Genomic DNA, 57,671 nt, shown 5'->3' with positions numbered 1-57,671 from the left:
GTTTCGGTTTCCGATGACGTGTTTTGTTTCGAAGTTGCTTCATTTCCTGAAGTGAATGTTTTTACAAAATTATCAGTCAAACGTCTAAACTCCAGTTCCTGAAAAATTTCTTTTACTTTTTCTATGTCCGGTGGATCTAATTCAAAATCTTTCGCGTGGAAGGTTACTGGAACATCTAGCATGATGGTTGCTAATTTTTTAGACAGTAGCCCCAGTTCGCCGTTGGCTTCAATTTTTTCTTTCATTTTACCCTTTAGCTTATCTGTGTTTGCTAAAAGGTTTTCCATACTGCCAAATTCGGTTATAAATTTTTTGGCTGTTTTCTCGCCAACACCTGGTAGTCCCGGGATGTTATCAGACGCATCACCCATCATGCCCAAAAAGTCAATGACCTGTAAGGGATCTGTGACTTCAAATTTTTTCTGTACCTCAGGGATGCCCCAAGTCTCATAACCACCACCAAAAACAGGGCGGTACATAAAAATATTTTCGCTTACTAATTGCGCAAAATCCTTGTCCGGCGTCACCATAAATGTCCGGAAGCCTTCTTTTTCTGCTTGTTTTGCCAAGGTTCCTATAACATCATCAGCTTCATAACCGTCTTTTACCATGATGGGAATATGCATGGCTTCTAAAATCCGGCAGATATATGGAATAGCCGTTTTGATGCCTTCCGGGGTTTCGTCTCTATTGGCTTTGTATTCCCCATACAATTCTACACGATCACTACTGCCGCCTTTATCGAAACAAACCGCAAGAAGATTAGGTCGCTCTCGTTTAATAACATCTAAAAGGGAGTTCATAAACCCCATAATGGCCGAGGTGTCTTGTCCTTTAGAATTAATTCTTGGATTCTTTATAAAGGCATAGTAGCCACGGAATATTAAAGCGTAGGCATCTACTAAAAAGACGCGTTTGTTATCAGTCATGTGTTGTTTGTCTAATGAAAAATGATGTCACTCTGGGCGCTTTCGAAGTAGATTCTATTTATAAAAATTTATTTCTAATAGCATCACGCAAATTACAATATCTTTAAAAACTAAAGAACCCCTAATTGAAGAAAGTTATTAAAAGATCACTGGGTGCTTTTAAGGTTTATAGTAAAAATCTGAAGGGATATTTTCATTTTTGCCATCTTGATACTTCATATACGTAAAGCCTTCGTGAATGCAATAAGAACCTGTTTCTCCAGCTTTATTTATGGCGATGTAGGCAATTTGAAAGTCTTTATGGCCCTTATTTTTAGAAACAATACGCTTTACAGCTTCTTCACATGCTGCTTGAGGGCTCAAGCCATTACGCATCAGTTCAACAATGAGAAAACTTCCAACGGTTTTGATCACTTCTTCCCCCATACCTGTAGCGGTTGCACCGCCAATCGCATTATCTATAAACAAACCGAGAACCAATAATGGGAGAATCACCTACGCGTCCTTTCATTTTATATGACAAACCGGAAGTAGTACATGTTCCTGCAATATCACCTTTAGTATCCATAGTGAGCATTCCTATCGTATCATGGTTTTCTATATTTATAAGGGGCTTATATTACGGTGATTTTAGCCAGTCTTCCCAAGCTTTTTTAGAAGCTTCAGTCAGTAATTCTTCCTTTTTAAACCCTTGTGCATAAGCAAATTCTTCGGCACCTTTTCCCGCTAACATGACATGGGGTGTTTCAGTCATGACTGCTTTGGCTAAAGCGGCCACATGAGTAATATTTTCTACGCATACCACGGCACCACAATCGCCGTTACTATCCATCACACAAGCGTCTAAAGTCACATGGCCTTGTCGGTCCGGTGCACCGCCTTTACCAACAGTTGTGTTTTTAATATTTTCTTCTTCAACAGTGACGCCCTCAATAGCGGCGTCTAAAGCAGAAGTGCCTTTTAAGAGTGCCTCTCCGGCTTTTGCATTAGCAGCTACAAATCCCCAAGTACAAATAGCAATAGGTTTTTTATTCATAGTTAAGGGTGGTTTTACGTTTGAAAGGTTTGATTTTGATTCAATAGAAGTATGGCATGCTGATAAGGTTCCTCCTACAGCTAATCCAACACCGAGATAGTGATGCGTTTTTAAGAAAGTGTCTGCGTTTCATAAAAATCTGTAATTTTCATCCCCGAGTAGGCGGGAATTTTTTTCTATAGTTTTATTGAACAAGATATGATTTTCCATTTAAATGCCACTTAATAAAAACAGAAACGACTTACTAATAAGTAAGCCGTTTCTGTAATTTTAAACATATATATGTTAATACTCCACACCTTGCTTGTCCAATACTGTTTTGGTTCTAAAGGAGTAGAATAATAGGTACCCAAAGCACATCACTGCAATCCAATATGAAGACTGTATACTAAAGATGTCTGCGATTTTTCCTTGTAATGGTGGAATAATAGCACCCCCAAGTATCATCATGATTAAGAAAGCAGAACCTTGAGAGGTATATTTTCCTAAACCAGCAATACTTAAAGTAAAAATACACGGCCACATGATTGAGCAAAATAAGCCACCAGATAAAAAGGCAAATAGAGCAAGATTACCTGTTGTAAATAGTCCAATTAACATCCCTAAAACGCCTAAGGAAGCAAAGATTTTTAAAGTTTTTACCGGATTATCCTTCGCCATAAAAAAGCCCGCAATTTGAACAGCAATACAGACACAGAACAACAGCATTTCATTTGTTGTGTACTTTCCAAAGTTGACTAATAAAATAACCCCAAAGGCAATATAAGGCACAATAATTAGTAAGACTTTTTTTAGTCCTTTACTAGGATTAAATACGGCAATTGCGCCAACCCAACGCCCAATCATTAATCCGCCCCAATACAATGAAATATAAGGCGCGATTTGTGCATCGTCAAAAACGGGCAAGCCTAACGGATTTAAATTGGCTGCTTTGTCTGCCACTTGCTTTAAAAGTTCCCCTAGATTACTTTGAATGGTTACTTCTACGCCTACATAGCAAAAAATGGCGAGCATACCTAAAACCAATTGCGGGTATTTCATGGCGCCCCAACCATTACCATTTTTAGAAGCACTCGTATTAGCTATGAATACAGAAGCGACCACTGCGAAAAGCGCCACAAACAGCACAATCAAACGGGTGTTTTCTAAACGGTCTGATGCCATTTCTCCACCAGAATAGGTGCTAAAAATATAGCCAAAACAAGCGACAATGACTAACGTTAAAACAATTAATAGGTTTCGTGCTTTATTTGCAGGTTCAAAAGCAGTTTCAGATTTTAATGCTGGTAATTTTTTAGAAAAATGGAATAATGCAGCTGCCAATAAAAAAAGGACTCCAACCCCGATGTATAAGGCTTGAATGGTGGTTAGTTTAATTTCATTATTTTTTATCATGGCTGTTAATTCGTCACCCGATAAAGGGGTAGAACCAAAAATAACCAAAGCGACAACAATAGGTCCAATCGTTGTTCCAAAAGAGTTAATACCTCCAGCTAAATTTAAACGATGTGATCCTGTTTCAGGATCTCCAAGAGCTATGGCAAAAGGATTAGCAGCCGTTTGTTGTAATGAAAAACCAAGCCCTACAATAAATAAGGCAATGAGTACATAATAAAAAATATGAGTTTGACCTTGCTCGGCACCAGCAATGGCAGGATACATAATAAGCGCACCTAATGCTGAAATTAAAAGGCCATAGACAATGCCGTTTTTATAACCCCAATTATTAAGAATGTCTTTTTTAATAGAGCTGGATATTATAAAAAGCAATAAAGCACCTAGGTAATAAGCACCGTAAAAAGCAAAATCAACCAACTGTGATTGAAATTGATCGATGTTAAAATAGGTTTTGCAAAAAGGAATGAACACCCCATTTGATGCGGCAATAAATCCCCGTAAAAAGAAGACCGTAACTAAAGTGGTTAAGGCTGATTTGTTGTTTTGATTTGACATTGTTTTGGTTATTAGTGGCACTAAATGTAATTAAAAAAAATGTTAGACGATAATAAATTGTCTTGTGTATAGTTATTGTATGGTTTTTATTTTATGCTGATTTCATCAACAAATAACCAACTCCTCCCATCGTGCTTGTACCCTAAGTGCCATTCGGGAAGCTCTCCTAGTTTTTTTGCAACGATCTTTACATAGCGGTAATTCTCTTTTCTAAAATCTGTAAACTGGACAGTTTTAATTTGTACGGAATCATTTTTAGCTTCTGCATTTGTAATTCTACGACCTGTTTCACTAGAATTAAAATCTATACCATTCGTTGACACGAAACATTCAATGTCTGTTGGATAGAAAATCCATGAGCGTTGGTCTTGTAAAAAGTTTATAGAAATTTTGCTGATGGCTTTTTTACTTCCCAAATCTACGGTAGCGACCAAGTCATTATCAAAATATCCTTGCCAAGTGCCTGTTCTAAAATCTTGGGTTCCAAGAATACCATCAATGAGGGCATCATTGCCTCCGGCATTGTATTGGTTGGCGTATTGTGTGTCTAATGTAATGGATAGGTTGGGATCAATTTCAATAAATTTTGTTGCTATGGTATTACTTTTTTCTCCGTTTAATTCTGAATAAGCTTTTATGGTTACTGGCTCAGAAAGATCAAAGGGCTTACGGTATTCTTGATATTCAGTATTGTTTATAGAATAAAAAATGGTGCTGTTTTTAGTATTATTTTTTAATGCGATGGTGGTCCTTTCCTTAAAGGCTGTATGCCCTTCAGAAAGGTATGGTGGTGAAACCATGATATGCTCTGTTATTTCAGTTTTAGGTTCTTGTCCTTCTTGAGTCGCCCAATGAGAGGGGGAATTTGTCATTTTGAAATGAAGGATTCCGCCTTTCATTATAGCATCATGAGAAATATAAGAGTGGTTAAGTGTTTTACCATTTAACGTTGCTGAGGCAATGTAGATGTTTGCGTCATTGAGATGTTCAGCTGAAACAGTAAACTGCTTGCCATTTTCTAAATTTATGGTGGCTTTATCAAACAGTGGCGTGCCAATAATATAGTTATTACTTCCAGGTGTTACTGGATAAAAGCCAAGCGAACTAAAAATATACCACGCGCTCATTTGTCCACAATCTTCATTTCCGGCAATGCCATCCGGGGAATTGGTATATAATTCAGTTAATATCTGATGTACTTTCTCCTGTGTTTTGTGTGGTTTATTAATAAAATTATACAGATAAGCCATGTGATGACTAGGTTCATTACCATGGGCATATTGCCCTATCAATCCTGTAATATCTGCTTGAACTCTACCGAAGTTGTCGGTTGGGCTTCAAACAATGCGTCCAACTTTAATTCGAAGTTTTTCTTTCCTTCATGTAAATCAATAAACCCGGACATATCTTGTGGGACATAAAAGCTGTATTGCCAGGCATTCGCTTCTGTGTAGTTAAAATTTACTTCATAAGGGTCAAAAGGAGCAAACCAACTGTTTCGAAAACGACCTCGCATAAATTGGGTTTCAGGGTCAAATACGTTTTTGTAATTCTGCGCACGTTTTAAGTAAATTTCATAAATGGAGTCTCGCTTCATGGTTTTTGCCATTTGAGCTATCGTCCAATCGTCATAGGCATACTCCAAAGTTTTAGAGACCGATTCGCTTTCCTCTTCTACCGGAATAAAACCTAATGTTTTATAACTTTTTAAGCCTAATTTATCTTGCATGGCCGAATGGGTCATGGCTTGGAGCGCCTTGTCTGTATCGTAATCTTGAATGCCTTTCAAATAAGCATCTGCAATTACGGGAACGGCGTGATAACCAATCATGCAACCCGTGTAATTAGCACTTAAATCCCAAATGGGCATAATGCCACCTTCATCGTATTTTGCCAAAAAGGTGTTTATAAAATCGTTTGTTTTTTCTTGTTCAATAATGGTGTACAGCGGATGTGCTGCACGGTAGGTATCCCAAAGTGAAAACACCGTGTAGTACTCGAAATTTTTAGTTTCATGGATTTTTAAATCCATGCCACGATACCGTCCATCCACATCTTGGTATAGGTTAGGTGCAATAGATACATGGTAGAGAGCTGTGTAGAAATTGGTTTTGTAGTCTTCGTTGGTACTCTCCACGACTATTTTTCCAAGTTGCTTTTCCCACGTGTCTTGGGCTTCTTTCTTAAGGTTTTCGAATGTTTTGCTGCCTATTTCATGTGCTAAGTTTTTCTTTGCGCCTTCAATATCTACTGCAGAAATTCCAATTTTAATAGTAACAGGTGTGTTGTTGGGATTATTAAATTTTAGAGCCATTTTCTGCGCGCCTGCCACGTTTTGTTTTGGAGTAGATTGTGTGACAGCATTAAATGGATGCGACGTTTTTATCGCAAAATATAACCGTTGGTTCTTGGCCCAACCTTCAGAAAAACGGTAGCCAACAAGTTCGGTGTTAGATACTTTCTCAATGTTAGCATCTATAACTTTATCCCGATGGATTAAATCTACAATGGTGTACTGGTCTTCTGAGGTAGGAAATTGGTATTTATGAATACCACTTCTTTTTGAAACTGTCAATTCCACTTCAATATCTAAGGAATCTAAGTGTACTTTATAAAAGCCTGGTTCAGCAACTTCATTGTCATGCGAAAAATGAGCACGATAGCCTTCTTCCCCATCAGCACCATTATTAAATTGCTGCGCGTTTGTTGGCATAATTAAAATATCGCCATAATCACTAACACCAGTTCCGCTTAAATGTGTATGCGAAAAGCCGTAAATATAATGGTCGCTGTAATGGTAGCCGTAACACCCATCCCAACCGTCTAAACGGGTGTCCGGACTTAGTTGCATCATCCCGAAAGGCATGGTAGCACCTGGATAGGTGTGCCCGTGACCGCCAGTTCCAATAAAGGGATGTACATAAGTAATCAAGCCTTTGTCTTTAGTTACTTCATTATGATTGGTCTCTATGCAAGAAACAAATAGAAGTAAAACTGTAAAAACGACAATAAAATGTAACTTCATTTATAAAATTGGACTAGGTTTAAGGGCGCTAATATACTTAAAAAAAGCTTTCTCGATAAGTAAGCTAGAGCGAGTCATTTCGGCTTGAAAAAGCAAAACAGGAAAACGTTAACAAATTACTAAGATAAGTTGGGAAGAACAATTAATACCTTTGTATAAAAAACGGGCCTATGTTACGGTGGACTATTTTTATTGCATTTTATATTTTGTTTACGGTGTATGGATTTCAAGCCATAAAAACCATAGGCAGGTCTGTGTGGATTAATACTATTTTTATAGTACTAGCTTTAATTGTGGCGGGTAATTTTATTTATCAGTTTTCTATGGCTTCCGAAGGGCGTGTCATTACAGGAGTCAAAAGTTACGCTTTTGGTGTTTTGCTGGCCTTTTTAGCGCTAAATATAGTGATAACCCTTATTTTATTTGCTGAAGATATCATTCGTTTTATTATGGGTGCGTATTATAAGTTCTTTAGTACCGAAAAAGACTTTTATCTGCCTTCACGAAGACAGTTTATAAGTACAGTCGCTCTTGGTTTAGCGGCGCTTCCATTTGGTTCACTTCTATACGGAATGATTCAAGGACGCTATAATTTTAAAGTACTTAAATACACTTTGCATTTTGAAGATTTACCGAAGCGTTCGATGGTTATAAAATAACTCAGTTGAGTGATATCCATTCCGGAAGTTTTGATAATAAAAAGAAAATTGAATACGCTGTAGATTTGGTAAACCAACAAGAAAGTGATGCCATTTTATTTACGGGTGATTTGGTTAATAATTTTGCAGCAGAAATGATTCCATGGCAATCGACGTTTAGTAAATTGAAAGCTAAAGATGGTGTGTTTTCTGTTTTAGGAAATCACGATTATGGTGATTATGTCGATTGGGATTCTGAAGCATCAAAACAAAAAAATGCGGAACAATTATATGACATTCAAAAAGAAATAGGCTTCGATTTAATGTTGAATGACAGTCGTTTTATAGAAAAAAACGGCCAACGTATAGCTGTCGTTGGTGTGGAGAATTGGGGGAAAGGAGGGTTTAAAAAAGCAGGTGATTTACGTAAAGCCACAAAGAATGTGAATGCAGATGACTTTAAAATATTAATGAGTCATGATCCATCCCACTGGGAGGCAGAAGTTATAGACGACCAGTACCATTATCATTTAACTTTAAGCGGGCATACCCATGGGATGCAGTTTGGTATTGAGATTCCTGGTTGGATTAAATGGAGTCCAGTAGGTTGGCGATACAAGCAATGGGCAGGAATATACCAAAAGAAGGGCCAATATATTAATGTTAATAGAGGGTTTGGCTATTTAGCCTATCCTGGAAGAGTAGGGATTTGGCGAGAAATAACCGTGATAGAACTAAAAAAAGGATCTAAAGAGGCTTAAAATAAGGCCGATAAATTCATAAGTTGTTAAAAAATTGTAGATTTACATTAAATACTTTTAATAATGTCAAAATTTGGTGAATTAATTGATGTTAATATTCCTGTTCTGCTAGACTTTTTTACCGAATGGAATGAACAATCAACAGCCATGCATCCGGTACTTCGAGACGTTGCAGCTGCTCTTGGTGATAAGGCTAAAGTGATTAAAATAGATGTGGATAAGAATCAAGAATTGTCTGAAGCGCTTCGTGTTAAAGGCTTACCAACACTTATAATATATAAAAATGGTGAGATGAAATGGCGTCAAAGTGGGGAACAGGACGCGAATACTTTAATTGGTATTGTTCAACAATTCATTTAAACGTCAATAGTTTCAAAACGAAAGCCTTTTTTACTAAAATAGTCTAAAAATTCCGGTAGGGCATACCTCATGTTTTTAAATGCTTTTACGCTGTCATGAAAAACGACGATGTCGCCGTTGTTCGTTTTTGACATCGCATTTTTAAGGCATTGTGCTTTGGTAATGTCTTGTTCCCAATCAAATGTAATCACACTCCACATAATTATTTTATATCCTAACTTTATCAAAGCGTTTGCTTGGCTATTTTTTATTTGCCCGAAAGGAGGTCTAAATAAGTTGCCGTGGTTGGAGCTATTTCCTAACTGTTTTGAAATGGTGTCTTGCGCTAATTTCACATCCTCTAAATACTGGTCGGTTGTGGTTTTCCAGCCTTTAGCATGATTGAAGGTGTGGTTGCCAATACGGTGATTACCCTCGATAATAGCCTGAAACAACTCGGGATGTTTTTGCACGTTATTACCAATACAAAAAAAGGTTGCTTTTGCATGGTACTGTTTAAGCACCTCTAAAGTCCATGGTGTAACTCACGGAGTAGGACCATCGTCAAACGTAAGGTAAATCACCTTATCCTTAGACGAAAAATCCCAAACATAGTTTGGGAAAATTCGTTTTATAAGGGTTGGTATTTTAACCGGAGTAAACCACATATGTTATTCTTGAGTATCTACAGGTACTACTATATCCCGAATGCTGTCTTTGGTGTTTTCTTCAATGAGCTCATCAACAATACCCTCCAAATCTCTTTCTCTTCTTTCGGGAGTCGCAACTTCACCACCAAAAAGCACCGCAAATAGTTTACGGTAACTATTGAAAGTCATAAACTCCTTTTCTGCAAAATCTTCGTCATATCTCGCAAGAATCATGATTAAGGCTTTGTATCGTTCAATATCATTAAAAATATCTTGGCCGTATTTCATTTGGTTGACTTCCGTTAAGCCCTTGTAATACTTTAATTTTTCCTGATACTTTACAGAAATCTTTTTAAACAACCGTCCGGCTTTATCGGTGGCCCCAGTTTCGTAATAGGCCCCAATATATGGTTCTAATAAGCTATAATACCCAAACTTGTCTACAGGCATGTATTTCATAGCAATATCTGCTATTTCCTCAGCTTTGTCGAGCTTTTTTTCGTTGATTAATGTCTCTATTAATCGTGCTAAATTGCCTCTGTAAGTAATCGAATTTTTACGCGTTTACTGGATCGTGATAAATATCGTCACTACCGCTATTGCCCCAATCCCAGTTTTTCACTTTATTATACATCAACTCGCTATCCACGCGTCCCATATCAAAAGGGTTGGCGCGATCTGTTGGGGTTTGTATTGGCACTAGTTTATAGGTCATCCCGTCTAATTGAAGGTAATCTTTCATCCAAATATAATCGTCGTCACCAAAAGCACCTCCCGTAAAATGTATTGGGCGTATCCAATCGTTGTTTGCTACAACATCAAGCATCAATAGGCGTTGCTTATATATAGCACTCTCCGTTATCTTGATATCAATAAAATCTACCATTTTATCGGCATCTTCACGGTTTTACAATGCCGTATTTTATAGCGTTTTCCTTATTGACAGGAATACGAATATTTTCTACAGGAAAATAGTTGGTGTTTTGTAATTGTGATGGGTATCTATCGGGATCTTCACCTTGCAATTTTAAAACATACTTAAATTTCGTTTTGGGATTATCACTAGACACAAAAGCCATAAAGTCACTTATGAGTAAAGTATCTCGAGGAAAAGTGGGTTTTGGCTCTTCTGTTTTTGGGTCCATGTAATATGTCCGTTTCATAATATAATCTCGGGTACCAGTCTTGTATTGATCATGTGTTAATTGTGAAGGTATGGGATCGCTCTCATAGGCTTTTCGTTTCATTTGATCAATGTACCAATCGGTTTGAAACAAACTGGTATTTACCACACGCACATCGCGACGGTAGCCTTCTATTTCTTGAGCATACCACAATGCAAAGGTGTCGTTATCCCCAATAGAAAACAAAATAGCATTCTCCCCGCAGGAATCAAGATATTTCATAGCCATGGACTTTGCTGTATATTTCCCGGACCGGTCATGATCATCCCAATTGTTTACCGCTAGAATGAGCGGCGCAATCAATAAACATACCGGAGTAACTGCTGTTGGCAGTAGAGGTGTTTTTATCTTATTCTTTAGCAAGTCAAAAATAGCATAGACACTAAATCCAATCCGGATGGCAAAGACGTAAAAGGATCCAACCACAGAATAATCACGCTCGCGAGGCTCAAAAGGACGAACATTGGTGTACACTTGTATGGCTACTCCTGTAAATAGGAAGAACACCAGCAATACCCAAAATGTTTTTTTGTCTTTATTAAAAAGGAAAAACAACCCTATAAGCCCTAAAAGAAGAGGAATAAAATAATACGTATTCCGTGCTTTATTGTTTTCTACGTCGCTAGGTAGGTTGTTTTGTGTTTGCCCAAGGTGGAGTTCATCGATAAATTGAATACCACTGATCCAGTTACCATTATTATTGTACTCTCCTTGAATATCATCTTGTCTCCCAGTGAAGTTCCACATAAAATAACGCCAATACATGTAACCTAGTTGATACTGGAACATATAAGTGATATTACTTAACAATGAGGGTTTTTCAATATCTAAATATTCTTGTCCATAGCGTTTTAAGAATTTGTGATAGCCTTCATAATCCACATTGCCTTTAGCTACTTCATTTTTATATTGATTAATAAAGGCGATATCCTGTTGTACGCGTTCACTTAAATAGGTATTTATTTTATCACCATACTGCACCATAAAACGATCGTATTCGTTTTCTGTTAATTCATTGTTCTGGTACTTGGTTATAAATGCGGCTATTTTCTTTTCGGTAAAAGGGTCAATAATAAATTCTTCTCGCAAATTATAGTCTAAAAAGCCCGAAAACATCATGTAATTTTCAGCATTTTCACGACTCCACATTCTTGGTAAAATAGCTTTATGATCGTTATTTGCGTTTTGTCTCGGCATCCTTGTAATCGTTAACAACTATATACTTGCCCGCTTTCTCATCCTTTTCATATTTGGGTTTGTCATCTATATAAGCTTCGTTTTCATCTGCATTTAATGGGGCATACTCATCTGTAAATAACGGTCCGTAAAACAAATGTGTTTCCGGATATTGTTCTAAATTATAGTATGCTAATAATTCTCCTGGCGCTAGACGGGTTATTTTCATTAATTACCACATTAGCATTCGCACGAATAGGTAACAGGATCCATGTTGAAAACCCAATTACGACAAAAGTTATACATAATATACCAGTGTTAAGATGCTTATGGCCTTTTTCTCTAGTATACTTTAAACTAAAATAAATGGCAGCTACTAGTAATATCCCCGCAATAATAGAACCCGAATTAAAAGGGAGGCCTACGCTGTTTACAAAGAAAATCTCAAGAGTGCTAAAAAATCTAAGAATATTAGGTGCTAATAATTTAAAAACAAATAATAACACAGCAACAGAGACCACATTCGCTAAAATGAAGTTCAAGATAGTTACTTGCTTATAATGTTTAAAATAATAAATCAAACCAATAGCAGGAATGGTTAATAATCCCATAAAGTGAACACCAAACGAAAGGCCGATAACGAAAGCAATTAAAATTAACCATCGGTTACCTCTTGGCAAATGCATTTCCCGTTCCCAACGAAGTGCTAAATAAAAAAGAATGGCCATAATAAGTGTTGCCATGGCGTATACTTCAGTCTCTACGGCATTAAACCGAGAATGAATCGGTAAACGTAAAAGCTAAACTCCCCACTAAGGCACTCCCTAAAATGGCTTGTGCTTTAGACGCAGAAAATGTTTCGTCACCAATAATTTTTTGAAGTAATAAGGAAATGCTCCAAAACATGAATAAAATAGTAAAAGCACTACAAACAGCGCTTACCATATTTAACATTAAGCCCACATACTGTGGTTCTATTGCAAAAGTAGAAAAGAAAGCCCCAAGCATTTGAAATAATGGTGCTCCTGGTGGGTGTCCTACCTGAAGTTTTGCAGAAGTAAGTATGTATTCCCCAGCATCCCAATAGCTTACGGTTGGTTCTACGGTTAAACTATAAGTAATTAATGCAATTAAAAAAGCGAACCAACCTAATATGTTGTTCCATTTTTTAAAGTTGAATGACGTCATAAAGTAGTGTATTTATTACAATGGCGAATTTACTAATTATTATCAAAAGAGCATGCTAAAGTTTTATTAACACATTTTATTGTCTTAACGGCTGATTTCCTTAGGGTTAAAAATTTTTATTTGAAAACGTTTTTTTTTATTGATTATTTTATGCTAAAATATTTGCGCAAATAAAACTTTGTTTTAAATTTGCACCTCTGTTAGAAACACTGGCCCATGGTGTAACTGGCAACACGTCGGTTTTTGGTACCGAAGAGTCTAGGTTCGAGCCCTAGTGGGCCAACAAAATTAATCCTGATACTTTAATGTGTTAGGATTTTTTGTTTTTATTAGTTACGGGTTTAGGGCGAGAGGTTTATGCTGAGCATTACTGAAATGAAAATATATTTTCATGGAAAGTACCTCATGTAATGAGTCGAAGCAAGCCCTAGTGGGCCAACAAAATTAATCCTGATACTTTAATGTGTTAGGATTTTTTGTTTTTATTAGTTACGGGTTTAGGGCGAGAAGTTTATGCTGAGCATTACTGAAATGAAAATATATTTTCATGGAAAGTACCTCATGTAATGAGTCGAAGCAAGCCCTAGTGGGCCAACAAAATTATCCTAATTCAACTATGAGTTAGGATTTTTTGGTTTTGGAGGTGTGTTATGCACGCCGTGTATGCTGAGCACCTCTCGGAAGTGAGATTCGGGGCTCATAAAAAAGTCTTCCATTTCCGGAAGACTTTTTTATTTTAAGGGTGTTGTAACTATATTTTAAAGGTGATCACGGGTCTATTGGCGTGATTTACAAGATCTTCGCTTAAACTGCCATTGAGAAAATGAGCAATACCTTGCCTGCCATGTGTGCTAATGCCAATTAAATCGGCGTTAATAATGTGTGAAAAATTGAGTATGCCCTTTTCTACGGTTTGATCATTATAGATATTGGTAGTGTAATTGGTAAACGTTGTTCCAGTAATAAAATCTTGTATTTTTACTTTTGCAGAGGCGGTTGTTGTAAAATTTGAAACCGTATTTACCATCAAAAGATGAATTTTAGCATTAAAAGTATCTGCTAATTTAGTGGCCTGTTTAAAGGTTTCACGATTGTCATTTTCAAAATCTGAAGCAAAAACAAAATCTTCAATATTAAAGTTGTTATGTTCGTTTTTAATAACCAATACAGGAATATCCGAAGTTCGAACGAGCTTTTCAGCATTAGAGCCAATAAACATTTCTTTTAACCCTGTAGCACCATGTGATCCCATGACAATCAAATCGATGTTGTGTTCCTTGCTGACTTCTAGAATCCCAGTATTAATATCGTGAAAATCAACCATTTCTGTTACTGTTACGTTTTTTAAATAGGGTTTGCTCATGATGTCTTCAAATTGTTTGTGTGCTAATCTCATAAAGTAGACAGCCTCAGGTAAATCGGCAGGACTACTGCCTGCAATGAGTTGGGTTAATGGTAGGTCTAACATGTGTAATAAAATGATTTCACAGCTATGTTTTTCAGCCAATTGAGCCGCTACTTTTATAGCATTTTCGGCTTCTTTTGAAAAGTCTGTCGGAACAAGTATTTTTTTCATTGATTGTGTTTTTTTTAAACTCTTATAAATTTAACTAAAAAAACCGACTTTTAATAATTATGAAAATCAATAAAAATGTGTATATTTGCAGCGTTGTAAGAAAATAAGAATGTGAGGGGACGAAAAGTCCCCTCTTTTTATACTTTGAAATGTTTAATACTACAGTAAAAAATTTGCTTAATGAAGCTGCGGAAGAAAGAACCGATTTATTTTTAATCGATTTAACTATTGGAGGCGATAACGCTATTAATATCATAATTGATGGCGATACTGGTGTTACTGTAGAAGATTGTATGTTTGTTAGCAGAGCTATTGAAAACAACTTAGATAGAGAAGAAGTTGATTTTTCTTTAGAAGTGGCATCGGCAGGTGCGGCTGCGCCTTTGACCTTACCAAGGCAATTTAAAAAGAATATTGGTAGAACGTTAGAAGTAAAAACACAAACAGAAACGATAGAGGCAGATTTGATTGATGCCACACAGGAAAGTGTAAATTTAGAGTGGAAAGTAAGAGAGGCGAAACCTGTTGGTAAAGGCAAAGTTACTGTTCAAAAAAAAGCGACTATTGCTTACAGCGATATTGTAGAAGCAAAAGTGATGATAAAATTTTAATTCAATAGAGTTATGGAAAATTTAGCCTTAATTGATTCTTTTTCAGAATTTAAAGACGACAAATTAATTGATCGTGTCACGTTAATGGCGATACTGGAAGATGTGTTTAGAAGCGCATTGAAAAAGAAGTTTGGTGATGATGATAACTTCGATATTATTATAAATCCAGATAAAGGTGATTTAGAGATTTGGAGGAATAGAGTGGTAGTTGCTGATGGGGAAGTAGAAGAACCTAATCAGGAAATTTCATTATCCGCGGCCCGTAAAATAGAGCCTGATTTTGAAGTTGGGGAGGATGTGTCTCAAGAAGTGAAATTAATAGATTTAGGGCGTCGTGCTATTTTAGCGTTGCGTCAAAATTTGATTTCAAAAATACACGAGCATGATAATACCAATATCTTTAAGCAATTTAAAGATTTAGAGGGTGATTTATATACTGCAGAAGTACACCATATTCGTCATAGAGCTGTTATTTTGTTAGATGATGAAGGTAACGAAATCATATTGCCAAAAGACAAACAGATTCCTTCAGATTTTTTCCGTAAAGGAGATAATGTAAGAGGCATTATTGATAGTGTAGAATTGAAAGGAAACAAGCCAACGATTATTATGTCGCGCACGTCTCCTAAATTCTTAGAAAAACTATTTGAATCTGAAATTCCGGAGGTTTTTGATGGATTAATCACTATTAAAAACGTGGTTAGGATTCCAGGTGAAAAAGCAAAAGTAGCCGTAGATTCTTATGATGATAGAATTGATCCTGTTGGAGCTTGTGTTGGTGTTAAAGGGTCAAGAATTCATGGTATTGTTCGTGAATTAGGCAATGAAAATATCGACGTGATCAATTACACGAGTAATCTTCAGTTGTACATTACAAGAGCATTAAGTCCAGCACGTGTGACTTCAATCAAGATTGATGAAGAGAATAAGCGTGCTGAAGCGATTTTAAAGCCGGAAGAAGTTAGTAAAGCGATAGGTAGAGGCGGTCACAATATTCGTCTAGCTGGGCAATTAACAGGTTATGAAATTGATGTGTTTAGAGAAGGGGCTGAAGAAGATGTGGAGTTAAGAGAATTCTCTGATGAAATAGAGGATTGGATTATCGCCGAATTTAGTAAAGCTGGTTTAGATACTGCAAAGAGTATTTTAGAACAAGACGTTGAAGATTTAGTAAAAAGAACAGACTTGGAGGAGGAAACAATTCTAGATGTTCTTAGAATTCTTAAGGAAGAGTTCGAAGATTAACATATATTTGGGAAAAATTAAAGAGTAAGGCAACATTTATGGCTGAAACGATTAGATTAAATAAAGTACTACGTGAGCTTAACATCTCTCTCGGATCGTGCTGTAGAATTTTTAGATTCTAAAGGTGTCGATATAGAGAAGCGTCCAACAACGAAAATATCTGAAGAAACATATAAGATTCTTTCAGATGAGTTCGAGACAGATGCTAATAAGAAGGTCAAGTCGCAGGCAGTAAGTGAAGCTAAACTTAAGGAAAAGGAAGATTTACGACTTCAACGTGAAAAAGAACTAGAGGCAAAACAAAAAGCAGATGAGGCAAGAGAAGCCGCTAAAGCTGAAGTTGTTAAAGCGACTAAAACCTTAACTGGACCTAAGCAAGTAGGTAAAATTGACTTAGAAGGAAACAAGAAACCTGCTAAAGTAGAACCTAAAAAGCCGGAACCGAAGCAGAAGCCAAAGCAGAGGTTAAGGCCACACCAAAAGCACCAAAGGAAGAGGTGAAGAAGGAGGCTCAACCGGAGGCGAAAGCTGAAGAAAAGGAACTGCCTAAAGCTAAGAAAGAAGCACCAAAAGAAGAGGTTAAACCGGCTGTAAAAGATACTGATAAAAAAGTGGAAGAAACAACGGCTGCCCCTGAAGAGAACCTTCCCGAAACCGTAGCGACAAAATATCAAAAATTATCAGGTCCTAAAATAGCAGGAGATAAAATTGATTTGTCTCAATTCAATAAGCCTAAGAGAAAGCCGGTAGAACGAAAAGAAGACCCTAACAAGAAAAAGCGTCGTCGTATTTCTAAACCAGGAGATAATAAACCAGGTGCTGCAGGCGGAAATAATAGAAGCGGTGGTAATGACCGATTTAAAGGTAAAAAACCGGCCCCAGGTCAAGGGCGCCGTAACATAGTAAAAGAAGAGCCTAGTGAAGAAGATGTAAAAAAACAAGTAAGAGAAACACTTGAAAAATTACAAGGGAAATCAAGTAAAGGAAAAGGCGCTAAATATAGAAGAGACAAAAGAGATCAACACAGAGAGCAGACTGAAATTGACCAACAAATTGAAGCAGCAGAAAGTAAAATCCTTAAAGTAACAGAGTTTGTTACGGCGAGTGAGGTGGCTACGATGATGGATGTTAGTGTCACTAAAATTATTTCAGCATGTATGTCTTTGGGTATGATGGTAACAATGAATCAGCGTTTAGATGCAGAAACATTAACAATCGTAGCTGAAGAATTTGGATATAAGGTAGAGTTTGTTACTGCCGATATTAAAGAATCTATCGTTGAAGTAGAAGATAAGCCGAGAAGATTTGATACCTCGTGCTCCTATTGTAACAGTTATGGGACACGTAGATCACGGTAAAACATCGCTCTTAGATTACATTCGTAAAGAAAATGTAATTGCTGGAGAATCTGGTGGAATTACACAACACATTGGTGCTTATGGCGTGGAGCTAGAAGGCGGACAAAAAATCGCATTCTTAGATACACCAGGTCACGAGGCCTTTACGGCCATGAGAGCCCGTGGCGCACAGGTTACTGATATTGCTATTATTGTAGCAGCAGCAGATGATGATATTATGCCACAAACCAAAGAGGCTATTGCGCATGCACAAGCAGCTGGTGTTCCTATTATCTTTGCCATCAATAAAATTGATAAGCCGAGATGCCAATCCTGAAAAAATTAAGGAAGGTTTAGCGCAAATGAATTTATTAGTTGAAGATTGGGGTGGTAAAATTCAATCTCATGACATATCGGCTAAAGTTGGTACTGGAGTCAAGGAATTATTAGAAAAAGTATTGTTGGAAGCTGAATTGTTAGAGCTGAAAGCAAACCCAAATAAATCGGCAACCGGTACAGTGGTTGAAGCGTTCTTAGATAAAGGACGAGGCTATGTCTCAACTATATTAGTGCAGGCAGGAACATTAAAAGTCGGCGATTATGTTTTAGCTGGTAAAAACAGTGGAAAAATAAAAGCCATGCACGATGAGCGTGGAAATGATGTTATTGTAGCAGGTCCATCAACACCGGTATCTATATTAGGTTTAGATGGTGCACCACAGGCAGGTGATAAATTCAATGTCTTTGCAGACGAACGTGAGGCCAAACAAATCGCTACAAAACGTGCACAATTACAACGTGAACAATCAGTACGAACGCAACGTCATATTACATTAGATGAAATTGGTCGTCGTATCGCATTAGGAGACTTCCAAGAATTAAATATCATCCTTAAAGGAGATGTTGATGGTTCGGTTGAAGCGTTAACAGATTCGTTCCGAAACTTTCTACTGAAGAAATTCATGTGAATATTATACATAAAGGTGTAGGTGCCATTACCGAGAGTGATGTGTTATTAGCTACGGCTTCTGATGCTATTATTATAGGATTTAATGTACGTCCTGTTGGAAATGCAAGACAAGTTGCTGATACCGAGGAAATCGATATCAGAACGTACTCCATTATCTATGATGCCATAAACGATCTTAAAGATGCTATGGAGGGCATGTTGTCTCCGGAGTTAAAAGAGGAAATTACGGGGACGGCAGAAATTAGAGAGATCTTTAAAGTTACTAAAATTGGTAGTATTGCCGGTTGTATGGTGATGAATGGTAAGATCTATAGAAACTCTCAGATTCGTCTTATTAGAGATGGTGTGGTAGTTCACACAGGGGTGTTAGAATCTTTAAAACGATTTAAAGATGATGTTAAAGAAGTTGGAAAAGGATACGATTGCGGTATGCAGATTAAAAACTACAATGACATTCAAGAAGGAGACACTATTGAAGCATTCCATGAAGTAGAAGTCAAAAAGAAATTAAAATAATTTCTAAATACTATAAATAAAAAAATGGCGATTCAATTGAATCGCCTTTTTTTTATAATTATTTTAAATAAGGGCTCTATGGTTTGAAAACAAACGCGCTAGAGAATTTCTTTTTGATTTGTATTAAAGCACGATCGGCTTCTAAACGCGATCTGAAATTTCCAACATAGACTTTGTAATTTGGTGTCTCGTAAACTATTTTTGAAGGCCAAGAATTAAAGGTGTTAATGTAACCGTTTTGAGCGTTTTCTGCACTGCTACGACTACCGGAAAAGATGCTTATTTTGTAGCGATCGCTGTCTGTATTCTCCCCATTTATTTCTTTTTTTAGTTTCAATAAATTTGAAATTTCAGCATCTTGCTTGATGGTTACTTGACCCTCTTGTGCATGACCTAACACGCTAAAAAGCACCAAAGCGCCTGATATATAGAGAGTTTTAAACAATGTTCTTTTCATATTAATTATGTATTTGTTACAAATGTAAAAGTAATAAACGAAACTTCATGGCCTTTTCTTATTTAGAATTTATCTAAATTAGTAATTAAGACTTCTTTAAGATTTATAAAATGGAGTTTAAGTATTACTTTTGCTTAAGTTTTTTAAAACTGTATTTTTAAAGTATAGATGAAAAAATCATACCAAAGTTTAGAAGTAAATTCAATATATAATATGAAACAGGTGATTCACCGCAAATTAGGCGTTAGCATTCTTCATTTAAGCTTAATTTTTTTATTAGCGTTTTCTACTTCTCTTTCAGCTCAGGAAGGCGATGCCGTGTTAGGTAAAGCTTTATTCAACACCAATTGTGCATCTTGTCATAAATTAGATAAAAAAATGACCGGGCCTGCATTAGCAAATGTTGAGACGCGTTTATCGGAAGAGGAAGGTTTAGATAGAGAATGGCTTTACACATGGATTAAGAATAGTGCTGGCATGATCAAATCGGCGATGCTTACGCTGTAAAAATTTACAATGAGTACAATGGTACGGCTATGACTGCGTTTCCGCAGTTCTCAAACACCGATATCGATAACATATTAGCTTATACAGCAGCAGCGCCAGCAACACCGCCAACACCGGCAGCGGTTACGGGAGTAGATGCTAATCCTTCGAACGATGGAGCGTCAAACACTTTAATTCTTGGAGCTTTAGCCTTGTTGTTTGCATTGTTAGCAGGCGCGTTGGTTTTAGTAAATAAAACGCTACGTCGTTTTGCAGATGAAAAAGGGGTTGAGCTTAATCAAGCCTCTAAAAGGACTCCAATCTGAAAGCGTTTGTTCAAAACCAATTCTTAGTTTTGGTGACGGCTATATTTTTCTTGTTAGCAGCAGGTTACTTCGTGTACGGCTATTTTATGCAAGTTGGCGTAAATCAAGGGTACGAACCTGTACAGGAAATTCACTACTCGCATAGAATTCATGCTGGAGATAATGGTATTGATTGTAAATATTGTCACTCGTCTGCACGTGTCTCTAAGCACTCCGGAATCCCTTCATTAAATATTTGTATGAATTGTCACAAGTCAATTTATGAAGTTGCTGAAGCTACAGCAACGCCGTAATACAGCAAGGCCTTTTACGATGGTGAAATCAAGAAGCTATACGCAGCCGTAGGTTGGGATGATGCCGAACAAAAATACACAGGAGATACCAAGCCCGTTAAATGGACTCGAATTCATAACTTGCCGAGACTTTGCTTATTTTAATCACTCACAGCACGTTACTGTTGCTGGGGTAGAATGTCAAACCTGTCATGGACCAGTAGAGGAAATGGAAGTGATGTATCAATACGCGCCATTAACGATGGGTTGGTGTATTAACTGTCACCGTGAAACCAATGTAAAAGTTAAAGACAACGAATACTATACTAAAATTCACGAGCAGTTATCTAAAAAGTATGGTGTTGAGGAATTAACAGCCGCCCAAATGGGAGGGTTAGAATGTGGTAAGTGTCATTACTAAACACTAGTTTTTTAGTACTTCCCATAACCATGGGAATCTCATTAAGGGAAAATAAAAATAAATTAAGAAGTAATTCAATTATATAATATGTCATCAAACAAGAAATACTGGAAAAGTGTTGAGGAGCTAAAAGATAGTTCTATTGTTGAGACGCTAAAACAAAACGAGTTTGTTAACGAAATTCCAACGGAGGAGTTCTTAGGTAATAAGGAAACTTTAGAGGGGTCGTCAACAACACGTCGTGATTTCTTAAAGTACGTTGGTTTTAGTACAGCAGCTGCTTCATTAGCAGCCTGTGAAGGCCCAGTGATTAAGTCAATTCCATATGTAGTACAACCAGATCGTATTATTCCTGGTGTTGCCAATTATTATGCAACAACCATTGCAGATGGTTTTGATTTTGGAAGTGTTTTAGTAAAAACTCGAGAAGGTCGTCCCATTAAAATTGAAAATAATGCATTAGCAGCTACAGATGGTGGTGCCAATGCAAGAATGAATGCTTCAGTTTTAGGCTTGTATGATAGTACAAGGGTTCAAGAGCCTGTAAAGGGTAAAACAGCCATTTCTTGGGAGCGCTTTTATAGAGAAACGGGTGAGCAATTAAAAACGTTCAGTGCAGATGGCAGACAAATTGTGTTATTAACACAAACCTTTGCGAGTCCATCGACTAATAAATTGATTGCAGAATTCAAAGAAAAATACACCACTGTAAATCACGTCGTTTATGATGCGGTTTCAGAATCTGCTGCGTTAGATGCGTTTCAAGCAAAATATGGTGAACGTGGTTTAGCAGATTACGAATTTTCAACAGCTTCTACTATTGTGGCTTTTGGAGCTGATTTCTTAGGGGATTGGCAAGGAGGTGGTTTTGATACGGGGTATTCACAAGGACGTATTCCTACAAAGGGAAGAATGTCTCGTCATATCCAATTTGAATCAAACATGTCACTAGCCGGAGCTAATGCAGACAAACGTGTGCCTATCACACCGAGTCAGCAAAAATTAGCCTTAGCTAAATTACACAGTTTAATAGTTGGAAGTGCTTTCTCAGGAAGTTTGCCACCAGCAATAGATAAAGCTGTTCAGGATGCCGCTTCAGAATTAAGAAAAGCAGGAAGTGCTGGTGTTGTGGTTACTGGAATTCAAGATGTCAATGCACAAACCGTAGTTTTAGAGATTAACGAAGCGTTAAACAGTAAGGCTTTTAATCCTGAAAAACCTATAAAAACAAGACAAGGTAATGATAATGCAGTCATGACCTTAGTTGAAGATATGAAAGCAGGTAAGGTAGGTGCTGTTATTATGGCTGGTGTTAACCCGCTATATACGTTGCCAAATGCTTCAGAGTTTTCTGAAGGATTGAAACAAACAGGATTATCTATTGCCTTTTCAATGAAAGCCGATGAGACGGCTTCAGCTTCTCAATATATTGCTGCAACCCCTCATTATTTAGAATCTTGGGGAGATGTAGAATTGAAAAAAGGACACTTTGGGTTAATTCAACCAACGATTCGTCCATTATTTAATACGCAACAATTTCAAGATGCGTTATTAAAGTGGACTGAAAATGATACGAAATATTCAGACTATATAAAAACCTTATGGAATGAGTCTATCCTTGACGGACAGTCTTTCAATCAAGCCTTACATGATGGTTCTTTTTCAACAACGGCAGTCGTTGCATTAACTGAAGAAGAAGTATCTACAGAGGAAACGGTTGAAACACCTTCAGGGAATGCTGCGGCCGCTTTAGCAGCGAGTGCGAGTTCTAAAGGTATGGAATTGACTTTATATACTAAAGTTGGTATGGGAGATGGTCAACAAGCCAACAACCCATGGTTACAGGAATTTCCAGATCCAATTACAAGAACCTCTTGGGATAACTACTTAACCGTTTCTGCAGCTGATGCTAAAACATTAGAATTGGTAAATGAACATGAAGCTACAGGTGCTTTAAATGGTAGTTATGCTGATATTACTGTAAACGGTAAAACGGTAACTGTTCCTGTCATCATTCAGCCAGGTCAGGCTAAAGGGTCTGTAGGATTGGCACTTGGTTTTGGTAGAACAGCGGGGTTAAAAGAAGAAATGAAAACGGGTGTTAATGGGTATCCATTATATCAGAATTTCAATAATATACAAAACGTAACGGTTAAAAAAGCAGCAGGTTTACACGAATTTGCTTGTGTGCAGTTACAAAACACATTAATGGGTCGTGGAGACATCATTAAGGAAACAACATTAGAGGTTTTCAATACGAAAGATAAGTCGGTTTGGAATGCGGTTCCAACGGTATCTTTAAACCATGAAGAAGTCGCAGTGACGTCTCCGAAGTAGATTTATGGGATGAATTTGATCGTTCAATAGGACATCACTTCAACTTAGCAATAGATCTTAACGCGTGTACCGGTTGTGGTGCTTGTGTTATTGCTTGTCATGCTGAAAACAATGTGCCAGTCGTTGGTAAAGAAGAAATTCGTCGTAGCCGTGACATGCACTGGTTGCGTATTGATAGATATTATTCATCTGAAGACACGTTTACGGAAGATGATGAGAAAAAAGAAGGATTCTCGGGTTTATTTGGAGACAATGGTTCTCTAGGTGGATTTGGAGAAATGGAAATTGCTGCAGACAACCCACAAGTCGCTTTCCAACCTGTTATGTGTCAGCACTGTAACCATGCACCATGTGAAACAGTTTGTCCTGTAGCGGCAACATCACACGGGCGTCAAGGTCAAAACCATATGGCGTATAACCGTTGTGTAGGTACTAGATATTGTGCTAACAACTGTCCGTATAAAGTAAGACGTTTCAACTGGTTCTTATATAATGGGAATGACGAGTTTGATTATTACATGAACGACGATTTAGGGCGTATGGTAATCAATCCGGATGTAACGGTGCGTTCTCGTGGTGTGATGGAAAAATGTTCTATGTGTATTCAAAAAACACAAAAAACAATTTTAGACGCCAAACGCGATGGACGTGAAATTAAAGATGGTGAATTTGAAACCGCATGTTCTTCTGCTTGTAGCAATGGAGCAATGAGTTTTGGAGATATTAACGATAAAGGAAGTAAAGTTGCAAAACTTTTAAAAGACGATCGTATGTATCATTTATTAGAAAGTGTGGGTACTAAACCGAATGTTCAGTACCATACTAAAGTGAGAAACACGAAAGCATAAAAAGGATTAATTAACGAACAATTATAAAAGGATTATGGCGTCTCATTACGAAGCACCTATTAGAAGACCTTTAGTTACAGGCGAAAAATCGTATCACGATGTAACCGTAGATATCGCTGCGCCTGTAGAAGGAAAAGCCAACAAACAATGGTGGATTGTTTTTTCAATCGCATTGCTTGCTTTTCTTTGGGGAATTGGTTGTATTATTTATACAGTATCTACTGGTATTGGAACTTGGGGATTGAACAAGACCGTTGGTTGGGCTTGGGATATTACTAACTTCGTTTGGTGGGTTGGTATTGGTCACGCAGGAACACTTATTTCTGCAGTACTATTACTCTTCCGTCAAAAATGGAGAATGGCAATTAACCGTTCTGCTGAAGCAATGACCATTTTCTCAGTAGTACAAGCGGGATTATTCCCTATTATCCACATGGGACGTCCCTGGTTAGCGTATTGGGTATTACCCATTCCAAACCAATTTGGATCGCTTTGGGTAAACTTTAACTCTCCACTACTGTGGGATGTATTTGCAATTTCAACCTATTTATCGGTATCATTAGTATTCCGGTGGACTGGTTTATTACCTGATTTTGCAATGCTTAGAGATAGAGCTATTAGACCGTTTCAAAAGAAAATTTACAGCTTACTTAGTTTTGGTTGGTCGGGGCGTGCTAAAGATTGGCAACGTTTTGAAGAGGTGTCATTGGTTCTTGCTGGTTTGGCAACACCCTTAGTGCTTTCGGTTCACACGATTGTATCTTTCGATTTCGCAACCTCAGTAATACCAGGATGGCATACCACGATCTTCCCTCCATATTTTGTGGCAGGTGCCGTATTTTCCGGATTTGCTATGGTGAATACACTGCTTATCATAATGAGAAAAGTATGTAGTCTTGAAGATTATATCACAGTGCAGCATATCGAGTTAATGAACATCGTTATCATGATTACGGGTTCTATAGTAGGGGTAGCTTATATTACTGAGTTATTTGTAGCTTGGTATTACGGAGTAGAATACGAACAATATGCCTTCTTAAATAGAGCAACAGGACCTTACTGGTGGGCTTATTGGGCCATGATGTCTTGTAACGTGTTTTCACCACAATTTATGTGGTTTAAAAAATTACGTACCAGTATTATGTTCTCATTTGCTATTTCAATTGTAGTAAACATAGGGATGTGGTTTGAGCGTTTCGTTATTATTGTAACCTCATTACACAGAGATTATTTACCATCTTCATGGACCATGTTTTCACCAACATTTGTCGATATTGGAATTTTTATTGGAACTATTGGGTTCTTCTTCGTATTATTCTTATTATACTCAAGAACATTTCCAGTAATCGCCCAAGCAGAGGTTAAAACCATTTTAAAATCTTCTCGGACAGCGTTATAAAAACATCAGAGAAAGAGGCGATAGTTTGGTAGGAACTGGGGCCGATAATAGAACGTCTGTTTATCAATTAAACGAGGAGACCACATTAACACCAACGTTTGCTACAGACGATACAAAAATAAGTGGTTTATTAGAAAGCTTGGGTACCTTTGATCCAGCCATTCAAACCGCTGACGACCTTACTAAAATTAATGGAATAGATCCTGAAACGGAAGCAACCCTTAATAGCATTGGTATCTTTACTTTCGCGCAGGTAAGTAAAATGACACATAGAGAATATACATTGTTTGACGAAATCACAGGTGCGTTCCCAGGAAGGGCAGAGGCTGATGATTGGTCCGGACAAGCTAAAAATTTAATAAACTAAAAGTAGCATATGGAAGCTTCAAAAGTAATTCACGCTATTTATAACGATGACGATGTCTTAATGGCTGCCGTTAAAAAGGTAAAAGCTGAAAGATTTCACATTGAAGAAATATATACGCCATTTCCAGTTCACGGACTAGATAAGGCTATGGGATTAGCGCCAACACGTATTGCAATCGCATCATTTATGTATGGTTGTGTAGGGTTAGCTGTGGCAGTTTTAATGATGGATTTCATTATGATTGAAGATTGGCCGCAAAACATTGGTGGTAAACCAAGTTTTAGCTATTTAGAAAACATGCCAGCCTTTGTGCCTATCATGTTTGAGCTAACGGTGTTTTTTGCAGCTCACTTAATGGTCATCACATTTTACTTACGTAGTAGAATGTGGCCCTTTAAAAAAGCTGAAAATCCAGATCCTAGAACAACAGATGATCATTTTTTAATGGAAATCGCCATTCATGGAAACGAAAAAGAATTGCACGATATATTATCACAAACTGGTGCAGTTGAAATAAACGTAGTAGATAATACGCATTAATTATACACAATGAAAAGTATTTTTAACATAACAATATTAGCCGTAGTACTTATCTCTTTTGCATCTTGTAAAAAGGATTCAAGACCTAATTACGAATACATGCCAAACATGTACAAGTCTGTGGCCTATGAAGCCTATCAAGAAGTTGAGTTTTTGCCAGGTGATATGGAAGCAAGGTTGCCGGCAGAAGGCTCGATACCTAGAGGCTACACCCCTTTTGACATAGCAAATACTACAGAAGGTTATAATGAAGCTAAAGAAGCTTTTAATAGTCCATTAGATTCTACTCAAGTAGATTATGAAAAAGGTGGACCTTTATATGCTATTTACTGTGCCATATGTCACGGTAATAAAGGAAACGGACAAGGAAAGTTAGTGCAACGGGAGAAAATACTTGGTGTACCAGGGTATGATGATGTTGGTCGCGCGATTACTGAGGGTTCTGTATACCATACCATTTATTATGGAAAGAACGCCATGGGATCATATGCAAATCAACTAAGCGAAGAAGAGCGTTGGCAAGTAGTCGCTTACGTAATGAAGTTGAAAGCAGAATTAGAAAAATAAGATTTAGATAAAGTTTATATATAGATATGTATACAATTTCAAACAGACTAAGATTAACAGCTATCATTTTAATGCTTGTAGGAGCATTAGGAGTGGGCTATGGTTTTATCGCTTCTAATAAAACATTAGAAGAAGTAAAAACAATGCTTGCTGAAGAAAATGAACACGGTGGTCATGGGGACGCTACTCATGTTGAGGGCGCTCACGAAATGGAAACAGAGGCACATGTGGTGGAAACAGAATCGGATGTCGTGGAAACGGAGTCGGATGTCATGGAAACGGAGGATCATGTTTTAGAAACAGACGAGCATGTCATGGAAACGGAGGCACATATAGTCGCTGGAGATACAGATCATTCGGATAATGCACATGATACTAATACGCATGGCGCTACAGATGATGAAGCACACGAAGCACACAATCCGGATGCGCACGCAGAACACGTATACCATGCGATGCACAATAGACCTTGGTCTGCCTTTTACATTGCGGCTTTCTTTTTCTTTATGATTTCTTTAGGGGTATTAGCGTTTTACGCCATACAATATGCCTCACAGGCAGGTTGGTCCCCATTAGTTTTGAGAGTCATGGAAGGCATAACCGCTTACTTACTTCCAGGTGCTTTAATTGTATTATTAATTGCTGCACTTTCTAACTTTATTGGTCATTATAACATTTTTGTTTGGATGGATCCGAAGTAGTAGCGCATGATAAGTTAATTCAAGGCAAAACTGGGTGGTTGAATATTTGGGGATTCCTAATTAGAGGCTTGGTATTTATTGCAGGGTGGAGTTTATATCGCTATTATGCTAGAAAATTCTCTATAGCTCAGGATAAAGCAAACGATAATAAAAACTTTAAAAAGACGTTTCGTATCTCGGCGGCCTTCTTAGTGTTCTTTATTTATACGGAGTCTGTCATGTCATGGGATTGGATTATGAGTGTAGATCCACACTGGTTCTCTACTTTATTTGGTTGGTATGTTTTAGCAGGTATGTTGGTTTGTGGTATTACAGTAATAGCACTCATTACAATATATCTAAAAAGCATAGGATTGCTTCCTAAAGTGAATGATAGTCATTTACATGATTTAGCTAAATTCATGTTTGGTTTTAGTATATTCTGGACGTATTTATGGTTCTCACAATTCATGTTAATTTGGTATTCTAACATTCCGAGAAGAGGTCACGTATTTTGTAACACGTATTGAAGATTATAAATTACTATTTTTCGGAATGGTGGCGATGAACTTTATCTTCCCATTTTTAATTTTAATGAATAGCGATTACAAGCGCGTACCATGGTTCGTTGTAATGGCAGGTATCGTTATATTAGCAGGGCACTATATAGATATATTTAATATGATTATGCCAGCGACGGTTGGTGACCAATGGTACATAGGAATACCGTGAAATATGTTCTATGTTATTTTTTGCAGGATTATTTATTTTCATTGTCTTCACAGCACTTACTAAAGCGCCATTAGAGCCAACACGTAATCCTTTTGTAAAAGAAAGCGAACATTTCCATTATTAATAAGAAACAATTAAATAAAGAAGAACGACAACAATGACGGCTTTATTATCAATTTTAGTTTTAGTATTCATATTCGTTGCCATATGGCAAATGGTTAAGATATTCGATTTAACTCAAAGCAAAACAGCCGAGAGTAACAGTCAAGTAGCTAATGACCAAGACAACAAGATTAATGGTTATTTAATGTTAGGTTTTTTAATCTTCATTTATGTCATAACCATCATGTGCTTTGTTATGTTTGGCGATTTTCCATTAATGTCTAATTCTGCTTCTGAGCATGGACCAGGCATCGATAATTTAATGATCATCTCAATGATCGTTATCTTCTTTGTTCAAACGGTAACGCAATTTTTATTGCATTATTTTGCCTTCAAATACAGAGGAGAGAAAGGAAAAAAAGCCTTATTCTATGCCGATAATAATAAATTAGAGGCGATTTGGACCATTATTCCAGTCATCGTTTTAGCTGGATTAATTATTCAGGGACTATTTACTTGGACCACAATTATGAACGTGAGTACAGAAAATGATCCTTTGGTGATCGAATTATATGCACAACAGTTTAACTGGAAAGCTAGATATGGTGGTGAAGATAATACGTTAGGGAAAGCAAACGTGAGATTAATCGATATCGATCGTGCTAATATTTTAGGGTTAGATGAATCTGATCCAAATGCACAAGACGATGTGATTACGGCGGAATTGCATTTACCTGTGGGAAGACCAGTGTTATTTAAAATGCGTTCACAAGATGTCTTACACTCGGCTTATATGCCTCACTTTAGAGCACAGATGAACTGTGTTCCTGGGATGATTACTCAATTTGGTTTTACGCCCACGGTAACAACCGTTGATATGCGTGAAACGCCGGAAATGATTGACAAAGTTCAAAACATTAATGAGATAAGAATAGAGAAAAGTAAAGCTTTAGTAGCAAAAGGAGAAGAGGGCTTAGAGCGTTACGAATTTGATTACCTATTATTATGTAATAAGATTTGTGGTAAATCACACTACAACATGCAAATGAAAATAATAGTAGAAACACAGGAAGAATATGACGCTTGGATGGAAACACAGAAAGCGTTTAAAGACTCTCTTAATTAATAAAAAGATTAAAAAAGATATTAGATTATGTCAGCACACGTAGAAGCACATGCAAACGACGATCATGGTCACCATCATAAAGAAACATTCGTAACTAAATATATATTTAGTCAAGATCATAAAATGATTGCTAAGCAGTACCTCGTAACAGGTACTATTATGGGCGTTATTGGGGTGATGATGTCTCTTATGATGCGTATGCAAATCGCATGGCCGGAGCAACCAAATGTTATTTTTCAAGCTTTATTGGGAAAATGGGCACCGGAAGGTGTCATGGATGCCGATATTTATTTGGCCTTGGTAACCATTCACGGTACTATTATGGTATTCTTTGTACTTACAGCAGGGTTGAGTGGTACCTTTAGTAATCTATTAATTCCGTTGCAAATTGGTGCACGAGATATGGCCTCAGGATTCTTAAATATGGTTTCTTATTGGTTATTTTTTATCTCTAGTGTTATCATGGTACTCTCTTTCTTTGTTGAAGCTGGACCAGCGGCAGCAGGATGGACTATTTACCCACCGTTAAGTGCTTTACCTATGGCGCAAGGTGGCTCAGGAGCTGGTATGACGATGTGGTTGGCTTCTATGGCTATTTTTATTGCCTCTTCATTATTGGGTTCTCTAAATTATATTGTAACCGTAATTAATTTGCGTACAAAGGGCATGTCAATGACAAGATTACCTTTAACCATATGGGCATTCTTTGTGACAGCAATTATTGGCGTTATTTCATTCCCAGTATTATTATCTGCAGCATTATTGTTAATAATGGATAGAAGTTTTGGTACTTCATTTTTCTTATCAGATATTTTTATTCAAGGTGATGTCTTACATTATCAAGGGGGATCACCAGTGTTGTTCGAACATTTATTCACGGTTCTTAGGACATCCGTAAGTTTATATTGTATTATTACCTGCATTAGGTATTACTTCTGAAATTATAGCAACCAACTCACGTAAACCTATTTTTGGTTATCGTGCCATGATTGCCTCTATTTTAGCGATTGCATTTTTATCTACTATTGTTTGGGGACACCATATGTTTATCTCAGGAATGAATCCATTCTTAGGGTCGGTATTTACCTTCACAACATTATTAATTGCCATACCATCAGCGGTAAAAGCATTTAATTATATTACTACCCTTTGGAAAGGAAATCTCCAAATGAATCCAGCCATGCTATTTTCAATTGGTTTAGTGTCTACTTTCATTACAGGTGGTTTAACAGGAATCATTCTTGGGGATAGTGCTTTAGATATTAACGTGCACGATACGTATTTCGTAGTCGCTCACTTTCACTTAGTAATGGGTATCTCTGCGCTGTACGGTATGTTTGCAGGAATCTACCATTGGTTTCCTAAAATGTTTGGACGCATGCTCAATAAGAATTTGGGATATGTTCACTTTTGGGTAACGGCAGTGTGTGCTTATGGTGTGTTCTTCCCTATGCACTTTATTGGAATGGCAGGATTGCCAAGACGTTATTATACCAATAGTAACTTCCCGTTGTTTGACGATTTACAAGATGTGAATGTGGTGATTACCATATTTGCTTTAATAGGAGGCGTATTTCAAATTGTATTTTTATACAACTTCTTTAACAGTATGTTCTTTGGAAAAAAAGCTGTGCAAAATCCATGGCGCTCAAATACTTTGGAATGGACAACACCTGTTGAACACATCCATGGTAACTGGCCAGGAGAAATCCCTCACGTGCACCGTTGGGCATATGATTATAGCAAGCCTGGGCATGACGAAGATTTTGTTTCGCAAATTGTGCCACTTAAAGAAGGTGAAGAAGAGTTACAACATTAGTCAAAATCTTATTTATAAACTTTTAAAAAAAGCGCATTCTAATTAGAATGCGCTTTTTGTTTTACTAAATTTCGTTAAGTAACGGGGTGTAAAAGGAATAAAAAACTTTTTTTTCGATGAAATACAAAAAAATCTGTTAAATTGCAAAATACAATTATTTTTATAGTTAAATTTCTGTTAAATTATATATTAGTTATATTTGTCGGATTTTAGTATAAGCTATTAATTAAACATACCTATATTATGAAAAAAAGATCCTTATCTAGGAAGTCTGTTATATTAGCCTCTTTCTTTTTGGTTTTCTTGAGCAGTATGTCCTATATGCACGCTCAATGCCCTACGGTAAATAACCCCAACCCACTAATATGTGATGCTTCCGGGTTTACATTCAACGACTTGAATGCCTTTGCGACTGATAATGGTGATGGTGTCTTGTGGTACAGCTCTTTAACTGGCGGGAACGCATTTGCTTCAACACAACTGGTTCAAGAAGGAACGTATTATGCGGAGAGTAATTCGGAAGTTGTTCCCCACGACCGGCTATAATGGTTGACTTTGTTGTGAATCCTTCTGGTCAAGTCTTTGATGGTTTTTATTGTTCTGATGATAATCCTACAATTCAAACCTATATTAATAATGACATCCAACCATTCATATCGGGCGGACTTTCTGTTGATATCTTTTATGATCCTGACTTAATGTTTCCGGCTAGTACTACCGATCCATTATCTAATTCACCTACTAACTATTATATAGTTTTAGTTGATGGTGGGGGATGTGAGAGTCAACTTGAAGTAGGTTTTGCTGTAGTTTTTAATTCCCCAGCAGACCCAACACCAACGACACCTCAAGAATTTTGTTCTGATACGAATCCTACGGTCGCAGATTTAGAGACAGGAACAACAGCCAATTTTAATTGGTTTGCCAACGTTGATGGTTCCGGGAACCCCATTCCACCAGCATTAAATCCGGCAACGGCTTTAATTGATGGAGAGAATTATTTTATACGCGCCTTCGAAGGGACCTGTACTAGTAATACAATAGAGGTCTTGGTAAATATTTTTGATCCGGCAGATGCAGGAACATCCGGAGCAATAGATTATTGCGATGATAGTGTGCCCACTACAGATTTTGATTTATTTCCATTATTAGGCGGTAGTGCTGATACTACCGGGACATGGACAGGCCCGTCAACTATAACTGCAAACCCACAAGGAACGACAAATATCTCCGGATTTAGTGAAGGTCTATATATTTACACGTATACAGTGCCCGCTAATGGAACTTGTCCGAGAAGATACCTCGACAGTTAGCATTACTATTTACGAAACATTCACAGCAGGAACAGTATCCTTAGCGAATCCAGCAACTTTTTGTGAAGCCGGATTACCTGCAGCTTTTGATCTAACGACACTTTTAGATAATGAAGATCCAAATGGGCAGTGGACACAAGGTACACTAAGTACAGATCCAGTAGTCACCTCCCCAATTGATCTAACGGGTTTTGGCCCTGGAACATATGATTTTACATACACGCAAAATATAGCACCCAATTCTTGTCCGAGAAGACTCAAGGACTGTACAAGTCATTGTTTTACAAGACCCAAATGCAGGAATAGCCTTAAATGCCGTTTTCTGTGAAAATGAATTGGCGACCAATTCACCTTACGATTTGTTTGATGCACTAGATGGATCACAGGATAATAATAGTGGCATCCGGACAGACCTATCAAACAATACAGTTTCTAACCCAATAGATATAACTGGTTTTACGGTTACAGGTAGCCCATACCAATATACATATACTATAGATAACGGAACCTGTAGTGATTCAGAACAAATAACAATTACTGTAGAACCCGCTCCGAATCCGGAACCGTAAATGGTACTGCAGCATTTTGTGAAGGCGCTGCTCCAGTAACTTATGACCTATTTGTTTTATTAGATAATGAAGATCAAACAGGTACTTGGTATATAGGTACAGATAATACAGGAACAGCCATTACGAATCCAATTGATTTATCAGCATATACCGCAGCAACTTATGATTTTACTTTTGATGTGGATGCTATTGGAGCTTGTGATGACGAATTGGTAACGGTTCAAGTTATTATAAATCCATTACCAAATACAGGAACAGCAAATAATCCTGCACCATTTTGTGAAAATGATCCTGCACTTAATAATACAGCATTCGATTTATTTACATTATTAAGCCCACCAGTTGATGCAGGTGGAACATGGACAGATGATGATGCAACCGGTGCATTATCAGGAAACACATTAGATCTTTCTCAATTAGTAATAGGGACTTATAATTTTACCTACAGCATAACTGATGCTAATAGCTGTTTTAACAGTACAACAGTAACCCTTGTTATTGATGACGCACCGGAGTCCGGAACGGTAAATGGTACTGCAGCATTTTGTGAAGGTGAAGCCCCGTCAAATTATGATTTATTCGTTTTATTAGATAATGAAGACCAAACAGGAACTTGGTACTTAGGAACAGATAATACCGGCACAGCTATTGTTAATCCAATTGATTTATCAGGATATACTGCAGCTACGTATGATTTCACTTTTGATGTAGATGCCATTGGCGCGTGTGATGATGAATTAGTAACCGTTCAAGTTACTATAAATCCACTGCCTAATACAGGGACTCCAACACCAGCAGTCTTCTGTGAGAATGATTTAGCGGCAAATTCACCTCTTGATTTATTCAATCAATTATCCGGAAATGATATAGGAGGAACATGGACAGATGATGATGCGACTGGAGCTTTAACTGGAAATACAGTAGATTTAACACGTTTAACTCTTGGAGCTTATAATTTCACCTATAGTATAACTGATGCCAATAACTGTTCAAACAGTTCAACAGTTGTTATTACCGTCGAAGATGCACCGAGTGCAGGAACAGTAAATGCAACACCGTAATTTTGTTTGGTTGAAATAACCACAGGGCAAACACTAAACTTATTTGATTTCCTAGATGGAGCAGATCAAGCCGGGGTTTGGAATGACGACACCCCTTCAGGACAATTATCAGGAAGTATAGTAACACTAGATGGATTACCCGCCGGAATCTATAATTTTACTTACGATGTAGATGCTATCGGAACTTGTGATGATCCAAACATGCCTACAGTTATTATCACAATCAATGATACGCCAGCTCCAACAGCAGCCGCTGCACAATCCTTTTGTGATGCAGCTACAGTTGCCAATTTATCTGCTAGCGGAAATAGTATACAATGGTATGAGGAAGTAACGGGTGGTACAGTTTTAGCTGGCACAACCACACTCGTGGATGGCGAAACTTATTATGCGACGCAAACAGATGCAACGACAGGTTGTGAATCTGCAGCACGTGTGGAAGTGACAGTAACCATCAATCAATCGCCGGATGCTGGAGCACCAGCCGTAACATCGATTACCGTTTGTAACAACACGACTGTCGACCTGAACACAGGCTTAGATGGGTCGCAAGACCTGACTGGGACTTGGATGGATGACGATGGTACTGGAGCGGTAACAGGGAGTGCTTTTGATACTAACGCCATTGCACCAGGGACTTACAGCTTTACTTACTTAGTTACTGCGGTAGCTCCTTGTTTAGATGATAGCACAACTATAACTATTACGGTTGAAGAACCGCAAAATGCAGGGACTTCAAATGGAGATTTATCATTCTGTAGTACAGATGCCACGTACAACTTATTCGATAACATTACAGGAGCAGATATGGGAGGTGCTTGGACTTTCAATTCAAATACAGTGTCTAATAGCTTTGACCCTAGTCAAGAAAATGGTTCAGGAACCTACACATATACTATGGCTAACGCTTGTGGTACAAATTCGGTAAGTTTCAATATTAACGTCACTCCAGCAGCAAATGCAGGAACTCTCAATGCTGAAGATGCAACCTTTTGTGTTGCTGAAATAGCAACGAATCAAACGATAGATCTTTTTGATTATTTAGATGGAGAATCCCAAACAGGAATTTGGAATGACGATTCTATGTCGGGACAATTATCTCGGAAATATATTAACCATCGATAACCTTAATCCAGCCGCTTATACGTTCACATATACCGTTACTGCCACCGCGCCTTGTACAACAAATGGCACGTCTCAAGTAACTATAACCATTAACGACACAGCGGCAGCAACAATAGTTAACGCTACTCCGAAGTTCTGTTTGGTAGATGGGCCAACAGTAGCAGACTTGGCGCCCTTTATAAGTGGCACCTCAATCACTTGGTACGCGGGGCAAGACGATACAACACCGTTAAATGCTACAGATTCTTTAGAGGACGGAGAAGATTATTTTGCTGTGCAAAATGACACGGCTACTGGCTGTGAGTCTGCTGTGAGGGTGTCACTTACAGTAACGGTAGGTGATGCACCAACACCAACACTTATAGATACCGATCAAGAATTATGTATTAATGATGCCCCAATAATTAATGACTTAACCTTAAATGTGACAGAGTTTGATGCCGCTTCAAATAACGTGGTCTCGGTATGATGCTGTAACTAGTGGTAATGTTATTACAAGTACTACTGCTCTTAGTCCAAACACCACTTACTATGTGGCATTGATTGACCCAGTTACAGGATGTGAAAGCAGCCTGCGCTTAGAAGTTAGTCCGAGACTTAACAAGTTGCGGTATATTAATGGTTCCGGATGGTTTTTCACCTAATGGAGATGGTATTAACGATACTTTTTATGTAGATAACTTAGATGTCTTGTATCCAAAATTCGTAATGGAAATTTATAATCGCTATGGGAATATCGTGTATAAAGGAAATGCTTCAACACCGGCATTTGATGGTAAATCGAACCAATCAAGAACCATTGGAAGCGGTGACTTACCCGTTGGTGTTTATTATTACATTTTCAATTTCAATGACGGCGTAAACAAACCGTAACAAGGACGTTTATACTTAAACAGATAATTTTTGGATAACACAATTTTAGAAAAGATGAAAAATTTAAATAGATATCACAAAATAGCTGTCATTGTTAGTTTGACGTTACTATCCTTTTACAGTCATGCCCAGCAAGACCCCCAATTCACGCAATACATGTACAACATGAGTGTGATTAACCCAGCGTATGCCACTGCAGACGAGGGTATGTTGAACCTTGGTGGCTTATATAGAACACAATGGGTAGGGGTAGAAGGCGCACCAAAAACAGGGAGCTTCTTTGCACATACGCCATTAAACGAGAACATAGAAATAGGGTTGTCATTTACAAATGATAATATAGGAGATGTGGTTAACGAAAATAACATCTATGGAGATTTCGCGTATGTACTTCCCGTTGGATTAGAAAGTAAGTTGTCTCTAGGGTTAAAAGCGGGTGTTACCTTTTTTAATACCAATTTTAATGGCTTCAATTTACAGTCCGGAGATCAGTCATCAGATCCAGCCTTTAATGAGAACATAAGTAATGCCTTTCCCAATGTTGGCGTTGGTGCTTACTATTTTTCAGACCATTATTATTTAGGCCTATCGGCACCAAATATGTTAACAACAAAGCATGTTGAGTCCGAAAATGGAATAAAAACAAAAGCAGTACAAGACATTCACTACTTTTTTACTGGAGGTTACGTTTTTGAAATTAACAGAGACCTGAAATTTAAGCCCGCTTTTATGGCAAAATCGGTAAAAGGCTCCCCAGTAACCGTAGATGTTACGGCTAACGTGTTATTTAATGACCGCTTAGAAGCTGGTTTAGGGTATCGTTTAGACGATGCTATTAGCGCCTTGGTTAACTTTAGAATTACTCCGGAGTTAAGAGTCGGTTATGCTTATGATTATACAACAACTAATTTAGGAGATTACAATTCAGGATCACATGAAATAGTTGTACTCTTTGATGTTGATCTCTTTGGATTTAGAGGAGGCTACGACCGTTCACCAAGATTTTTCTAACCCTTAAATGACTACAATTATGAAAAAACAATTATACATACTTGCCTGCCTTTTATTTGTTAGTGGAACGGCTTTGGCACAAAAAGGAACTATAAAACGCGCTAATAAGCTTTTTGAAATGAGAGCTTACAAAGAAGCGGCAAACCTTTATGAAACAACAGAAGACCGCTCGAAAGAAGTGCTTCAAAATTTAGCAGATAGTTACTATTACAATTATCAAATGCAAAAAGCCATAAAAACCTATCGTGAGTTTTTTATTACCCATAAAGATTCTGTGGATATTGAATTATATTTTAGATATGGTCAGGCGCTAAAAGGTGTGGAAAATTATAAAGAAGCCGATGTGTATCTCAGCCGTTATTATGGAAAACCAATTAACACCTTGGCTTTTGTTGAAGAAAACAGAAAAACAACACCGCACAATTTTGAGTTGAAGCAAATTGAAAACATAAACTCTCAACAGGATTTCGGATTGTCGTTTTATGGAGACGATAAAGTGGTGTTTGCTTCGGCAAGAAATGAAGCAAATCCTACCTTTGCTTGGAATAAATTACCTTATTTAGATTTGTATTCTGCCACGCTAACAGCAACAGGAGCACTAAAAGATGTGGTGCCTTTTTCTGATGCTATTAATACAGACTCTCACGAAAGTAATGCGGTGTTTAGTAAGGATGGAAAAACCATGTATTTTAATCGCACAAACGCGTCAAAGACAAAAACGAAAGAAAATCGTGTCGCACAAATTAAAATTTATAAAGCAACATTAGTAGATGGAGACTGGAAGAATGTCACGCCCTTACCATTTAACGCTAACACCTACAGTACAGAACATCCAGCCTTAAGTAAAGATGGTAACACTTTGTATTTTGCAAGTGACATGGCAGGCGGTTTTGGAAGTTTTGATATTTATAAAGTAGCAGTCAATGATGATGGTACTTTTGGTAAGCCGTAAAATTTAGGGGCTAATATTAATACAAAGCACAGAGAGCAATTTCCATATATGAGTGACAATGAGGTCTTGTACTTCTCTTCCATTGGACACTTAGGATTTGGTGGATTAGATATCTTTAGAAGCAATATGGTTAACGGAACCTTCGATAAACCAGTAAACTTAGGGGCTTCAATTAATGGTCATTTAGATGATTTTGGCTATGTTATTCGAGAAAATGAGAACAAAGGGTATGTGTCTACTAACCGTGGCGGTAAAGATAGAATATTTACGGTGAGCAGAATAGACAACTATTTAACCAAGTACGTTGTAGAAGGGGTGGTCACCGGTAAAAATTCTAAAGAATTGTTGGTAGGATCCTTAGTTACTTTAATGGATGACATCGGTAATGTCATTCAAGACACCTTGGTAGGAGATGAAGCAAAATACTTGTTCAAAATAGAACCAAATAAAAAGTACAAAGTACGTGGGACGCGTAAAGCGTATATTCCGCAGGACGTTGAGTTTTCAACAGATAGTAAAGGAAAGGTACAGCATGATATTGAACTTATTTTAGAATCGTATGCAGATGCTGAGGCACAGGTAGAAGAAAATGAAAAAGGAGAGGTTCAAGTGACTTTGGATAAAATTTTCTTCGATTTCGATAAATCTAATATTCGTCCAGATGCCGCTAAAATATTGAATGTATTAGTGGATTTAATGAAGAAATACCCTGAAATGCAAGTAGAAGTATCGGCGCATACAGATGCTCGTGGTGCAGACCAATACAATCTAGACTTGTCTAAGCGTCGTGCAGCGTCTACTTTAGAATATTTAGTAAGCCAAGGTATTGAAAGAAACCGCCTAAGAAGCATTGGTTATGGCGAATTGCAACCCTTAAACCGATGTGTTAAAGAAGGCATCTGTTCAGAAGAAGAGTATGACATCAACAGACGTTGTGAATTCAAGATATTGAATTAGATTTTTTTTATTTCTGTTAAGACGGAAACCACACAAAAGCCTTTCAGTTAAATACTAAAACTGAAAGGCTTTTTCTTTATATTTGAGGCATAAGATTTTTTCTGTTCTGCGGCTATGAAACTTAGGCTTATTATTTCAAAATGATACAAACTTGTCACTATTAGCACAGTCGAAACATCTTTCTCAATTAAAAAAGAACACCGCTTTCGCGGAAAGTATACATGAACGATAACCTAGATCCAACAAACGAAAATTTCTCTTCAGAGGAATTCGATATTGAAAAAAACTTAAGACCCTTATCTTTTGAAGATTTTACGGGTCAGGATCAGGTATTAGAAAATTTAAAAATATTTGTTCAAGCTGCCAATAGAAGAGAAGAAGCTTTAGACCATACATTATTTCACGGTCCTCCCGGTTTAGGAAAAACAACCTTAGCTAATATTTTGGCCAATGAATTGGAGGTTGGTATTAAAATCACCTCGGGACCCGTTTTAGATAAACCAGGTGATTTGGCAGGCTTACTAACTAATTTGGAAGAGCGTGATGTTTTATTTATAGATGAAATTCATAGGTTGAGTCCAATCGTTGAAGAGTACTTGTATTCTGCTATGGAAGATTATAAGATTGATATCATGATTGAATCGGGCCTAACGCAAGAACGGTTCAAATTAATTTGAATCCATTTACCTTAGTGGGAGCGACGACACGCTCAGGATTGTTAACAGCACCTATGCGCGCCCGTTTTGGGATTCAAAGCAGGTTACAATATTATAATACAGAACTGCTCACCACCATTGTACAGCGAAGTTCTACGATTTTAAAAGTGCCCATTTCAATGGAAGCGGCCATAGAAATCGCGGGAAGAAGTCGCGGTACACCACGAATAGCCAATGCCTTATTGCGTCGCGTACGTGATTTTGCAGAGATAAAAGGAGATGGCACCATTGATATTAAGATTGCCCAATTCGCACTAGAAGCATTACATGTCGATGCGTACGGCTTAGACGAAATGGATAACAAAATTTTATCAACCATTATAGATAAGTTTAAAGGAGGTCCTGTTGGAATTTCAACCATTGCAACGGCGGTGAGTGAAAGCACAGAAACGGTTGAAGAGGTCTATGAGCCATTTCTAATTCAACAAGGGTTTATTATGAGAACGCCACGCGGGCGAGAAGTCACAGAATTAGCTTATAAACATTTAGGCAAAATTAAAGGACCTACACAAGGCGGACTGTTTTAGTGCTATTCTTATATTTCTCGTAGTTATCGAATACCATTCAATAAGAGTGAAAAGGAATTAAAATAAAGACCATGAAGCGAGAAATACCGAAGTATCCTTAATACAATTCATCAAGCATTCTCTTGAGATTCTTAAGAATCCGCTGCCATTTCACAATAAAAATTTCACCGAGAAGGGAGACATCTTCAAATTAAATGTCGGTTTCAATACCAAGATATTCTTTTGCCGCGATGCCGCTTTAGCCCAATATGTCCTTCAGAAGAACCAGGAAAAATTATGTAAAGTCTAGCATTCAAACCAAAGATTTGGTAAAATATGTTGGCGAAGGGTTGTTAACTTCAGAAGGTGAGAAATGGAAAAAACAGCGCAAAATGATGCAGCCGGCCTTTCACAAAAAACAGTTGCAAAACTTGTTGAGTGGCATGCAGAGCACCATAGTAGAAGAATATAAAAAAATAAAGCCAGAACAAGCCATAGATGTTTATCCCATTCTCAATGATTTGGCTTTTCAAACAGTCGTACAATCATTATTCACCACGGCCGCAAGGCCTGACGAAATGGAAAGGTTGCAATACATTACCGAAGCCAATCAACGCGTGTTGGTTCGCGAATTGCGTCAGCCCTATTTGTCCTGGTGGTTTAAAGTTAGTGGTACCTTAAGAAAACACACCAAACTTTCAGAAGAAGCACGAGACATCTTAAAACGCATTGTTAATGAACGTAAAGACTCCGGTGCGCGTTACGATGATTCATTAGACATGTTACTCGAAACCCGTTATGATGATGGGAAAGGCATGACAGAAGCACAACTTATAGACGAAATCCTCATCATCTTCACTGCAGGACATGAAACGACCTCTAATGCGTTAACGTTTACGTTTCAATTATTAGCGAAGCATCCACAATGGCAAGAAAAGATAGTTGAAGAGTCTTTAGAACTTGAAGACAGCGACTTAATGCATCGGGTGTCTAGCTCTAAAATATGTCAACAAGTTCTGGAAGAAGCGATGCGCTTGTATCCACCGGCCTATTTCATAGATCGGGTGAATGTGACAACCGACAGTTTTAATGGCATGACCTTTAAGCCAGGATGCAATTTGTTATTTTCGGTGTACGAAATTCACCGTCATCCGAATTGTGGGAGGATGCAGAAACCTTTAAACCGGAACGGTTTGCAGATGGTGGGATACCCTATTCGGCACAATATTTTCCGTTTGGGGCTGGACCACGCAAATGTATTGGTAATAATTTTGCGATGTTTGAAATGATTATCGCGGTAACAACATTATTAAAAACCTATAAAATACATCCAGGAGTTCGAGGCCATAGCGATTACACCTTTAATTACATTAAAGCCTAAAAATGCATTTTTAAGGTTTGAAAAGCGCATGTCATGATTGAAAACAAGTCTAAATACACAAAAATAATAAAAGACGAAGCTAAACGCTTAGGGTTTTTATCTTGTGGTATTAGCAAAGCTGAATTTTTAGAAACTGAGGCGCCACGGCTTGAAAAGTGGTTAAATCAAAATATGAATGGCAACATGCAGTACATGGAAAACCATTTCGATAAACGCCTGGATCCCACAAAGCTGGTAGAAGATTCTAAAAGTGTGATTTCATTATTACTCAATTATTACCCCAAAGACTCTCAAGTTGATAACACTTACAAGGTGTCTAAATACGCGTATGGTAACGATTATCATCACGTCATTAAAGGGAAATTAAAAGCACTCACACATTTTATACAAGAGGAGATTGGCGCCGTGTCTGGTCGTGCCTTTGTGGATTCGGCTCCTGTTTTAGACAAAGCTTGGGCTGCCAAATCGGGTTTAGGTTGGATAGGGAAACACAGCAATTTACTCACCCAACAGGTGGGGTCTTTCTATTTTATTGCAGAACTAATTATCGATTTAGACTTGGAGTATGATAGCATTACCACAGACCACTGTGGCACGTGTACCGCTTGTATTGATGCTTGTCCAACCCAAGCCATTGTAGAGCCTTATGTGGTAGACGGGAGTAAATGTATATCTTATTTCACAATAGAATTAAAAGACCAATTACCAAACACTATGAAGGGGCAGTTTGACGATTGGATTTTTGGCTGCGACGTCTGCCAAGATGTATGCCCTTGGAATAAATTTTCAAAACCACATAATGAACCACTCTTTAACCCTCATCCGGAGTTATTAGACATGACTAAAAAGGATTGGGAAGAGATTACCGAAGACGTTTTTAAAAAAGTATTTCAGAAAAGCGCCGTAAAGCGGACTAAGTTTTCAGGTTTGCAACGTAATATTGATTTTTTAAAGGAATAGGGCTTTCACGGTCGCGGTTTTAATGGATACTCGTGTTATATGGGTTACTTTAAAATCACACAAAGAATAGGTGCTCATCCCTGTTACGTATTAGTAGGCTGTAAGAACCAGTAGGACCCATATCGAAAATCACCTTTATGTTGTTTTGTTTTCTGACTTATTGTATTTGGTATGTTGTACATTTTTCTTTTCTAAAATAGCATAAAATTTGCGAGGCGATATTTTTAAGTCTTTAGTTATTTCACTTACTTTTTTCTTTCTTTTTTTATAAAGTTTAAGATTTTCGGTGACTTCTTTATTGAAGTAATAGGTTTTTAGTTTGTCAATAATTTGTAATTCTGTTAAATTAGAAGCCACCGCGCAAGTTTCTAATTCGGTCTTCAATTGGGTTAGATCAATTTTCATAATTTTAGTTTTTTGTGTTTTTTAGAGCAATAGTCTTTATGAGCATCTGATTTATGCAGGTGTAATGGAGCTTCCGCTAAAATAATGCAATCCATCAAATTTACCGCTAATGCGTTGAAAGCAGTCCGCAGTATTTTTACTAACACCATTTTCTTTTGAAAGGGATTGTTCATAAGGGTTACAACTCATTTATACCCATAAATATATAGAACTTCCATTTCAAGTCCAAGTCCTTGACTCTTTTTTGTAATTAGACAGTAAAATGGTCCACTCTCAGAAAGAAAATAGCACTTCAGTTAAGCACTTATATTCTTTATATCTTTGAGTTTTTAAAGCGCAAAGCAAAAAGTATTTCATAATATGAAAATAATCAATGCCCATCAAAATAACCTTAAGAACATTGATTTAATCATTCCTGAAGATCGATTAATCGTGATTACAGGATTGTGCTCGTTCAGGGAAATCCTCCTTGGCTATGGGTGTGATTGCCAATGAAGGCTATCGGTACTATCTTGAAAGTTTACCGGCCTATACCCAACAAAACGGGGAAATGATTCCCACTGCTGAGGTTGATGATATTCAAGAGTTACCGCCGGTTATTAAGGTGGAGCAGTCCAAGCGCTTTCAATCCATCCATGCAACTTTTGGGACGCTCTCAGGGTTAGCAGCGCTATTCAGAATACTTTTTGCTCGCTATTCGGACCAGGAGATCATGAGCAAGTCTTTATTTTCTTTCAATCATCCTAAAGGGGCTTGCGAGGTATGTCGTGGGATTGGGAAAGCGGAGTACATTGACATTAATAAATTGGTAGGCGACACCAATAAAACCTTAAGGGAAGGTGCGATTACCACGACGCTGCCTAATGGCTATATCGTGTATTCACAGGTTACCGTTGAGGAGTTAAATAAAGTATGTAAAGCGCACGGATTCCATGTGGATATGCCATGGAAAACCCTTTCTGCCCAACAAAAAGAGGTTGTCTTAAATGGGAGTGATCGCCTCAAAGTCTTTTATGGAAAACACGGCTTGGAATCGCGATTACGATGGCAAGGAATAAAAGCTAAACCCCGTGAAGAAGGTTATTATAAAGGCATGCTTCCCATCATGCAAGACATTTTAAGACGGGATAGAAATCCCAACATATTAAAATTTGCCAGTTCTAAAGTGTGTCCCAGCTGCAAGGGGGGTCGCATCAAGGCAGAACACTTGAATTACGAATGGAAAGGTTCGAATTTTCAAGCTTGGACGGCGCGGCCATTATGCGATTTGTACGATGCGTTGAACCAGCTGGATTTGAATGCTGGAGAAAAGCTATTGGTCAATAAAATGCGCATCCCATTGTTAGATTTCATTCGTTTAGGTATGGGACATTATCAATTGAGCACGCCTAGCATGGCTATTTCGTCCGGTGATGGGCAACGCATAAAGCTCATCAATCAAGTGACCAGTAACTTGCAAGGTATTTTATATGTGTTTGATGAGCCTTCTATTGGCTTATCTAGTAATTACCAAAGGCATTTGCTTCATATTTTAGATCGCGTGATCAAGCGGGGCAATACCGTAATAGTGGTGGAACACGATTTAGAATTTATACAAGCGGCAGATTGGATAGTGGAATTAGGACCAGAAGCAGGCATTCATGGTGGAGAAGTAGTTTTTAATGGGGCCATTCAGGATTTTTTAAAGGCTAAAGATTTCAAGAGTCCTACGTTATCGGCCCTCAAGACGGTCAAGGGCCAAAAGATTTCTAAACCTCAGATACAGACTCAAAGCGGCTTGGCGAGTCATTTTCAGCTACAAGCGAATCAGCTGGTGGTAATGAGCCGGAAAACCCCACAGTTTTTAGCACGCATGAGGCGTTACTGCGAGATGAAGCATTTGAACCTCATTACCGTAACCGATCAACCTATTGGGAAAACCCCGCGAAGCAACCCCGCCACTTATACTGGCTTAGCCGATAAAATTCGTGATGTACTAGCGAAAACACCGAAGCGAAAGTCTTAAACCTTGGTAAAAGTGCTTTTTCATTTAACAATAAAAAAGGCCGATGTGAGACTTGCGAAGGCGCTGGTGTTATCACCCTCTCCATGAGTGTGATGGGTGCTATTAACCAAGTGTGCCCGACATGTAACGGGAAACGTTTTAAGGCGGAGGTGCTACGTGTGCATTATAACCATAAAAATAGTGCTACTATTTATAACCTAAGTATTGAAGCGGCTTATGATTTCTTTTCTGAAGAAAAAAAGATTACCGCCATTCTTAATTTAATGATACAATTGGGTTTGGGCTATCTCAAACTGGGGCAGCCCTCTAACACCTTATCGGGAGGCGAAGCCCAACGGATTAAACTCGCCAAACACTTCGCCAAGAATTCTAAACAGACCCTTTTAGTGTTGGAAGAGCCCAGCATTGGATTACATCATCAAAATGTGAGGCAGTTGTTAGAGGCGCTCCATCAATTGAAGCAACAAGCCGCAGGCATACTCTGCTTTGAAAACCACCCACTTTTTCAAGAAGCATGTGATATTTGGATAGATAATGCACTGGAGGTGGAACCAATGCCTCTCAAAGAAGAACCCCCACAGCAACGGGACCTTATTTCTATTCGAGGGGCACGAACACATACGCTCAAAGATTTAGATCTAGAGTTTCCCAAGCATCAATTATCAGTAGTGACAGGGGTTTCAGGTTCAGGAAAATCATCTTTGGTGATCGACACGTTACATGGTTATGGGTTACAAGAGATGACCAAACAGTTTTCCACCTATCAGCAGTCGCGAGTTGGTGTAAATTTTCAATTTGAAGTGGATGCTATTGAAGGGCTCACACCTAGCATTTGCATCACACGGAAACAAAAAAACGAATCGCAGCGCTCAGATATTGCGAAGCAAACGGGGGTGGATAAGATTTTGCGTTTTGCTTTCTCGCGAAAGGCACAATATGAGGGAGAACAACTGTCGGCTAGCCATTTTTCAAACAACCACGACCTAGGAAAATGTGCCGTATGTGATGGGTTAGGCCAAGAGCTACTTCCGGATCTCAACAAGTTGGTTTTAGATCCGGATAAAAGTATTTCAAGAGGTGTCTTTGCTCATAACAAAGTCATTGGCTATTATGGCGACCCTGCAGGCCAGCACATGGCTATTTTAAAAGCAGTGAGCGATGCGCATGGGTTTTCCTTAGAAACCCCTTTTAATAGACTCACGGCCACTCAAAAAGTGGTTTTACTCCATGGCACAGGAGACCACATTTGGGAAGCTAATTGGGTGTACCAAACCAAAACCAGAGCAGGGACACAAGCGTTACGCAGGCCATGGAAAGGACTTTTTCAGTACCTGCAAGATGAATACTATAACACCCGAAAAAACAAAAACATTAGTGCACTCACGGCACTCTTTTCTCATCAGGCATGTAGTCATTGTGAGGGTAGCGGGTTAAAGCCGGAGCGATTGCGGTTTCGCATTGGGGGGCAATCTATTCAAGCCATTAAATCTATGAATTTTAGAGCTCTAGGCGAGTGGCTTGCTCAAAGTGCCAACCGCGACAAAGGTGTAGATAAAAAACTGCTGTTTAAAATGGAGCCGCACCTATACAATACCATTGCTAGAGCTAAGGATTTACATATTGATCATCTACAACTCAATCGGAAATCAACTACGCTTTCCGGTGGAGAGAACCAACGCGTGGCCTTGATCAAGCAGCTGAAGAGTCCGCTAAAGGGTATAACCTATTTGTTGGATGAACCTTCAGCAGGCTTGTCGCAAGAGAATATTCCGAGACTTGATTCGCATTTTGAGAGAGTTGATCGCTAAAGGAAATACCGTGATTGTGATTGAACACGATAAATCCATCATACTAGCGGCAGATTACCTCGTTCAAATGGGCCCGAAAGCGGGAGCCTTGGGTGGTTATATTAGCTATCAAGGCCGTGTAGAAGCCTTCCTTAAAGAAGACGATTGCCATCCGTTTTTAAAAGCGTCTAGCCAAGCGGCACCCCTAAAAGCTGGTAAAACGCATATTACCATACGACAACTTGCCAAACACACACTAGAGAAAGAGCTGCTCGCGGTGCCTATTGGTGGCATAACGGCTCTAACAGGAAAATCGGGTATTGGGAAAACCACTTTGGTGAAAGACATTATCATTCCTAGTATCAATTTAGGGCAATCTGTAAATTGTGCTGCAATCGATTGGCCCAAAAGTATTGTAGGAGCTCATTATTTTGAACCCAAAAAACTAAGGACACATGCCAACACTTTAGTGGTGTCGTATTTGGATTTACTGAAACACATTTGTAAGATATTTGCCAGTGAATCTCACTTAAAACCAAAGGACTTTTCTTATAAAACCAAAGAAAGTCAATGCCCAAACTGTAATGGCACGGGCGTTGTTGAGACCCACTTGGACCTCACTGCCAATACTATTGAAACCTGTGACGTCTGTCATGGGCAACGCTATCAACCCGATATTTTAGTACATGAAGTACAATCGAAATCAATTGCTGAGGTTTTAGCCATGACGCTTGCAGAATTGAAAGTTTGGTTTACCATTTTTAAAGCGTTTGCAGGCTGCTTAGAACGTATTGAAGCTCTAGAAGACATTGGCTTGGGGCATTTAAGTTTAGAGCAAACGGTACAGTCGCTTTCTTCTCGGAGAAAGACAACGCGTCTTGCTCTTGAATTGGCTGCAAGATGCCCCAAAAAACCAACTCTTAGTATTAGACGAACCTAGTACGGGCTTGCATTATGCCGATATTGATTTGCTTTATGGTATTTTAGAGAAACTCAGCACTGATAATGCTGTTTTGGTAATTGAACATAACCCGTATTTATTAGAGAAAATAGGGGTGGGCTTGGTTTTAAATTAAGTGTTTATTAAGGGATATGGTTTACACCAGTTAAAGTGTAGCGTTAACACAAAATTAGTTTTAACCTTATTAATTGTTGTTTATTTCTAAAGTATATTTCATCAAAGAAGCCTTAAAATACATTTCAGATTAAGCACTTAGCCAAAACTTTTTATTTTATCTTTTTTTATTGTAAAGCGAAAACAAAAAGCTTTGGCGTATTTAATTTAAAAGCTTTGGACTTTCAGATAAACCCTAAATCCTGTATTAATTACAGTCTTTGTTGTGTATCGTGTTTTTAATATTAATATGTGAACACTCCTTTTTTATCACTAAAAGTGGTACTACTTGGGTATGCTGGAAGGGTCGCTATTGTTGAACCGTGAAATTGAAATTTCTACTAATCTATTGTTCGAATCTATTATTCTAGAATAATTTATTGTTTTATATTCAAGAGCTTATTCATTACGGCATCAGTAGGGCGTGCCGTGTTCTTAATATGAGTAAGAGTGTTTACTACTATAAGCCATTGCTAAAAGATGATACAGTTATTGAGCAAGCGCTACAACAAAAAGCAAAGGAGCATTCAGAAGAAGGTTTCGGAAGGCTTATGACCGTTTACGAGAAGAAGGTAAACCTTGGAATCACAAGCGCGTACATCGTGTTTATGTAGCATTAGGCCTTCCTTTGAGAAGAAAAGTAAAGAAACGTTTACCTGCGAGAATTAAAGAGCCTTTAGAGGTTCCACGTGAGCTAAATCATACTTGGAGTATGGATTTTGTAACAGACGTCCTAGAGAACAAAAGACGTTTTAGAGCATTTAATATCATTGATGATTTTAATAGAGAAGCCTTACATATTGAAGTTGATTATTCATTAACAAGTAATCGAATTGTTTGGGTACTCAACCATTTAATCAACAAAAAAGGGAAGCCTCAAAGAATACGAATGGATAATGGTCCGAGTTTATAGCACGTATTACCAATGATTGGAGTATGATGCACGATATAGACTTTAAGTATATTCAGCCAGGGAAACCAACTCAAAATGCTTTTATTGAGCGTTTTAATGGTTCTTATAGACGTGGTGTTCTAAATAAATATATTTTTGAAGACCTGAATCAAGTAAGAGAGCAAACTCAGATATGGATGGATGATTACAATCATAAACGACCACACGATAGTTTAGGAAAAATACCTCCAGTAAAATATGCTATGCTTAATTCCTTTAGAGCTAAAAACATAGAAAGTAAAAACAAAATAAAAAATGTAATTTTGGAAAACTAAGCAGTTCTAATTAAGGGAAGCCTACAAAGATATTTAAAAGAGGATTAATTCTTTACAAACTTGCGTTGTACTAATCCTTCCTGTGTTTCGATAGTTATTAAGTATATTCCGGTAGCATAAGCAGTCGTACTAATTGTGTTTTTTTGCAATCCGGAAACTTGAGATGCTTCAGTAATTGTTTCTATTACCTTACCATTCATGTCCAATACTTCAACGCGAACGTCAGAAGCATCGTTTACAATGAAGCTAACATTTACTTCATTAGTTGCTGGGTTAGGGAAGATATTTAAAGCAGAAACATTAGCGTTAGTTGCTTCGTTCAATCCCAAAGTACTTCCATCAAAGTTTAAACGAACAATAGGAGTTGATTGTTGTGCGTACCATGTATCTTCATTAGCCGCATAGAAGTAAGAGAACCCAGTTGGAGAACTTCCTGAAGTTGCAATTTGAACATCAACAGTTGCTCCACCGTCACCATCAGTTGCAGCTACTACAAAGTATTTTTTAGTTGCAGCGAACAAAGATGTAGGTGCTAGTAAAGGCAAAGAAATCAACCCTTGGTCAAGGTCTTGTTGTGTGATCTCATGGGATTCAGTTCGCTGCACATAAGTAAGTGCATCTGCAAAAATAGAGGTATTCGTTTCATCCCAAGAGTAAATCTTTCCGTAAACTGTTGAACCTACTTCAGAAGAACTATGAACTTTCACGTCAATAGAATAAACGTCTTGATCAGTCCGGATATCGTAGAAATTTCCTTTTTCCCATCCGAAACCTGCATTTCCTGAATAACCATCAACCACGTCTTCATCCATAGCGTAGATGTATTCTGAAATGTCAAAATCATCACCAGCGATAATGTTGTTTGCAGGGATATCATCAACTTCATCTTGTGTAATTTCCCAAGTGAAAGCGTGATTTCCAGGAATAGCTGCTGGTGTATATTGCGTAGAAACTGCCAAACTGTAAGTAACTCCAACAGGAATTGTAGTAGATTGTGAAGTTCCAGTCCATGCACCGTTATTGATATCAACGTTTAACGTTACATTGTTTTGCGTGTTCAAACCTCCGTTATATGCACGTGATGTAAAGTCAATTGGTGCAATTTGCGTTGCAGGGATTTGTGTATAATACAATGAGGAAGTTCCCCAGTAAGGATCCACAGCTTCGATGTCATTGTCCGGGTTGGTGAAAATACGAACGTCGTCAATATACCACCCATAAGTACCCCAATAGTTTGGGTTTGTTGGAAATTGAGGAAATGCAGTTGTCCAAGAAAACCGAATTTGAAGCGAAGTTGCATTACCTGTGATATAGGGCGCTAGGTTGATCGAAATGTTTGCTGGGTTTGGATAATCATTACCAGGACTACCTTGCGAGGTAACACTATAATGATCACGATTATCGCGAATTGTTTGCCAAAAAAATCCACCATCAGTAGATATTTGGGCCAATTGCTCATCGTTGGAAAGAGCGCCGGTCTCTTGGTACTGTAAGGTAACTTGATCCGTATTAAATATGTTCGCTGGAAGGTTAGGGATATCTAATGTGATGCTTGTCATCGTGTAAGTAACGCCTAACTCTTGTGTTCCTTGTTGTGCGTCTCCGTTAGAAAGTTCTGCAAATCCTGGCCCTGATCCTGATGATATGCCATTGGTCATATACCAACCATCAACAACACCATCGATTGTCCATCCATAAGCACCACCTGCTTGACCGTCATTATCAATCGTCCAGTTAGAACCACTATCAAAATTATCAGACCAAATAAGAACACCTAAAGCCTTTGAAGCAGCATGCTGTGTGTTAGTTGGTTTAATAGATTCTTGACTTATTACTCCGAATCCAGGCTTGGTCGTCATCTGTGCTTGAGCACTAGCTACCATTCCAACAAGGAGAAAACTTAAGTAAATATTTTTCATATTAATTAAAATTAAAGTGTAACAAATGTAACTAATTGGAGTCAGAGTATTTATATTCTTTTTAATAACGTGTTTGTATAAGATTAGTGGCGTGATTAAGCAACTAATTTAGCAAATAAATCACAGATAGAATATTCCGCAGGAATGTTCGTAAGGCGGCAGTGACCAAGCCATTAATTATGCACGGCTTAAGTTAGTATTTTAATAAAATCCCTAAATTAAAGGATATAAATCAGAAAGAATAAAAAGAGAGGATTTTCGTAAGTAGGCTAGAACTAGCAATAAATTATATACGGTGTTAGCAATAGTGTTATCTCGTGCAGGACATTACATTCCACATTTTTCTTTTCGAATCAAATTGCTCATATCTCCTTAATGTAAATTCTCCTTCTTGCTTTTTTTTAGAATAAACTTTCATTGAAAAATCTTTTTTAATAACGGTGAAATTAGAAAAAGGATTGTTTGCATAACCAACCTCAATTTTTTCATATTCAGAAAGACCTTTTCTTTTAGTCTGATTTTCAACATCAGTGTAGTTTGCTACAGTAGTGAAAAATCGTATTGTATCTTTTTTATTGATTAAATAGCTTTTTCTTGATTTATTTATAAAAAAAGTAGAATCATTTCCTTTTATTTCCCAACCGTAAGAAATTTGATTTAATTTGTCAAGAATAAATTCAGGGTTTTTATTTTTTTGAAAAATAATTAAATCGTCATAATGTAAAATTCGTTCTTCTGTATTTTTAAATTTTCTATAATCAAGAATTTCAATATTTTTTGGATTCTCTTTATCATACAAAATTTCAATTTCTTGACCTTTTGACCTTTTTTGATATTCTGAAAAATCTATAGATAATGTTTCTGAATATTCTTTTTTATTATCGTCTTGATAGCTAAGAGTTATGAAATAAGAAAATGTCCTTGTCCTAACATTTCTAGTTCGTTCAACTTTTTGAACAATAGCAGTAGATTTGATACCGATTTTATTTAACTCTTCAGATTGTATTTTCGAAGAAATTATATAAACAATGGGGAATAGGATTATTGAAGCAATTCCTACGATTAATAAATAACCTTTTAATTTTTCTTTCTTCATTTATTTAACATTTTGTTACATTCTTATGTACGCATTTTTTGTTTTCTTATTATTGCTAATTATGGTATAATGAATATTATGTTCATTATACCACTAATTTAAGATATAATGAATATAGCTTTTATGTTAGCAAGGTAAGAAATGTAATACATAGTTTAAAAATGCTAATTATAAACCATGGTCCGGTTACATAAATAGGTAGGACGAGTAAGTATGACTGCAGATCAATGGTCACGTCATTATTTATCCCTTATTCGCTTTTTTCTATAGCAGTGGCTTAATCCTTCTATTTCTTGTTACTTTTAGAAACGCGTTCTGCCATAAGTAAGGCATTATAAGCATTAACAATCTTACCCGATTTCGAGAGTGCATTAAAAGGGGGCATTTTGTCTTTGTCCTCTTTCGTTGGTGTTTTTACAGTAAAGGTATATTCTACACCGTAGTCCATAATAATGTGTTTCACTTGTCAGGCAGTAAGGTTTGGGTAATAGGAGAAAATTAAAGCGGCTACTTTAGAGGTTAATGTGCAACGTTTTATTCTTTATTCCATCAATTTTAAGAAGGATTCATCGCTATATAGAATAAACTCAATGCCTTTATTGGGGGAGATAATAATTTTATCAATTTGTGATTCTCCGAGAACAATCTTCTAATATAATTACATCAGTAAATTCGAAGTTCAATAGAGTAATATTTTCAAGTCTATTATCAAAAGGATTGTTTTCAAGTCCATTTTCACAATTTTGAAAGAAGTTGATGCCTAAATTATCATTTCCATAATAATATTCATTGATTTTAAATTGTCGTCTTTCGTAAAGAGTATTTAATTCTAGTGTTAATTCAAGGTCTTTTGAAATAAATCTAACCGCTCCGTTTAAGTTTTCATATTCTTGTAGTTGACAGCTTTCAGGACCAGGTCTGTCAGTGTAAATTTCAAATTTTCTTGGGTCAAAACTTGCTCTAATTGAATTTCCATTTTCATCCAAAAAATATGAATTATCAAAAGCGGTGTATGGAATTAAACTTTTCTCAAATTCAGTCAATTTATTTGAGTAAACTATTTCATCATCACATCCACAACTATAAATTAGTATAACAATAGTAAATAAGGACAATATTTTTTTCATAATTACTTTGGTTTTATTCTAGATGATATTATTCAAATATAGCTGCGGGTAAATGTTCGTTAAGTATAAGAAATCGTAGGTCAGGTGATGAGCACTATCGTTTAGGTTTATTACTTGGCTAAATATAAATATTTTGCTTATCTTTTTGTTATAAAAACCAAATTTTATATTTAGCGCACGTGGTTAATATTCACAGACCTTTCGGTTGAGCACGAATGCCCTAGGTTTTTCGTACCGTGCTATCTGCTTTTTATTTTTTATTAAATTCACTTCTTTCACAAACACCTTTAATCAATTCATCAGTGAGTTTTTCCTCATCATCCTTGTTAGATTTTATGATTTGGATAGCCCACTCGCATCCGGACAATCGAAAATGGTTTTCCCAACCTTCATAATCTAATAATTCAAGAATAGAAAGAGTTACAGAACCACCGCGTTCGCCATGACCACCAGCTATAGATTCACCAATATTGATTTGGTTTTTAAAGGGGTAAAGATTCACACTGTACCAATGATGTGTTTTATGCTCTTTAGTAGGAGCTTGATTTTTATAACTAATTCTTAAATTCTTGTTTTTCAAGTCAACTAAGGAGATTGTATCCGGGAATGATTTAATTTCATCAAGTGATAGGTGTTATTTATTCTTCCAGTTTATTTGTTGATCAGCATAAGTACATGCTTTCAGTTGTTTAGGCTAAGGTAAAAAAATCATATCATTTATCATACATAAAAACCATTTGTATCATATGTTATAAACTTTCCTTCAGGTTTTCCATTATTAAAATAGCCTATTTCGTGGATAGGTAGTTGGGTGTCAAGCAACCAATTTAGTAAACTTAAACGTACCAGAGAAAATTCCGAAGAAATTTTACAAATAAGCACTTGTCAAAGCAATTAATGATACAGGGTGTTGCCACCTGTTATTTATATTTTAAAGTTAATAACATCATCGTGTTCAGTTTTAAAATACTGATCTCCATCTTTTTCAAATTTCACCATTTTAACTTTGAAATACGCTGTTTTAGGAACTTGAGCTTTTCTAAATCGGAAATAAGTTCTTCCATCTTGGTCTATTACTTCCATGTCGTTTATTGGTTCAAAATTCAAATTGTCAGTACTCATTATTAAACCCACAGACCATTTATTATTCGGGAGGTCTTGAAATGTGAAATAATAAAAATGCGGGTCAGCCATTAATTTTGGGACTTCTGTAAAACCAATCATAAACCAAATGGGTTTAATAAATTGAGAGTTATTGAATTCCGAAAGAGTTAGAGGTTCTTTTAAAAGTTGCCATTTACTATCCTCGGGATAATGAGTAATAATCAAATATTCAGGTTTAATGTCAAAATAAAATTCAGATTGTGATTCCTCATTTGATGTTCCCCAAGTCGTGTCAACTAATAGCCATTTGTTATTTAATTTAATAGCATTCCAAGCGTGACTGAAGTCTTTTTCAGATAATTCCACATAATGATTTCTTGCGTCTCGAATATGTCCAGGTATCACTACTGTCTCAATATCAACCCAATCTAAAAACCATTGATATAATTTGGCATAGCCAGCACAGACGCCTTTTCTATTTTTATAAACTTCAAATTCGTCTTGACGCTTATTATAGTCTTCTAAAGTAATTATTCCATCATTTTTTTCTTTTAGCGATTTGTGGTCATATTGAATATTTGAACCTATCCAATAGTAAAAAAATTTAGCTAATTCTTCTTTATCTTTGATATGTTCCTCTGCATATGTTGTTAAATCCCACATATCAAGATTCAGTTCATTCGTTTTTTCTACCAACGCTTTTATAGCTTCTGTTTGTGAAATAACAGAATTAGTGAAAAACAGTATTAAAAATGTAATACAGAAAGTGCGCTTCATAATTGGTGGTAATGGTTGGGGCTAAAAAACGTGCGGCTTTCAAACCTCTCATTTCATTGCCAAGATGAATTTGGTTTGAAAGATAAATATTCTATTCGAACGTTCTAAAATCATGTTTGCTTAGCCGTTGTTGTAGATGGTTTTTTAATTTTTCTTAATTGAATTGAGCATTTTATTAGCTTGAGGAAGCCATTTCTCTTTTTGTTCAAGATCAAAACTGATGTTTCCAATTATTGTTGATGCATCAAGATTCAAGAAGAACATTTTCGAATACGTTGCTTTTCCATTAAAACACCTTCAAATTCGGTCAGGTGCATTGGGATTTCATTTACTGTTATAGCGTTATTGTAGTGAGTTGCACTTGCTCTTGCTAAAAATGCCGACTGACTAAAGGCTTTGCACCAGTCTAAATTTTCGGTTCGCTCTGGCATCTTCATAATTGTGATTTCAAATGATTTATCTGAACTACCGTAGTACTCGTCAGGAGCGGGTGCACCTTGATACTCCGGAACATATTCTTCTTTAGAAACATGGACATAGTCGCTTGGAATAAGCATTGTCAATTGATTGTCCAAAAGCTTCTTGGTTTCTAGGTCACCTTGTACAAGAGCTAAGTTTAGAAAACTTGCGATGATTAGTGTTAAGTGTTTTAGTTTCATGTGATTTTAAATTATCTACAATAGCGGTATAATAAACATCATGTTCATGATATCGTTTTGTGTATCTTAAGTTAGCCTTATCAAATATAAGTTATAAATTAAGAATCAAATCAGAAAGAATAAAAAGAGGGATTTATGCATTTAAGAAGGGATAGTTAGTAGAAGTAATCATGGTGATCACAATTATAATCAAAAAGATGAAAAACACCTTATAAAGGAAACATTAAAACCCGAGATGCTAAAATTTAGGTGGTCTAATTTTACTTATTCTTATTAGCTTTAGAAACACGCTCTGCCATGATCAAGGCATTATAAGCATTCACGATTCTGCCGGACTTAGAAAGTTCATTAAAAGGGGTCATTTTGTCTTTGTCTTCCTTCGTTGGTGTTTTTACAGGAAAGGTGTATTCTACACCGAGTCCATAATAATGTGTTTCACTTGTGAGGCACTAAGGTTTGGGTAATAGGAGAAAATTAGTGCTGCTACTTTAGAGGTTAATGCGGCGGCTAAAGAAGTGCCACTGTCTATTTTTATTTCATTATTGGGATATGTTGTGTAAATTTTGCCTCCAGGAGCAAAAACATCAACATCAATAGTACCATAATTGGAATAAGATACTTTCAAATTCTCATTCGCTAAATGGCTTGATGCACCAACCAATAAAAAATTGTCACAAACTTCTTTACCATTATTAATATTGTCATTGGGATAATAGTCATTAACTTCATTTAAATTTAACCACCCATTACCGCAAGAAGACACAATAAGTACATTGTGTTCCTCAGCATATATTAAAGCATCATGAACCCATTTAGGATACAATGAGAATTCCTTTCCAAAACTCATATTAATAACCTTTGCGCCATTATCAACAGCATATCTTATACCCAAAGCGATATCTTTATCATGTTCATCACCAAAAGGAGATATGCATACTGGCATTATTTTAATATTGTTTGTTAAAATAGTATCGTTATGCTTTTCAACAATCACTCCGCTCACTCCGGTTCCATGGGTGTAAAGGTCTAAATTTGAAGAAACCGTATTATTTCTATAATGTATATCATTAATATTATCCGGAGTATCCCCGTTTATTGTACGCTCATTAAAATTAAGATTTAAACGTTTGTTATAATCTACTTGAATTTTCTCAAACTCCTGCTTAAGTTGTTGGTCTGTTAGCTCATACTTTAAAAGTGACTTTACTTGTTCTACATGTTTATGTAGTCCATTACCAATAGTATCAAGCTCATTTAGTTTCTCAATAGTGTATATGTTATTTTTAACGAAAGGGCTTAAAGCTTTTTTTGCTTCATTATCTTTCTTCATTATATTTATAGCATAAAGAGATTTTCTTCTACCTAAATCATTTTCTTTATCATATTTTGATTTTGCTTTTAAGTAATTATTAAA

Annotated in this window: 38 protein-coding genes, 1 tRNA gene and 13 pseudogenes (2 of these 52 running past the window's edge); 35 read left to right on the top strand and 17 right to left on the bottom strand. The window is 37.2% G+C overall.

Annotation, left to right across the window (positions count from 1 at the left end):
• The 4 genes and pseudogenes from polA to N7U66_RS22810 form a co-directional block, all read right to left on the bottom strand.
• On the bottom strand, positions 1–929 hold the 5' portion of the coding sequence (polA, locus tag N7U66_RS10275) for a DNA polymerase I (protein ID WP_267678396.1). It extends 1,918 nt beyond the left edge of the window; the window shows 929 of its 2,847 coding nt (coding positions 1–929); the start codon lies at positions 927–929; the stop codon falls past the left edge of the window.
• 159 nt (positions 930–1,088) lie between these two features.
• Positions 1,089–2,098 (bottom strand): annotated as a pseudogene (locus tag N7U66_RS10270) (isoaspartyl peptidase/L-asparaginase family protein).
• Positions 2,099–2,250: 152 nt separating this feature from the next.
• Positions 2,251–3,918 (bottom strand): MFS transporter, encoded by a 1,668-nt coding sequence (locus N7U66_RS10265; protein WP_267678395.1) that lies wholly within the window; start codon positions 3,916–3,918, stop codon positions 2,251–2,253.
• A gap of 86 nt (positions 3,919–4,004) precedes the next feature.
• A pseudogene (locus tag N7U66_RS22810) lies at positions 4,005–6,943 on the bottom strand (GH92 family glycosyl hydrolase).
• A 170-nt stretch (positions 6,944–7,113) separates the two neighbouring features.
• Between N7U66_RS22810 and N7U66_RS10255 the strand changes: the two are divergent.
• Positions 7,114–8,342, top strand: a pseudogene (locus N7U66_RS10255) (metallophosphoesterase).
• Positions 8,343–8,405: 63 nt separating this feature from the next.
• Entirely contained in the window at positions 8,406–8,702 is a 297-nt protein-coding gene (locus tag N7U66_RS10250) for a thioredoxin family protein (RefSeq protein WP_267678394.1), read from the top strand.
• Here the strand turns inward: N7U66_RS10250 and N7U66_RS10245 are convergent.
• Positions 8,699–9,205, bottom strand: a complete 507-nt coding sequence (locus N7U66_RS10245) for a polysaccharide deacetylase family protein (RefSeq protein WP_390886640.1) — start codon at positions 9,203–9,205, stop codon at positions 8,699–8,701. The genes N7U66_RS10250 and N7U66_RS10245 overlap by 4 nt on opposite strands.
• Before the next feature lie 147 nt (positions 9,206–9,352).
• A pseudogene (locus N7U66_RS10240) lies at positions 9,353–12,879 on the bottom strand (protein O-mannosyl-transferase family).
• A gap of 210 nt (positions 12,880–13,089) precedes the next feature.
• On the opposite strand from N7U66_RS10240, the gene N7U66_RS10235 reads away from it, so the two are divergent.
• Positions 13,090–13,162 (top strand) — tRNA-Gln (locus N7U66_RS10235).
• Between the two features lie 468 nt (positions 13,163–13,630).
• Here N7U66_RS10235 and N7U66_RS10230 read toward each other — a convergent pair.
• Positions 13,631–14,455 (bottom strand): universal stress protein, encoded by an 825-nt coding sequence (locus tag N7U66_RS10230; RefSeq protein WP_267678393.1) that lies wholly within the window; start codon positions 14,453–14,455, stop codon positions 13,631–13,633.
• A gap of 149 nt (positions 14,456–14,604) precedes the next feature.
• Between N7U66_RS10230 and rimP the strand changes: the two genes are divergently transcribed.
• The 3 genes and pseudogenes from rimP to infB all read left to right on the top strand — a co-directional run bounded on the left by rimP (position 14,605) and on the right by infB (position 19,134).
• Positions 14,605–15,066: a ribosome assembly cofactor RimP gene (rimP, locus tag N7U66_RS10225; RefSeq protein ID WP_267678392.1), complete on the top strand. Its 462-nt coding sequence runs from the start codon at positions 14,605–14,607 to the stop codon at positions 15,064–15,066.
• A 12-nt stretch (positions 15,067–15,078) separates the two neighbouring features.
• Positions 15,079–16,311: a transcription termination factor NusA gene (gene nusA / locus N7U66_RS10220; RefSeq protein ID WP_267678391.1), complete on the top strand. Its 1,233-nt coding sequence runs from the start codon at positions 15,079–15,081 to the stop codon at positions 16,309–16,311.
• A 38-nt stretch (positions 16,312–16,349) separates the two neighbouring features.
• Positions 16,350–19,134, top strand: a pseudogene (infB, locus tag N7U66_RS10215) (translation initiation factor IF-2).
• 76 nt (positions 19,135–19,210) lie between these two features.
• On the opposite strand, the gene N7U66_RS10210 reads toward infB, so the two are convergent.
• Complete coding sequence (locus N7U66_RS10210; RefSeq protein WP_267678390.1) at positions 19,211–19,591, bottom strand: SPOR domain-containing protein; 381 nt, start codon at positions 19,589–19,591, stop codon at positions 19,211–19,213.
• A gap of 213 nt (positions 19,592–19,804) precedes the next feature.
• Here N7U66_RS10210 and N7U66_RS10205 point away from each other — a divergent pair.
• The 24 genes and pseudogenes from N7U66_RS10205 (at position 19,805) to queG (ending at position 43,037) form a co-directional block, all read left to right on the top strand.
• Positions 19,805–21,096 (top strand): annotated as a pseudogene (locus N7U66_RS10205) (c-type cytochrome).
• An 87-nt stretch (positions 21,097–21,183) separates the two neighbouring features.
• A pseudogene (locus tag N7U66_RS10200) lies at positions 21,184–24,281 on the top strand (TAT-variant-translocated molybdopterin oxidoreductase).
• A 34-nt stretch (positions 24,282–24,315) separates the two neighbouring features.
• A pseudogene (gene nrfD, locus N7U66_RS10195) lies at positions 24,316–26,047 on the top strand (NrfD/PsrC family molybdoenzyme membrane anchor subunit).
• A 9-nt stretch (positions 26,048–26,056) separates the two neighbouring features.
• Positions 26,057–26,587, top strand: a complete 531-nt coding sequence (locus tag N7U66_RS10190; RefSeq protein WP_267678389.1) for a DUF3341 domain-containing protein — start codon at positions 26,057–26,059, stop codon at positions 26,585–26,587.
• Between the two features lie 9 nt (positions 26,588–26,596).
• Entirely contained in the window at positions 26,597–27,154 is a 558-nt protein-coding gene (locus N7U66_RS10185) for a c-type cytochrome (protein WP_267678388.1), read from the top strand.
• A 26-nt stretch (positions 27,155–27,180) separates the two neighbouring features.
• Positions 27,181–28,690, top strand: a pseudogene (locus N7U66_RS10180) (quinol:cytochrome C oxidoreductase).
• Between the two features lie 33 nt (positions 28,691–28,723).
• On the top strand, positions 28,724–29,794 hold the full coding sequence (locus N7U66_RS10175) for a cytochrome c oxidase subunit II (protein WP_267678387.1): 1,071 nt from the start codon (positions 28,724–28,726) through the stop codon (positions 29,792–29,794).
• A gap of 27 nt (positions 29,795–29,821) precedes the next feature.
• A pseudogene (locus N7U66_RS10170) lies at positions 29,822–31,613 on the top strand (cytochrome c oxidase subunit I).
• A 243-nt stretch (positions 31,614–31,856) separates the two neighbouring features.
• A complete protein-coding gene (locus tag N7U66_RS10165) occupies positions 31,857–32,159 on the top strand; it encodes a hypothetical protein (protein ID WP_267678386.1) in 303 nt (100 codons plus the stop codon).
• Positions 32,159–32,926: a hypothetical protein gene (locus N7U66_RS10160; protein WP_267678385.1), complete on the top strand. Its 768-nt coding sequence runs from the start codon at positions 32,159–32,161 to the stop codon at positions 32,924–32,926. The genes N7U66_RS10165 and N7U66_RS10160 overlap by 1 nt, the downstream gene beginning before the upstream one ends.
• Positions 32,892–33,254 (top strand): hypothetical protein, encoded by a 363-nt coding sequence (locus tag N7U66_RS10155; RefSeq protein WP_267678384.1) that lies wholly within the window; start codon positions 32,892–32,894, stop codon positions 33,252–33,254. Before N7U66_RS10160 ends, N7U66_RS10155 begins: the two co-directional genes overlap by 35 nt.
• A 7-nt stretch (positions 33,255–33,261) precedes the next feature.
• Positions 33,262–33,495 carry a hypothetical protein gene (locus N7U66_RS10150; protein WP_267678383.1) on the top strand — a complete coding sequence of 78 codons (234 nt, stop codon included), beginning with the start codon at positions 33,262–33,264 and terminating at the stop codon, positions 33,493–33,495.
• Between the two features lie 179 nt (positions 33,496–33,674).
• Positions 33,675–34,556, top strand: coding sequence for a hypothetical protein (locus tag N7U66_RS10145; protein ID WP_267678382.1), 882 nt, complete (start codon positions 33,675–33,677; stop codon positions 34,554–34,556).
• A gap of 6 nt (positions 34,557–34,562) precedes the next feature.
• Positions 34,563–35,681: an immunoglobulin domain-containing protein gene (locus tag N7U66_RS10140; RefSeq protein ID WP_267678381.1), complete on the top strand. Its 1,119-nt coding sequence runs from the start codon at positions 34,563–34,565 to the stop codon at positions 35,679–35,681.
• Positions 35,629–36,150 carry a hypothetical protein gene (locus N7U66_RS10135; RefSeq protein ID WP_267678380.1) on the top strand — a complete coding sequence of 174 codons (522 nt, stop codon included), beginning with the start codon at positions 35,629–35,631 and terminating at the stop codon, positions 36,148–36,150. The genes N7U66_RS10140 and N7U66_RS10135 overlap by 53 nt, the downstream gene beginning before the upstream one ends.
• Positions 36,119–36,325 (top strand): hypothetical protein, encoded by a 207-nt coding sequence (locus N7U66_RS10130; protein ID WP_267678379.1) that lies wholly within the window; start codon positions 36,119–36,121, stop codon positions 36,323–36,325. Before N7U66_RS10135 ends, N7U66_RS10130 begins: the two co-directional genes overlap by 32 nt.
• Positions 36,300–36,554: a gliding motility-associated C-terminal domain-containing protein gene (locus tag N7U66_RS10125; RefSeq protein WP_267678378.1), complete on the top strand. Its 255-nt coding sequence runs from the start codon at positions 36,300–36,302 to the stop codon at positions 36,552–36,554. The genes N7U66_RS10130 and N7U66_RS10125 overlap by 26 nt, the downstream gene beginning before the upstream one ends.
• A gap of 54 nt (positions 36,555–36,608) precedes the next feature.
• Positions 36,609–37,565 (top strand): PorP/SprF family type IX secretion system membrane protein, encoded by a 957-nt coding sequence (locus N7U66_RS10120; RefSeq protein WP_267678377.1) that lies wholly within the window; start codon positions 36,609–36,611, stop codon positions 37,563–37,565.
• 19 nt (positions 37,566–37,584) lie between these two features.
• Positions 37,585–38,517 (top strand): outer membrane protein assembly factor BamD, encoded by a 933-nt coding sequence (locus N7U66_RS10115; RefSeq protein WP_267678376.1) that lies wholly within the window; start codon positions 37,585–37,587, stop codon positions 38,515–38,517.
• 48 nt (positions 38,518–38,565) lie between these two features.
• Entirely contained in the window at positions 38,566–39,474 is a 909-nt protein-coding gene (locus N7U66_RS10110; RefSeq protein ID WP_267678375.1) for an OmpA family protein, read from the top strand.
• Between the two features lie 221 nt (positions 39,475–39,695).
• Positions 39,696–40,177, top strand: a pseudogene (locus tag N7U66_RS22555) (AAA family ATPase); the annotation flags it as partial.
• Positions 40,166–40,717: a Holliday junction DNA helicase RuvB C-terminal domain-containing protein gene (locus N7U66_RS22550; RefSeq protein ID WP_390886650.1), complete on the top strand. Its 552-nt coding sequence runs from the start codon at positions 40,166–40,168 to the stop codon at positions 40,715–40,717. The pseudogene N7U66_RS22555 and the gene N7U66_RS22550, both read left to right, overlap by 12 nt.
• 248 nt (positions 40,718–40,965) lie before the next feature.
• Positions 40,966–42,077, top strand: a pseudogene (locus tag N7U66_RS10100) (cytochrome P450).
• Positions 42,078–42,110: 33 nt separating this feature from the next.
• A complete protein-coding gene (queG, locus tag N7U66_RS10095; RefSeq protein WP_267678374.1) occupies positions 42,111–43,037 on the top strand; it encodes a tRNA epoxyqueuosine(34) reductase QueG in 927 nt (308 codons plus the stop codon).
• A 135-nt stretch (positions 43,038–43,172) separates the two neighbouring features.
• Here the strand turns inward: queG and N7U66_RS10090 are convergent, their stop codons facing one another.
• On the bottom strand, positions 43,173–43,442 hold the full coding sequence (locus N7U66_RS10090) for a hypothetical protein (protein WP_267678373.1): 270 nt from the start codon (positions 43,440–43,442) through the stop codon (positions 43,173–43,175).
• A gap of 475 nt (positions 43,443–43,917) precedes the next feature.
• Here N7U66_RS10090 and N7U66_RS10085 point away from each other — a divergent pair, with 475 nt between their 5' ends.
• The 5 genes and pseudogenes from N7U66_RS10085 to N7U66_RS10065 all read left to right on the top strand — a co-directional run.
• Positions 43,918–45,447, top strand: coding sequence for an excinuclease ABC subunit UvrA (locus N7U66_RS10085; protein ID WP_267678372.1), 1,530 nt, complete (start codon positions 43,918–43,920; stop codon positions 45,445–45,447).
• A gap of 92 nt (positions 45,448–45,539) precedes the next feature.
• Positions 45,540–47,255 (top strand): excinuclease ABC subunit UvrA, encoded by a 1,716-nt coding sequence (locus N7U66_RS10080; RefSeq protein ID WP_267678371.1) that lies wholly within the window; start codon positions 45,540–45,542, stop codon positions 47,253–47,255.
• Positions 47,182–48,174 carry an excinuclease ABC subunit UvrA gene (locus N7U66_RS10075; RefSeq protein WP_267678612.1) on the top strand — a complete coding sequence of 331 codons (993 nt, stop codon included), beginning with the start codon at positions 47,182–47,184 and terminating at the stop codon, positions 48,172–48,174. Before N7U66_RS10080 ends, N7U66_RS10075 begins: the two co-directional genes overlap by 74 nt.
• A complete protein-coding gene (locus tag N7U66_RS10070; RefSeq protein WP_313791510.1) occupies positions 48,113–48,310 on the top strand; it encodes an AAA family ATPase in 198 nt (65 codons plus the stop codon). The genes N7U66_RS10075 and N7U66_RS10070 overlap by 62 nt, the downstream gene beginning before the upstream one ends.
• 430 nt (positions 48,311–48,740) lie before the next feature.
• Positions 48,741–49,575 (top strand): annotated as a pseudogene (locus tag N7U66_RS10065) (IS3 family transposase); the annotation flags it as partial.
• A gap of 44 nt (positions 49,576–49,619) precedes the next feature.
• On the opposite strand, the gene N7U66_RS10060 reads toward N7U66_RS10065, so the two are convergent.
• The 8 genes from N7U66_RS10060 to N7U66_RS10025 all read right to left on the bottom strand — a co-directional run.
• Entirely contained in the window at positions 49,620–51,494 is a 1,875-nt protein-coding gene (locus N7U66_RS10060; RefSeq protein WP_267678369.1) for a T9SS type A sorting domain-containing protein, read from the bottom strand.
• Positions 51,495–51,804: 310 nt separating this feature from the next.
• A complete protein-coding gene (locus tag N7U66_RS10055; protein WP_267678368.1) occupies positions 51,805–52,590 on the bottom strand; it encodes a hypothetical protein in 786 nt (261 codons plus the stop codon).
• Positions 52,591–52,876: 286 nt separating this feature from the next.
• The gene (locus N7U66_RS10050; protein ID WP_267678367.1) at positions 52,877–53,053 is read right to left on the bottom strand and encodes a hypothetical protein; all 177 of its coding nucleotides are present in this window, start codon (positions 53,051–53,053) and stop codon (positions 52,877–52,879) included.
• 157 nt (positions 53,054–53,210) lie between these two features.
• Entirely contained in the window at positions 53,211–53,717 is a 507-nt protein-coding gene (locus tag N7U66_RS10045; RefSeq protein ID WP_267678366.1) for a hypothetical protein, read from the bottom strand.
• A gap of 250 nt (positions 53,718–53,967) precedes the next feature.
• Positions 53,968–54,297 (bottom strand): hypothetical protein, encoded by a 330-nt coding sequence (locus tag N7U66_RS10040; RefSeq protein WP_267678365.1) that lies wholly within the window; start codon positions 54,295–54,297, stop codon positions 53,968–53,970.
• A 344-nt stretch (positions 54,298–54,641) separates the two neighbouring features.
• The gene (locus N7U66_RS10035) at positions 54,642–55,598 is read right to left on the bottom strand and encodes a transglutaminase domain-containing protein (RefSeq protein ID WP_267678364.1); all 957 of its coding nucleotides are present in this window, start codon (positions 55,596–55,598) and stop codon (positions 54,642–54,644) included.
• A gap of 251 nt (positions 55,599–55,849) precedes the next feature.
• The gene (locus tag N7U66_RS10030; protein ID WP_267678363.1) at positions 55,850–56,257 is read right to left on the bottom strand and encodes a hypothetical protein; all 408 of its coding nucleotides are present in this window, start codon (positions 56,255–56,257) and stop codon (positions 55,850–55,852) included.
• Between the two features lie 409 nt (positions 56,258–56,666).
• A protein-coding gene (locus N7U66_RS10025; RefSeq protein ID WP_267678362.1) for a S8 family serine peptidase crosses the window boundary here: on the bottom strand, positions 56,667–57,671 show its 3' portion. It continues 399 nt past the right edge of the window; the window shows 1,005 of its 1,404 coding nt (coding positions 400–1,404); its start codon lies beyond the right edge, outside the window; the stop codon is at positions 56,667–56,669.

It is taken from the genome of Lacinutrix neustonica (genome assembly GCF_026625145.1).
In the GTDB taxonomy this organism is placed as follows: Bacteria; Bacteroidota; Bacteroidia; order Flavobacteriales; family Flavobacteriaceae; genus Lacinutrix; species Lacinutrix neustonica.
Note: the sequence above shows the minus strand (reverse complement) of the source record. Positions and strands in the feature narration are given on the sequence as shown.

What these genes read in the sequence shown, in the direction of transcription:
- N7U66_RS10265 (WP_267678395.1), bottom strand. Translation starts at nt 3,918, where the DNA reads ATGTCAAATCAAAACAACAAATCAGCCTTAACCACTTTAGTTACGGTC.
- N7U66_RS10250 (WP_267678394.1), top strand. Translation starts at nt 8,406, where the DNA reads ATGTCAAAATTTGGTGAATTAATTGATGTTAATATTCCTGTTCTGCTA.
- N7U66_RS10230 (WP_267678393.1), bottom strand. Translation starts at nt 14,455, where the DNA reads ATGAAAAAAATACTTGTTCCGACAGACTTTTCAAAAGAAGCCGAAAAT.
- rimP (WP_267678392.1), top strand. Translation starts at nt 14,605, where the DNA reads ATGTTTAATACTACAGTAAAAAATTTGCTTAATGAAGCTGCGGAAGAA.
- nusA (WP_267678391.1), top strand. Translation starts at nt 15,079, where the DNA reads ATGGAAAATTTAGCCTTAATTGATTCTTTTTCAGAATTTAAAGACGAC.
- N7U66_RS10210 (WP_267678390.1), bottom strand. Translation starts at nt 19,591, where the DNA reads ATGAAAAGAACATTGTTTAAAACTCTCTATATATCAGGCGCTTTGGTG.
- N7U66_RS10190 (WP_267678389.1), top strand. Translation starts at nt 26,057, where the DNA reads ATGGAAGCTTCAAAAGTAATTCACGCTATTTATAACGATGACGATGTC.
- N7U66_RS10185 (WP_267678388.1), top strand. Translation starts at nt 26,597, where the DNA reads ATGAAAAGTATTTTTAACATAACAATATTAGCCGTAGTACTTATCTCT.
- N7U66_RS10175 (WP_267678387.1), top strand. Translation starts at nt 28,724, where the DNA reads ATGACGGCTTTATTATCAATTTTAGTTTTAGTATTCATATTCGTTGCC.
- N7U66_RS10165 (WP_267678386.1), top strand. Translation starts at nt 31,857, where the DNA reads ATGAAAAAAAGATCCTTATCTAGGAAGTCTGTTATATTAGCCTCTTTC.
- N7U66_RS10160 (WP_267678385.1), top strand. Translation starts at nt 32,159, where the DNA reads ATGGTTGACTTTGTTGTGAATCCTTCTGGTCAAGTCTTTGATGGTTTT.
- N7U66_RS10155 (WP_267678384.1), top strand. Translation starts at nt 32,892, where the DNA reads ATGGAACTTGTCCGAGAAGATACCTCGACAGTTAGCATTACTATTTAC.
- N7U66_RS10135 (WP_267678380.1), top strand. Translation starts at nt 35,629, where the DNA reads ATGACGATTCTATGTCGGGACAATTATCTCGGAAATATATTAACCATC.
- N7U66_RS10130 (WP_267678379.1), top strand. Translation starts at nt 36,119, where the DNA reads ATGCCGCTTCAAATAACGTGGTCTCGGTATGATGCTGTAACTAGTGGT.
- N7U66_RS10125 (WP_267678378.1), top strand. Translation starts at nt 36,300, where the DNA reads ATGGTTCCGGATGGTTTTTCACCTAATGGAGATGGTATTAACGATACT.
- N7U66_RS10120 (WP_267678377.1), top strand. Translation starts at nt 36,609, where the DNA reads ATGAAAAATTTAAATAGATATCACAAAATAGCTGTCATTGTTAGTTTG.
- N7U66_RS10115 (WP_267678376.1), top strand. Translation starts at nt 37,585, where the DNA reads ATGAAAAAACAATTATACATACTTGCCTGCCTTTTATTTGTTAGTGGA.
- N7U66_RS10110 (WP_267678375.1), top strand. Translation starts at nt 38,566, where the DNA reads ATGAGTGACAATGAGGTCTTGTACTTCTCTTCCATTGGACACTTAGGA.
- queG (WP_267678374.1), top strand. Translation starts at nt 42,111, where the DNA reads ATGATTGAAAACAAGTCTAAATACACAAAAATAATAAAAGACGAAGCT.
- N7U66_RS10090 (WP_267678373.1), bottom strand. Translation starts at nt 43,442, where the DNA reads ATGAAAATTGATCTAACCCAATTGAAGACCGAATTAGAAACTTGCGCG.
- N7U66_RS10085 (WP_267678372.1), top strand. Translation starts at nt 43,918, where the DNA reads ATGGGTGTGATTGCCAATGAAGGCTATCGGTACTATCTTGAAAGTTTA.
- N7U66_RS10080 (WP_267678371.1), top strand. Translation starts at nt 45,540, where the DNA reads ATGGGTGCTATTAACCAAGTGTGCCCGACATGTAACGGGAAACGTTTT.
- N7U66_RS10075 (WP_267678612.1), top strand. Translation starts at nt 47,182, where the DNA reads ATGAACCTTCAGCAGGCTTGTCGCAAGAGAATATTCCGAGACTTGATT.
- N7U66_RS10060 (WP_267678369.1), bottom strand. Translation starts at nt 51,494, where the DNA reads ATGAAAAATATTTACTTAAGTTTTCTCCTTGTTGGAATGGTAGCTAGT.
- N7U66_RS10055 (WP_267678368.1), bottom strand. Translation starts at nt 52,590, where the DNA reads ATGAAGAAAGAAAAATTAAAAGGTTATTTATTAATCGTAGGAATTGCT.
- N7U66_RS10045 (WP_267678366.1), bottom strand. Translation starts at nt 53,717, where the DNA reads ATGAAAAAAATATTGTCCTTATTTACTATTGTTATACTAATTTATAGT.
- N7U66_RS10035 (WP_267678364.1), bottom strand. Translation starts at nt 55,598, where the DNA reads ATGAAGCGCACTTTCTGTATTACATTTTTAATACTGTTTTTCACTAAT.
- N7U66_RS10030 (WP_267678363.1), bottom strand. Translation starts at nt 56,257, where the DNA reads ATGAAACTAAAACACTTAACACTAATCATCGCAAGTTTTCTAAACTTA.